Here is a 57,671-nt window from a genome sequence, read left to right as displayed (position 1 = left end):
CGGCGCACTTTCAGAGTTTGTTGAGCTTACTGGTGACCGCGGTCTTCGGGCGGGGATGGTTTTATTTTCTGACGATGGGCAGCGTTTTGCTGGCGCTGGCGTTGAGTGCGAATACGGCGTTCGCGGACTTTCCGCGGCTGACCAGGGCGATTGCGATGCATGATTATCTGCCGCATGTGTTTATTCTGCGTGGGCGGCGGCTGCTGTACTCGCATGGGATCTATGCACTGACCGGGTTTACGGCGGTGATCCTGATTCTGTTTGGCGGTGTGACGGACCGGCTGATTCCGCTGTATGCGATTGGAGCGTTTCTTGCTTTCACGCTGTCGCAGGCGGGGATGGTGGTGCATTGGAAGAAGGGCGAGGCTCATCCGGGGCGCGGCTGGCACATGTTTGTGAACGGCATTGGCGCCGTGGCGACGGGGATTACAACGATCGTCGTGCTGGTTGCGAAGTTCCGGGCAGGCGCGTGGGTTACGGCGCTGCTGGTGCCGGTGCTGATTGGGATCATGTGGGTGGTGAAGCGGCACTACTCGCGGGTGAAGCGGGAGATGGCGGATTTGACGCCGTTGAACCTGGTGAATCTGCAGGAGCCGATTGTGGTGATACCGATGGCGAGATGGGACCGGATTACGGAGAAGGCGATGCGGTTCGGGCTGCTGCTGTCGAAGGAGATCAAGGTGGTGCATGTGCACTCGGATGATGAAGAGGGCAGCCTGGATGAGCTTTGGCATGAGTATGTGATGGATCCGATCAAGAAGGAAGGGCTGCAGGAGCCGGAGTTGGTGACGATTCCTTCCAACTACCGATTCGTTATCAATCCGCTGATGGACTACATTTTGAAGCTCGAGGAGGACAATCCCGGGCGGAAGGTGGCGGTGCTGCTGCCGGAGCTGGTGGTGCGGCATTGGTGGGAGAATGCGCTGCATAATCAGCGGGTCCAGCTGCTGAAGTTGTTGCTGCTGTTGAAGGGGAATCAGCGGATTGTGGTGGTTAATATTCCCTGGTATTTGTGAGTGCGGTGGAGGGCCGTTTTTGTTGGGGTTCTGGGGAAACAGATGTTTTGGGCCTGGTGTTTTGATGGTGAGTTTGTGGTGAGATGCGTGGTGAGACGTGGTGTTTCGCCGCGTGTTTTTCCGTGACAGAAAATACGCCAACTTTTTTTGATTTATTTTTGGATGCTGGCCGCCTCTTGCGAGGCGGCTTTGCTTTGGTCCGCTGGTGTGAATCCCAACGTTCGGAACGCGAATATTGCGTGCCGATGGGGGATCGTCTCGCAGGGACGATGAAGAACAGGCAACGGCTGGAGAGGGTGAGTTGAAAGAGTCGAGCGGTAAGGGTGGCGCAGGGGATCGTCGGGATCCTTCGCTGCGCTCAGGATGACAGCAAAGGCTTGTGGCTCAGGATGACAGCAAAGGTTTGTGGCATGTTGGATTTTTCGTTGCGCTCAGGAGGACGGCAAAAGCTTGTGGCATGTTGGGATTTTCGCTGCGCTCAGGATGACAGCAAACGTTTGCGGGTACGTATGGGGTTCTAGGCGGGGATCAGGGCGGGGGCCTTGCGCCAGGCGGGGCTTAGGTCGCGGAGGCGGGCTACGGCGGTGGGGATCAGGGTAAGGGCTTCGTCGATCTCTTCGGCGGTGGTGAGGCGGGAGAGAGAGAAGCGGATGCTGGCGCGGGCACGGGCGGGAGAGAGGCCCATGGCGGTGAGGACGTGGGAGGGTTCGGTGGCTCCGGATTGGCAGGCTGAGCCTCCGCTGACGGAGAGGCCTTTGAGGTCGAGGGCGATGACGAGGGCTTCGGCTTCGATGTGATCGAAGTAGAGGCTGGTGGTGTTGGAGACGCGGGGCGCTCCGGCTCCGTTGATGCCGCACTCTTCTACCCGGGAGAGAATGCCTTGCTCGAGACGGTCGCGCAGGGCTGCGAGATGGGTGGGGCTGTCGGCGTAGTTGGGAGGGGCGGGGGCGGTCGGGCGTTCGCCCGATGCCCACATCTCAGAGTTGAGATATGGGGCACCCGATTCGTTGGCGGGAGCGGAAGTTGGGGCAGGTGATAACCCACCCTTCGCAAAGGGCGCGAAGGATGGGGCACCCGGAGTTGTGGAACTGTCGAGATTGGCAATACCTGCAGTTGTGGCGGATGTTGTTGCGAGCCAGGCACGGGCGAGTTCGGCGGCTTTGCCGATGGCGACGATGCCGGCCACGTTTTCAGTTCCGGCGCGGCGCTGGCGCTCATGGGAGCCGCCGTGGAGCATGGGGGCGAGGCGGACGCTGCGACGTACGAAGAGGACACCGATGCCTTTGGGGGCGTAGATCTTGTGGCCGGAGAGGGTGAGGAGGTCTACGTCCTTGAGTGCGCCCTTGGGGCTGAGGTCGAGGGGGAGACGGCCTACGGCCTGGACCGCGTCGGTGTGGAAGAGTGCGCCGGCGGCGTGGGCGATGGCGGCGAGCTCAGCGATGGGCTGGATGACGCCGGTCTCGTTGTTCGCGAACATGACGCTGACGAGTTTTGTGTTGGGGCGGAGGGCGGCCTGGAGCGCGGCTGGTTCGATGAGGCCTTGCGGGGTGCTGGGGAGGAAGGTGACTTCGATGTTCTTCTTTTCGAGGGATTCGGCGGCGCGGAGGATGGCGTCGTGCTCGATGCTGGTGGTGATGAGGTGGGCGGGCTCGGCGGTACGCTCGAGGGTTCCGAAGAGGGCGAGGTTGTCGCTTTCGGTGCCGCCGGAGGTGAAGACGATCTCGGAGGTGCGGCAGTGGAGGAGGCTTGCGATCTGATCTCGGGCGTGATCGACGGCGGCGCGGGCGAACTGGCCCTGCTGGTGGATGGAGCTGGCGTTGCCGTAGTGCTCGAGGAAGAAGGGACGCATGGCCTCGAAGACCTCGGGGAGGAGAGGTGTGGTGGCGTTGGCGTCCATGTAGATTCGGCGCATGGTTTTATTTTACTGCCAGAGTGATTCGAGGCTGGATTGGCGGGCAGAGGAGGAGATGCAGCTCCAACGTTGTATGCCGCGCGTTGTAATCGCATCGAGTTTGAGCGAAGAAGATAAATCGGGCGTAACGTAAAGGCTCGATTCTTCACGATACAAGGCATGAAGGATGAGCTCTTGTTCTTCAGGAACGTGGAAAGTGCGACTTGATTGGCCGGAGGGCGAAAACGCGAAGAGAGAGATCGAGGATGAAGTGAAGCTGGCCTAAGCGGTCGAGTAGGCGCCAGATGGACCTCCTGATTCCCCCGAGGCGTGATGGGAATTTCAGATCTGAGTCACAAGGAGATCACGATGGCGCAAAAGGCAAAATTGGACTCTCGCAAAGCATCTTCACCACTGACTCCGGAGCAGGTGTTCCGCTTAGACAACGTGATGAAGCACGGAACGCCGCCCAAGGCGCTGCAATCACTCAAGTCCTCCAACAGCTTTACGTTTGTTGATGCGCCGGGCGATTTGAAGTTAGAGAAGTTGATCCACAAGGTGTCGCTGAAGGATGGGATGGCGGCGTACCAGATTGAGAACAAGTACGGGTTGCTGCGTGGATTGCCTATTCAGGAGTACATTCGTCAGCGCCCTGGAGTCCAGGTGGAATCCCCGACGCTGCCTCTGCCTCCGCCCGCGCCTCCTTTCTATGCGGAGTGGGCTGACCGGATCTACCATCCGAAGCTGTCTCCGCGGATCACGAGAACCATAATGAGGCGCAAGGACGGTAGTCGTCTTTATCCGCATGGGTATATCTGGGGTACCGATGTCCGGCAGGCGTTCTTCCCGTCGGGGTATCCATGGCAGTGCATTGGGAAGCTCGATGTCTATACGGATCCTTCGAGCTTTGTGCCGTCGGGGTTCGGAACGGGAACGCTGGTGGGACCCAATACCGTGATCACTGCGTCGCACATGGTGCCGTGGGGTGCGAATCCGGCGATGATTCAATTTACGCCGGGGTACTTCAATGGAGTGTCGGTTGCGGGCGCCGGGGTGACCTCGTACGTTGAGGCGTCTTCCTCGTACGACACCAATAGCCCTCCGGCTCCCGCGTTTGATTTCGCAGTGTTGAAGCTGCAGGACCGATTGGGAGATAGTTTGGGCTGGCTCGGAGCGCGGTCGTATGACGATAACTGGAACGATCTGAATGTCTGGACCCTGGTTGGCTATCCGGGGCTGATCGCGAATGCGGAGCAGCCCTCTTTTCAGGGTGGGATCAGCTTTCATGATGACGATGAGGATAGCAACGACTTCGGCGATGCGATGGAACTGGAGACTCAGGACGGGGATTCCAGTCCCGGGGACTCCGGCGGGCCGTATTTTGCTGAGTGGGCGGATGGGCCTTATGTTGTGGGCGTGGATGTTGGGGGAGAGGCGGACTTCTCGCTGAATCCTTTTACTCCGTGGCCGTTTGAAGACGATAACAATGTTGCGTCGGCGGGGCCTGCCTTTTTACAGCTGATCAACTGGGCGCGTGCGAACTGGGACTAAGTGGCTTGGTTGGTGTGAGTTATTTGTTGAGACCAGTGGCTTCTGTTTTTGCCGCCGATGTTGTGCTCCAATCGTTGGAAGAGAGTGGTTGGAAGGACGGGAGCGAGGAATGGAAGTACAGGAGCGGCGACTTGTGATGGAGCAGCTGGCTTCGAGTGAAGCGAGGCTATTGGAGTTGGTGCGTGGATTGACGGACGAGCAGTGGAGCTTTCGCGAGACGCCTGAGCGATGGTCGATTGCAGAGAACATCGAGCACTTGATTGTGTTTGAAGGATTCATCCGGTCCGCGATTGCGAAGACTCTGGAAGGGCCGGCCGAGCCTGAGAAGAAGGCAGATGTTGGCGCGAAGGGGCCGCTCGTTCTGGGAGTTGCAGCTGGCCGGAGTAACAAACTGATTGCCCGGGAGGTCGTTCGTCCGACGGGGAGGTGGCCGGACCGGAGTGAGTTAGTACTTGAGTTACAAAAGACCAGGGCGGTTACAGTTGCATTTGCTGCGGGGACGAAGGCGGATCTGCGCGATCATTTCTTCCCTCATATTGCGTTCGGAGATCTGGACTGTTATCAGTGGCTGGAGGTGTTGGGCCAGCATAGCGCGCGGCATGCGTTGCAGATTGAAGAGATCAAGGCTGACGCGGGGTTTCCTGTCACTTAGACTCTGCGGGGGATGTGGGTGCGGAGACGCTTTTGATCGTGGGTGGCTGGTGGACTCGATTGCTGCGCGGGAGGCGCTGCTTCGTGACACATCAAGAGATGAAATCTGGTAGGCTTAGCGCGGTTCTGCGGTGATTGTTTGTAACAGATTTGAAACAAATATGGAGACGATGATGATGAAGCGGATTGTTGTGGCGTTGGCGCTGGCGGGTTGTTGTGTGACGGGCGTGCAGGCGCAGATGGATGCGAAGGAGCCGAAGATTGCTGCCGGAACGATCATTGAGCCGGCGAAGAGCTTCGATGGGATGCTGAAGGGCTTTGAAGAGGAGTTTGTGCCGCTGGCGGAGGCGATGCCTGCGGAGAAGTTCGACTTTGCACCGAGCGCGGCGATCTTTGTGGCTGGGCAGGGAAGCGAGTATGCGACGGTGAGCACGTTTCGTGCGATGGTGCTGCATGTGGCGTCGGCGAACTACTTTTACGCTTCGATGGTGAGCGGGACCAAGCCGGATGTGGATGTGAAGGCGCTGGCGGATATCAAGGGGAAAGATCAGGCGATTGAGGCGCTGAAGGCTTCGTTTGTGTTTGCGCATAAGGCGTTTGGCACGCTGACGGCGAAGAATGCTTTTGAGAGTGTGCGTGGGACGCAGACGCGGGCGAGCCTTGCGGGGGGCCTGGTGGCGCATGGCTTCGATCACTATGGACAGCTGGTGGAGTATCTGCGGATGAATGGGATTGTGCCGCCGGCGAGCAGAAAGTAGGGCTACACCCGGCCTGACCGTGGGCGGGATTTGAGGAAGCAGGGAAGAGGGCAGCCTTTACGGGCTGCTCTTTTTTACGCGATGGATTGGGGATGGTGATGTCATTGGTGTTATCAAATTTGCCGTTAAACAAGGCTTTTGGAGGGAAAAACTAAAGAAACGCTACATCTGAGCCGATGTTTTCTTCGTTAGCTCAAGTACAACCTGCCGGATTGTAAGGGGAGATGACCCCAACATGACCCGTCCGCCGGTTGGAAGCATAGGAAATGTTTATATCTCCCAGACTTCTTGAGCTATGCGAAGTAAGGGAGGCCTGCAATGTGTTATTCGACGCAGAGCGGTTACGGATCGAAGCATCGGATGCGAAGGACGTTTCCTGAGTTTCAGATTGTCTTGCAGCCGATCGTGGACTTAGAGACCGAGACGGTCTATGCGTATGAGGCGCTGTGCCGCGGGCCGCATGGAGAGAACTACTCCGAGCTGGTAAAAGACTTTGAACCCTTCGAGATTCCTGCGTTCGACAAGCTTGCGATGGCGAGGTCGTTGCGCCTGGCGGCAGCGATGCGGTTGGAGCAGAGCGGCGTCAAGCTTGCCATCAATCTTGGGCCTTTGATGGAGCTCCGGGGCAAGGATGCTTACTATGTGGTTCGGCTGGCGAAGCACTACGGATTGCGGGCGGATTCTCTGGTGCTGGAGTTGTCAGAGGGTGTGCGACTGGATGGCAACGAACTTGCGCGGATTGTTGATCTGCACCGCAAGGCTGGGGTGGTGATTGCAATTGACGACTTCGGGGCGGGGTATGCGGGGCTGAACGTGTTGGCGAGGTGCGCGCCCGATGTGGTGAAGATCGATCGGGAGCTGATCAAGGGGATCGCGTCGAATCGTGCGAAGAAGACGATTGTGGAGGCGTTCAGCAAGGTTTGCCGGAAGATGCGGGTGAAGCTGATCGCGGAGGGCGTCGAGACGGTGGAGGAGTATTTGACGCTGCGAGGGTTTGGGATCCGGTACATGCAGGGATTTCTGTTTGCGCGTCCGGTGGGGTGCGAGATTCCACAGGTGCGGTATCCGCGGAGTGAGCCGAAGCATTTTTCCCGGATCACGCGCACGGAGTTGGAGTGGTTTCGAAATGCGATTCGGCAGTAGAGCCGGAGCTATTCGCCGAGCATGATGCGCTGGATGTGATGGGCGCGGCCAGTGGCTCCGTCACAGTTGATGAGGGCGGCGCACATCTTTGGGTTGCCCTTGGCGGGTTCGAACTTGCCGGGCATGCCGGTTAGGAAGCGGGCGAGGACCAACTCTTTTTCTACGCCGATGACGGAGTCGTAGGGGCCGGACATGCCTACGTCGGTCTGGTAGGCGGTGCCGTTGGGGAGGACGCGCTCGTCGGCGGTGGGGATGTGGGTGTGGGTGCCGAGGAGGGCGGTGATGCGGCCGTCGAGGTACCAGCCGAGGGCTACCTTCTCTGAGGTGGCTTCGCCGTGGAGGTCGAGGAGGATGACCTTGGCGGTGATCTTGCTGAGGAGCTCGTCGGCTTTGCGGAAGGGGTCGTCGCAGGAGGACATGAAGACGCGGCACTGGAGGTTCATGACGGCGTAGGTCTGGCCGGTGGGGAGCTCGCCCTGGTAGACGCCGAAGCCGGGGGTGCCGACGGCGTAGTTTGCGGGGCGGAGGACGCGGCGGCCGCGGGCGTGGGAGTCGGCGGGGACGGTCATGTACTCGAAGATTTCGCGTTTATCCCAGATGTGGTTGCCGGTGGTGATGACGTGGGCGCCGAGATCGAAGAGCTCTTCTGCGATGGAGGGGGTGATGCCGAAGCCGCCGGCGGCGTTTTCTCCGTTGATGACGAGGAGGTCGACGGCGTTGGTTTCGAGGACGTGGGGGAGGTGTTCGCGGACGATGTGGCGGCCGGCGGAGCCAAAGACGTCGCCGACAAAAAGGATGTTCACTGAAGAAGTTTACATGGTGGTGGGGTGGAGAATTTTTAGTGGATAAGGGATGAGGCGGCGAATCCTCGGCTGGGTGTGGTAGCTTTTTTGAATGGCACAGAGCGGGCGGTTTCAGTTGAGCGTGCGAATTTTGGCGGTGCTGGCGAGCGAGCCGGGGGCAATGCATACCTCGTCGGCGATTGCGGAGGAGCTGAAGGAGAGCGCCGTGATGGTGCGGAGAGCGTTTCTGCTGCTGCATAAAGCTGGTCTGATCGAGCAGAAGAAGGGACCTCATGGCGGGGCGAAGCTGAAGGTTCCGGCGAAGCAGATCGGGCTTGGGGATGTGTTCGAGGCTTCGGCGGGAGACTGGTTGAGCATTGAGGACAAGGCCGTGAGCGCGTGGATCAAGAAGGTGCGCGGGGACGCGGTGGCTGCGATGAATGAGCACACGCTGTCTGGCGTGGTGAAGCGGATGAAGAAGACGAAGTAGGTCTTTCGATCTTTTTCGAGACAGCCTCGGTGGGAGCCGGGGCTTTTCTGCGTTTGTTGGTTATATGTCCTGAACGCTGAGGGTGCGGGGATCAGTGACTCGCTGCATGAGGGCGGCTGCGATGAGCATGCAGAGGCCACCGGCGATGATGGCGTAGATACGGTTGTTGTGGAGGAAGTGAGTCATGACCCAGCCGAAGAAGAGGGAGGCCAGGATTTCGGGGGTGACGACGAAGAAGTTGAAGATGCCCATGTAAACGCCGGTGCGCTCCGGGGGGAGGGTGGCGGCGAGCATCGCGTAGGGCATGGAGAGTGTGCTGGCCCAGGCGATGCCTACGCCGAGCATGGTGAAGAGGAGCATGTACTTGTTGTGCATGACGACGACAGAGATGAGGCCGATGGCTCCGCAGAGCAGGCAGGCGGTGTGGGTCTTTTTTCTTCCGATTTTTTTGGCGAGCCAGGGCAGGGCGAAGGAGAAGGCGAAGCAGACGGCAGAGTAGGCGGCGAAGCAGATGCCTCCCCACTCGATGCCTTCTTTGTAGAGCGGTGAGGCGGGGTCGTTCGCGCCGAAGACATTGTGGGCGACGGCGACGGGGAAGTAGAGCCACATGCAGAAGAGGCCGAGCCAGGTGAAGAGCTGGACGGGACCGAGCCTGCGCATCGTCTCCGGCGTGTGGGCGATTGCGGAGAGGATCTCCTTTGCGCCGGCGATCAGGCCGGTTTTTTCTTTTTTGGCGCGGCGAAATGCTTCCATGTTCTCGGGGGGATATTCGGGCGTGGTGAAGATGGTCCATAAGACCGCGCCGAGATAGGCTGCTGCGCCGATGTAGAACGAGATGCGGACGGTGGTGGGGACGGCCCGGGTGTCGCCGACGACCTGGGTCAAGTGGAAGACGTTGGTGAGAAGCCAGGGAAGTGCGGACGCGATGACGGCGCCGAGGCCGATGAAGAGGCTCTGCATGGCGAAGCCGCGAGTGCGCTGGCCTTCGGGGAGGATGTCGGCGACGAAGGCACGGAAGGGCTCCATGCTGACGTTGATGGAGGCATCGAGGATCCAGAGCATGCCGGCGGCCATCCAGAGGCTGGAGCAGTTGGGCATGAAGAGGAGCATGAGGGAGCTGAGGATGGCTCCGACGAGGAAGTAGGGGCGGCGGCGGCCGAGGGGGCCCCAGGTGTGGTCGCTGGCGTTGCCGATGATGGGTTGGATGAGCAGGCCGGTGAGTGGAGCGGCGAGCCACAGGATGGGGATCTGATCGGCGCGGGCTCCGAGGTACTCGTAGATGGCGCTCATGTTGGCCATCTGGAGGCCCCAGCCGAACTGGATGCCGAGGAAGCCGAAGCTCATATTCCAGATCTGCCAGAAGCTGCGTTCAGGTTTTCTCATGGAGGTCTTTGCAGGTTCTTCGAGATGCAGCGCAGCGGGAGGGAGGTTCTGGGCTTGCTGGGCGGGAGCAGTCGGATGCGACGAGATGTTCGGGCGCGGGCTCACAGCGGGGAAGCATAGCAGCCGCGGGGCCGGAGAAGCTATGCGTTTAATTGCGAGGCTTCGCGGGAGCTGCTTTGGGCACGGCTGGGAGGGTTTGTTGTGGGGGCTATTCGTTGCGGATGTCGAGTGAGCCCATGCCTACGTTGATTTCAAGAGCTCCGGCGCCAGAGCCTGCGTAGTTTTTGGTGGTGGTGAAGTGGCCGTCGGAGCCGCCGGGGCGGTGGTCGTGGAGGGTGCCAAGGCCAACGTTGACTTCCAATTTGGAGTAACTCTTGTCTTTGTCGAGGAGGAGATTCATGTGGCCCATTCCGACGTTGAACTGCCGGTGGCCGGCGCTGCCGGCTGCGTTGAAGTTTAGGTCGCCGTAGCCGAGGTTGATTTCGTTGTCGGAGTTGAGGCCCATGGGGAGAGTGATGGTTACAGTTGCGTGGGCTGCCTTGGGGAAGTTGAGATTGATGACACCTTTGTCGGGCAGGACGCGGAGGGTCTGGATGTAATTGGCGATTGTGTAGCTACCGGACTGGGTGTTGAGCGTGATCGTGAGCTTGATCTCCTTTGCGTCGGGCTGAATGTTGAGGCGGAGGTCGGCGCGGCAGATGTGGAGCTTCAGTTTTCCGTCGGGGGCGAAGGAGCGAGCGACTTCCAGGTGGTGAGGCTGGAGGATGTCGGAGGGGGCGCCGGTGTAGTCGTGGGTGGTGATGGGCTTGTCGAATTCGCCGCAGTCCATGGAGTCATTCTGTGCGGCGCGGGCGCAGAGCGTTGTGGCTGCCATAAAGGCGAAGACGAAGAGGAATGATTTAGGCACGCGGCTCTCCTATGGTGTTAGTGGTGGTACGTGGCTTGGGATTCGGTGGTTCCTTGATTTGAAGTGAGGGAAGGCAACTGCAGATTCCTCCCCCGTTCGACTACGCTCAGGGTGCGGAATGACAAACAAGAGAGCAGGCAACTGCGACAACAAGTGCAACTGCGATAGCAACTGCAACGACTGCGATAGCAAATGCAACGACAAGTGCAACTGCGGTAACGAATGCAACTGCTGTGGGACGGTACTCGGTTTGCTCCACTTCGTCGTGCTGTGGAACTAAGGTTTGGGACGGAGGTTTTTGAGGAGGGCTTCGGCGGTGGGTTGAGTGTTGAGGATGTCGGCGGGCGAGAGCCAGGCGCGGCGGAGCTGGGTGATTCCGTAACGCATCTGGTCGAGCTCTTCGGTGGCGTGGGCGTCGGTGTTGATGACGATCTTGCAGTTGTGTTTTTTTGCGAGGCGAAGGTGAAGGTCGTTGAGGTCGGCTCGGGCTGGGCTGGCGTTGTGTTCGACGGCTACGCCTAGTTTGGCGGCCTGTTTGAGGATGGTGTCGATGTTGATGGCGTAGGGTTCGCGGCCGAGGACTTTGCGGCCTGTGGGGTGGCCGAGGATGCGGACGTGTGGGTTCTCGAGGGCGCGGAGAACGCGGGCGGTCATCTCGTCGGCGGCCTGATTGAAGTGGGAATGGACGCTGGCTACGACGATGTCCATCTGGGCGAGGGTGGAGTCGTCGAGGTCGAGGGCGCCGTCGGCGAGGATGTCTACTTCGATGCCGGGGAGGATGCGGAAGGTGAGGGGGAGGGTGAGTGGAGGTCTTGTGGTCGCATCGGCGAAATGCGGGGGTCTCTCCGCTGCGGCGGCAAAGTGCGCCGCCTCCGGTCGAGATGACGAAGCTTGTGATGGGTCGGCTATGTTATGGTCCGGTCGAGATGACGAGGTTTTTAGGAGGTCCCAAAGATTGGAGATGCGTGAGTTTGTTGGAGGGGTGTCGCGGGCTAGCGACTCGTTGAGTGCGACGAGGTCTTGTTGGAGTTGGGCGTCGACTTCGCGGATGCGCTTGATGTGGGCGAGGGCGCGGGTGTCGTCGAGGCCGTTGGTCATGGCGAGGTTTTTGCTGTGGTCGGTGATGGCGATGTAGTTGAGGCCGCGGAGGAGGGCGGCTTCGGCCATCTGGCGGATGGTGTCGCGGCCGTCGGTGGCTTCGGTGTGCATGTGGAGGTCGCCGCGGATGTCGGCTAGTGTGATGAGCTGCGGGAGGGTGTGGGTGGCGGCGGCTTCGAGTTCTCCACCATTCTCTCGGAGCTCGGGTGGAATGTAGTCGAGGTCGAGGGCGTTGTAGATGTCGGCTTCGGAGGCGGCGGCTACGATGACGTTGTCTTCGAGGCGGAGGAGGGCGTACTCGCTGAGGGTGAGGCCGCGTTTGATGGCGCGCTGGCGGAGGGCTACGTTATGCATCTTCGAGCCGGTGAAGTATTGGAGGGCGGCTCCATAGCTGGCGCGGGGGAGGAGGCGGACGTCGACCTGGAGGTTATTGCGGAGGGTGAAGGAGACTTTGTTCTGGCCTTTGGCGATGAGCTTGTCGATGAGAGGGAGGGCGGCTACGTGTTCGACGGCTGCGCTGACGACGTCGGGTTCGCAGGCGGGGCCGGTGGCGAGGAGGTCGAGGTCGCCTACGGTCTCGCGGCCTCGGCGGAGGGAGCCGGCGGGGATGATCTCGTCGATGCCGGGGAAGGCGCGGATGAGATTGATGATGGTGTCGGCGTGCTGCTGGGCCTTGTCGATGCGGAAGCGGCTGGAGTTTTTGCGGTGGTCTTCGATGCCCTTGAGGAGCTTGGTAACGAACTTTTCGCCCATGCGGGGGAGCTTGGTGAGGTGACCGGCTTTGGCGGCGGCCTCGAGGCCGTCGATGTCGCAGACCTGGCAGGCGGACCAGACGAGGGCAACGGTCTTGGGACCCATGCCGGGGAGGCGAAGAAGGTCGAGCATGGTGGGTTTGTACTTTTGCAGGAGCTCTTCGCGGAGGGGCATGGTGCCGGTGGTGAGGAGAAAGACTATGTTGGCGGCCATGCCTTTGCCGATGCCTGGGATGGCGAGGAGCGCTTTCGGGTCGTCGGCGATGGTTGAGAGCTGAGTGGTTTGCTGCTCGACGGCCTCGGCGGCGCGGCGGTAGGAGCGGATGCGGAAGGGGTCTGCTGAGTCGATCTCGAGTAGGGAAGCGGTTTCGTCGAGGAGGCGGGCGATCGAAATATTGTCCATGGGAAGGCTTCAGAGGCGCGTGCGGCCACTGATGTCAGTATGCAACAGATGTGAGGGGAAGAGCCTTGCAGGGGTCGAGCAGGGCTGATCGTTCGAGCCGCTGCGCCGACCGTAGAGGGTCGAACCTCTGTCTTACTGGGACTGAGACTGAGTTGCTTCCTTGAGACGGGCGACCTGATCGGCTTGAGGCCCCTTAGTGCCCTGGATGATGTCGAACTCTACTTCATCTCCTTCTTTAAGGCTCTTGTACCCCTCGCGTTGGATGGAACTGTAATGAACGAAGACATCGGCCCCGCCATCGCGGCCCAGGAAGCCGTAGCCTTTTGCGTTGTTGAACCACTTGACCGTACCCTTATATTGAGCCACTTGAGATGCTCCCTTTTTATGCGTCCTAACACTGATGGTGTACCGGGAAGTGAAAGCGTTTCAACGGTACCGCCATTGGTAAGGTGTGACGCAAACAGCCTCGTGGGAGTTTTCCGCATGCTGTGATCGTGGGACGGTTTTTTAAGATAACCAAATGTATGGTTACGGACGTGCTGGTGTTGTAATGATGCGTTGCGATGGTACGGCTGACTTCGCCTTCATCTTGTGGATGGCATGAAAAAACTACGACGCTAGTGGGCCTTTTGTCGGGTAGGAGCTTGACTTCAGACCACTAAAGAGGCTGGTGCTCGGCGACTAGAGGCGACCAGACCTGCGGGCGGAGTCGTAGAGCATGAGACCGATGAGGGTTTTGCCGTCGTGGATCTTGTTGGCGGCGATGAGGGCGAGGGCTTCTGAGAGGGGGAGGCGGAAGACCTCGATGTTTTCGTCGGGTTCGGGGGCGGAGGCGCCTTCGCGGAGGTCGCGGGCGATGTAGATCTGCATCCACTCGCCGAGGAAGCCGGGGCTGGCGAAGTATTTGGTCAGCAGGGTCCAGCGCTTGGCACGGTAGCCGGTCTCTTCGATCATCTCGCGCTTGGCGGCGGCAAGGGTGGCCTCGTTGGCGTCGACGCGGCCGGCTGGGAGCTCGATGAGGAACTGGCCTGCGGCGTGGCGGAACTGTCGTACGAGGATGACGTCGGGGTCGGCGGGGTTTTTGGACTCGTCTACGGCGAGAATGACCACGGAGCCGTTATGACGGATGACGTCGCGGGTGTGGACGAAGCCGCTGGGTTCTTCGACCTTGTCGGTGAAGACGGAGAAGACTCTGCCTTTGTAGGAGAGTTTGGAGGAGATGAGCTTTGGTTTGGCAAACTTCGACGCCGGTTTGATGGTGGTTGCGGCTGGCGGTTTCGGGGCCTGTGTCTGGAGGGCGCTGGGCTTGGTGGACTTCTTTCTTTGTACGGACATGAGGCTAAAGTATCATCCTGCATCTAGACTTAGGTGAAGGGCATCCAACGGAATGCGCGGAAAATTTTGAGTCGCCTGGCTGCGGGTTGTGGCGGTGGTTGAGATTGAGGATAGGTCTGCATGAGCGTTGAGTGTTTTCCGATCACGGTGTTGCCGCATGTATCGCATATCTATCGCGACTATCTTGCGATGGCGGAGAGCGCGGGTGATTCGGCGGTGCGGAAGTGGTATGGGGCGGAGCCGTTTGCCGGGAGGTGGGTGGGGAAGCGTTTGCCGGTGAAGGATGCTGGAGCGCTGGCGGATTTGTTGGAGAAGCAGGCGGTTGAATTTGGCGCGGGGGATGCCGCGAAGGCGAATATTGCGAAGTTGAGAACAGGTGCGCGGGCGGTGGTGACGGGGCAGCAGGTGGTGCTGTTCGGTGGACCGCTGTTGACGATCCTGAAGGCGGCTACGGCGGTGGCGCGAGCCAAGGAGGCGACCAAGGCAACTGGTGTTGAACATGTGCCGGTGTTCTGGATGGCGACGGAGGACCATGATCTGGAAGAGGTGGACCAGGTTTCGCTGTTGACGAAGAGTTCGGTGGAGACTCTGCGCGCGGGGTTGAAGGTGACGAAGGCAGTGCCGGTGGGTGGGGTTGTTCCGGGGCCTGGGCTGGAGACTGTGGTGGAGCGGGCGTGCGAACTGCTTGAGTTCGCGCCGGTGAGCGAGTGGTTGCGGGAGTGTTATTTGCCGGGTGATGGAACGCGGGCCACGCTGGCGTTTGCCTTTGGGCGGCTGATCTCGAGGATCTTTGCAGACCAGGGGTTGGTGGTGATGGATGCGGCCTCGCGGGAGTTTCATGCATTGGGTGCGAGTACGCTGCGGTACGCAATTGAACATGCGGCGGAGCTGCAGGGCGCTTTGATGGCTCGGGGTGAAGAGTTGGTGGCGCGTGGGTATCACGCGCAGGTGCTGGTGGCCGAGGGTGGCTCGATGTTGTTTCTGCTGGATGAGGCGACGAGAGAGCGGGTGGCTCTGCGGCGCAGCACAGACGGACAGTGGAAGGCTGGTGGGCGAAGTTATTCGACGGCTGAGTTGATTGCGATTTTGGAAGAGTCGCCGGAGAGGCTGAGCCCGAATGCGCTGCTGCGGCCAGTGTTTCAGGACACGGTGTTGCCGACGGCGGCGTATGTGGGCGGACCGGCGGAGATCGCTTACTTTGCGCAGAGTGCGGTTTTGTATGAGGCAATTCTGCGGCGGATTACGCCGGTGCTGCCGAGGTTGAGCGCGACGCTGCTGGAGCCGGCGATCGCGACCGTGATGGATAAGGATGAGGTACAGCTGCCGGACGCGATGACGACGGCAGAGGCGCTGGCGCAAAGACTGGGTGCGCGGACGATGCCGATTGAAGGGAAGCGTAAGTTGGCTGCCGTGGGGAATGCCGTGGAGGTCGAGCTTAGCGCGCTAACAGAGTATCTCGGTGGAATGGATGAGTCGCTGGGGCGGTCGGCGGAGGTTTCGGGGTCAAAAATGCTGTACCAGATGAATCGGCTGAGGAGGATGGCGGCGACGTTTGAGCTGCAGAAGGAGGCGAGTTTGCGGAAGCATGCGGAGGCGATTGTGCTGAACGTGTTTCCTGGTGGGCATCCGCAGGAGCGGGTGGTTGCGGGTGTTTGGTTTATGGCGCGGTATGGGGATGGGTTGGTGGAGAAGCTGGTGGGAGTGGCGGGGAACCAGTGTCCGGGGCATGTGGTGGTGCGGTTGTAGCTTTGATGGATTTTTCTGAAGCATTATCGCTGGACTGCAGGAAGGCATACCCCAGGGGCTAAAGCCCCTTCTTTTATTGCTGGACGGAGAGGCCCAAGGCTGAAGCCTTGGGGTACCTAGATGCGAATATCTCTGCACAAAGAGACCAAAGCTAATGCATTGGGCTACCAGCCCTGATCTTGGTCCGCGTCGAGACTCAAGGCTTAAGCCCTGGGGTATCTGGATGCGAAGGCAAACCTGGGACTCCTGGATGCGCTGGCGGTTTTAGAATGGGTGGGTGAGGTGTTGCGATGGGTTTGAGTGATCAGCCGTTTGAGGTGATGTGTCCGGATTGTGGGGCGATGTTGAAGGTGGACCCGGTGACGCGGTCGGTGATTGCGCACAAGTCCGCTCCCAAGAAGAAGATGTTTGAGGACTTTGGTGAGGCGGCGAAGGCGTTGCGCGAGGCGGATGCGCGGAGGGATTCTATCTTTCAGCAGAGCGTGGATGCGCAGAAGAACAAAGATGATGTGATGGCGAAGAAGTTTGCGGAGGCGGTGAAGAAGGCGAAGGAGACTCCGCTGACGGATCGGCCGTTGCGGGATTTCGATTTGGATTAGCTGGTTGGCTGGGCGACACGCTGGGTGGAACTGCGATTTAGCTGGTGTCCGGATCGTGTCAATGCACGACTGGCTTTGTCTCGAACGCGAGAGGGGTCGCGAGAGCAGCGGCTTCGGCAGCACAGTCGCGCGAGGGTTTTAGTTCTTTAGCGCGAGCTACGTCATATTCTGTTTTAGCCGCGTCGAGATCGGCGCGAAAGGCGGGGTCAGCGTGCAGTCTTGCGACTGTGCCTGCACCCATCATTCTTCCCTCGTTTACATCGCTTTGCCAATGTACGTTGCAGACCAGGCGACTATCTCCGAATGAACGTCCGCGCGCCAGGATCGCGTCGGTCTGTTCAGGAGCAATCTCAGTCAGAATGAGGGCCCAAGCCCATCCGATCGTTGTGTGTCCCGATGGGTATGAGCCATCTTTCCTCAAGGACGTTTCGTCGTTCGGAGTGCAGGAGGGGCGGTTATTTTCAGCAAACGGACGGCTTCGGTTGTAATGATTCTTGGCGGCATAGGTGGAAAGCGCAGCATCGGTAAATGACCGCCGCAACAACATGTAGAGATGCGGCGTCTCGGCCTCGGTAATCGGAATGCCGATGGAGCAGGAAAAGGTTTCGGCTACATGAGGGAACGAAAGGTCAGCATCGCTCGTTGCCTGCTGCCAACGCGGAGACCCTTGCAGGGCGAGGCTGGCTCGGCTGACAGCTTCGTCCAGCGCATAAATAGCGGTGCCCGGCACGGGTGCTGGTGGAACCAAAGCCAAACTATTTGGCAACGCCCCCTGCGGCAAGTATCCGGCCAGGATGCCGGGGTAGATCTCCGGCACCGAGATCAGTCCATAGGATTTTGTTTGCGAAGGAGTTGAAGGTGCAGTGGCAACTGAAGCAGGAACCCCTGCCGGGGCTGGCGTCGGATTCTGCCCTCTGGACTGAGTCGCAATTGTGACGCAAAGGAGTGCAACAAGGAATGTGCCGAAAGGCTTTATCTTCAAGGTCTATCCTCCGCGCAGTGCCGTGATGTATTGACTTCGACATTATGAACCCGTTGCCCCCGCAATCTGCTGGCATGCGCGACTTATTTAGCGGAGGACATGATCTTGAGATGCGGCTTATTCGACTGAATCGCTGATTATGCTCGCACGATTAGGAATGGTGTGGTCCAGACGGTAAACTGGAGGAATGCCACCAATCTTAAATGCGCAGGGTTTGACTAAGGCCTTTGGCGCTACGCCTTTGTTTCGTGAGATCAGTTTTACCGTGAGTGATGGGGATCGCATTGGGCTGATTGGGCCGAATGGTGCGGGGAAGTCTACGCTGCTGAAGGTGCTGGCGGGGGATGAAGACGCTGATGCCGGGGATGTGGCGGTGCGGAAGCGGGCGCGGGTGGGGTACGTGGAGCAGGAGTCGGTGTTTGCGCCGGGGGTGACGGTGCGCGAGGTGCTGGAGGCTGCGCTGGTGCGGGCGAAGGTGGCTGAGGGCGAGCATGAGGGGAGGTTGCGGGAGACGAGCGGGCGGACGGGGTTTCCGGATTTGAGTGCGGAGGCGGCGCGGCTGAGCGGTGGGTGGCGGAAGCGACTGGCGATTGCGGAGGCGGTGGTGACGCATCCGGATGTGCTGCTGCTGGATGAGCCGACGAACCATCTGGACTTAGCCGGGATTGCGTGGCTGGAGGAGCTGCTGAATGAGGGTAGTTTTGCTTGTGTGCTTATCAGCCATGATCGTTATTTTCTTGAGAATGTTGCGACAGAGATAGTGGAACTGAATCGCGTGTATGCCGAGGGGCTGCTGCGGGTGAAGGGGACCTACTCGAAGTTTATTGAGGGCAAGCAGGCGTATATGGAGGCACAGAGCAAGCTGCAGGATGCGCTGAAGAATCGCGTGAAGATTGAGGTGGACTGGCTGCGGCGTGGGCCGAAGGCGAGGAGCACGAAGGCGAAGGCGCGGATCGATAATGCGCAGGATCTGATTGGGCAGCTGAAAGAGGTTAACTCGCGGGTGCAGACATCGAGTGCGGGGATTGATTTTTCGGCGACGGATCGGCAGACGAAGCGGCTGGTGGAGTTGGAGGATGTCTCGGTTGTGCTGGGGGATCGGAAGATTGTGGAGGGATTGAATTTTCTGGTGACCTCGGGGATGCGCGTGGGTCTGGTGGGGCCGAATGGGAGTGGGAAGACTACGCTGCTGCGGTTGTTGACTGGCGAGTTGGAGCCTTCGACGGGGACGATCAAGAAGGCGGCTTCGCTGAAGATTGTCTACTTCAGCCAGATGCGTGAGCTGGAGGAGGGTGTGACTCTGCGGCGGGCGCTGGCTCCGGATTCGGACTCTGTTGTGTACCAGGGACGCGTGGTGCATGTGGCTAGCTATGCTACGAAGTTTTTGTTTACGAGTGAGCAGCTGAACCAGCCGGTGGAGAGGCTGAGTGGAGGCGAGCGGGCGCGGGTGCTGATCGCGAAGTTGATGCTGGAGCCTGCGGATCTGCTGCTGCTGGACGAGCCGACGAACGATCTGGATATTGCGACGCTGGAGATTCTGGAGGAGAGTCTGCTCGAGTACACGGGGGCTCTGGTATTAGTGACCCATGATCGTTACATGTTGGATCGGGTGTCGACGATTGTGCTGGGTTTGGATGGGCGGGGTGGTTCGGAGATGTTTGCGGATTACTCGCAGTGGGAGCAGTGGTGGGGTGTGAAGGTGGAAGAGGCGATCGCTCCGGGTGCTACGGGGGTTGCGGTTTCGCCTGCTGCTGTTTCGAATGGGTCGAATGGGGCTTCGAGTTCGGGCGGGAAGAAGAAACTTTCTTATCTTGAGGCTAGGGAGTATGCGGGGATTGAGGGTGCGGTGGAGGCGGCGGAGGATCGGCTGCAGAAGGCTCGGGAGATGATTGAGGATCCAGCGGTGGCGGTGGATGCGAAGCGGTTGACGGCGGCGCTTGCGGAGATGGAGGCGGCGCAGGAGGATGCGGATGGGCTGTATGCGCGGTGGGCTGAGTTGACGGAGAAGGTTGGTTAGATTCTTTCCTGTTGCGAATATGTTTGAGTGGCGGACGAGAGCGGTCGGGCTTTCGCCCGATGCCCATACATCAAAATCGATGTATGGGGCACCCGGCTTTAGGGACCTCTGATTTAAGCCGTAAGTAGAAAGTTTGGTGGCGGGTGGGTGCTAAGGCCCCGGAGGTGAGGGTCGAAAAGCTTCGATGGTATGGGGTATGTGAAGACTGTCGGGATCCTTCGCTCCCGCTCAGGATGACAGCAAATACTGGGGAGCACCACTAATCAGAGGTTCCTTAGAGCGGATTTGATGTTGGTGTGGAGGAAGGCAACCGCAGATTCCCTTCGGGAATGACAAACAAAATGCCAAGAGGCGGCTCTACACAACTGCGGCGTTGCTCTAGTGTTGTGCGAGGACGCGACGGTTGGACTCGGATTGGATTTTGTCGAGGTCGTGGTGGAGGAGTTGATTGTGCTCTACCATGAGCTCGCCGCCGACGTAGACGCTGTCGATGTCGCGCTCTGAGGCGATGAGGACGAGGTTTGCGTAGGGGTCTTCGAGCGAGACGCCGAGACGCTTCGGGTTGATGAGGAGGAAGTCGGCGAACTTGCCGGGTTCGAGTGAGCCGAGTTTGTCTTTAATATTGAGGACGTCGGCGGAGCCCATCGTGTGCAGCCAGAGGACCTGATAGGGACTCATGACGGAGGCGTCTTCGTACTTGTCGTGGATTGCGTAGAGGCCGGTGCGCATGTTTTCAAAGGGGTCGGCGAGGTCGGCGCTGGCTTCGCCGTCGACGCCCATGCCGACGCGGATGCCCATCTTGAGGTACTTCGGTATGTCGGCTACGCCTGAGGCGAGGCGGCCGTTGGAGAGCGGGTTCCAGGACATGGAGGCGCCGGCTTTGGCGGTCTCTTGGAGGATGAATTCGTCGGAGTGGATGAAGTGTCCGAAGATGAGCTGGTTGTTGAGCAGGCCGCTGTCCATCATCCAACGAAACTTGGAGCGCTGTTCGCCTTGGTCGTCGGGCGCTTCGATGTAGTGGGTCTGATTGCCGAGGTGGAACTCCTTCATCATGGCAGCTTCCATCATTGCCTGCTGGTAGGTGTTGTTGAATGCGGTCATGCCGCTGATCATGACGCTGAGGAAGTGCGGATTGGCTGGCTGGGCGGAGGTCCAGTCGAGGAAAGTCTTGAGGCGTGCGCGTGCCTGATCGATGGTGATTGAGGGAGACATACGGTCGGGTCCGTAACTATGCACGAAGCGGATGCCGGACTCTGATGCACCGCGGAACTGGGCTTCTTCGAACTGATTGTTTAGCTCTGCGGTTTTGGCTCGGCCGCCGTAGGTGAAGTTGTAGGCGGTGGTGATGCCGTGCTCAAGGTGGTCGAGCGAGCCGAGGAGAGCGAACCAGTACATGTCCTCGGGCGACGCTTTGGCAGCGTGGATTCCGTAGAGATCGTCGATCCAGCCGGGGAGAGTTTTGTCGGCTGCAAGGCCGCGGTAGGCAGCTTGCCAAAGGTGGCTGTGCGCGGAGATGAAGCCGGGGATCATGAGGTCGCCGTGGGCGTCGATGACTTTGTCGGCGTGGAGGGTGGCGGGCGGGTCTCCGGCAGCGACGGCGAGGATGGTGCCGTCTGATGCGATGGAGAGATAGCCGTTGATAGGCTCGCGCTGGTTGGCGGCCATGGTCATGATGCGCGCGTTACGGATGATGAGTTTGGGGTTCGCGGCGAACGCGGCAGAGGTAAGGATCGCGAGGAGGATGGCCGTCCGGCGAAGGAGGACTGGAAGATGACGGGGCATGGTTGTGTTTAGCGCGGATGGATTGTCAAGTCAATTGGAAAGTGTGCGATGCGGGAAATGGCAGATGTTCTTGGTGTGGGGTGAATGTGCGGAGAAGGCAGGTTGGCTGGGACCTCCGGCTACTGGTTGTGGGCTGCTTCGCCGGATGCCGCGTCGCAACACGCCGGATGCCCGATTGCAAAACATAGATGCGGGCACCCGGGTGTAGTTTTGAGTGCTGCTTGACGAGGTTTGTGTCAGGCTGACTTTTTGTGTTTTGGGTTGGCGGTGTGTGGTTTTTTACCGAGATCGTGCCAGTCAGTTTCGGGCATTTCTACACCGTAGTGTTTGGCTGCAGCTTTGATATTGGCAAAGGCCTGTTCGCGTTCGTGATCGGTGACATCCTTCACCTGGTCGAAGCGGGCGATGGCGTTGCGGACGTGGGAGGCGTTACTAAGAGGCTCTTTGCGCTTCTCAGGAAAGGCGTAGACAGAGGCCGGAAGGTCGTTACGCTCTTTGGCGTCGAGAGCGTTGTTGTCTTCGTGGTGTTTCCAGGTTGCTTTCATATTCCCTCCATGTGTACTCCAGCTTGCCGCTGGTCGGGTTGCGTACGGAGGTTGGATGTGGCGCGGTGGCTGCGGCGTTGTGAGGATGGGCGCGATCTGGCTGATTTCACGGTATGCTGCTGGAACTATGAAAAAACTTCTTTGTGGACTAGTGTGCGGGTTGGTTGCGGGTTTTGCGGCGTTGGCGATTTGCTTGGCGCAGGATGCAGGGCCAGCTAAGCATGTGGTGGTGCTGCATGCGGCGCGGATGCTGGATGTAGCTGCCGGGAAGTTGGTGGCTCCGGGTGAGGTGCTGGTGGAGGGAGAGAGGATTGTTGCGGTGGGTCCGCACGTGGAGCGACCTGCCGGCGCAGAGGTGATCGATCTGGGGGATGCGACGCTGATGCCGGGGTTGATCGATGCGCATGTGCATCTGTTTCTGCATCCGGGGGCGGAGGATTTGCAGACAGTGCAGGAGAGTGTGCCGGAGCGGACATTGATTGCGGCGGGGGCGGCGAAGGCGGATTTGATGGCGGGATTTACGGCGGAGCGCGATATGGGTACCGAGGGTGCGGGTTGCGCGGATGTCGCGGTGCGGAATGCGATCAACTCCGGGTTGATACCGGGGCCGCGGATGCGGATGAGTTGCAATGCGATCGATCTGACCGGCGGGCACGAGGACGCGATTGGGTATAACCCGGCGCAGAGGGTGCTTTCAAATGCGGACTACGCGGATTCGAGTGACGAGATCGTGAAGGTGATGCGGGAGCAGAGGAAGGGCGGCGCGGACTTTACGAAGGTGTATGAGACGGGGAAGGATGGGGTGCGGGAGGGTGAGTTTGTGACGCCGTATCAGTACACGGAGGCGGAGCTGGCAGCGGCGGTGAAGGAGGCTGAAAGGACGGGTGGTGGGGTGGGTTCGGGGCGGGGGGTGGCGGTGCATGCGACAGGGGAGCCGGGGACGGGATTTGCGGTGGCGGCAGGGGTGGCTTCGGTCGATCATGCGTATCAGTTGAGCGATTCGACTATGAGGGCGATGAAGGAGAAGCAGATTTATGCTGTGCCGACGTTTGCGATCAGCGAGTATTTCGCAGACCACGCTGTGAGCAAGCCTGCAGAGGCGAGGGAGAGGCAGTTGATTGCGTATCATGCGGCAGAGTTCAAGAAGCAGATGGCGGCGGGGGTGCCGATGGCGGTGGGGAGCGATGTGGGGCCGTTTCCGCACGGGACACAGGCGCGTGAGTTGGAGTTAATGGTGGAGTTTGGGATGAAGCCGGCGGCGGTGTTGCAGGCGGACCTGCTGAATGGAGCGAAGCTGCTAGGTTGGGCTGAGAAGATTGGGGAGTTGAAGGCTGGGTACTATGCGGATGTGATCGCAGTGCCGGGAGATCCGTTGGTGGATATCTCGGCGACTATGAAGGTGTTGTTTGTGATGAAGAATGGGGTGGTCTACAAGCGGCCTTGAGGTGCGGCCTGAAGGGTTGCTCTCAGGCTGACCATTGCTCGTCGGCAGAGGGGCCGTAGAGTGCGGGGACGGGGATGTCGTTGAGGCGGAGATACACTCCAACCTGGGCGGTATGGTGGATGAGATGGTCGAAGCACATCTCGCGGAAGGATTGGGAGCGCGGTTTGTGGGAGATGACTTGTTCGCCGTAAGAAAACTTCCACAAAGTGGAGAGACGCTCGTCGCTGGCGGAGGCTAAGGAAGCACGGCATTTGGCGGAGCATTCCTCAAGCTGCTTCAACGCGTTTTCGCGAGTGGTGAACTCGAGAGCCATGTGTGGGCGTTTGGAGGTGGCCATATCCATGCCGTCGTCTTCCAGGATGTAGTAACCGAACATAGGAAGAGTGGCGCAGTGCATGGCGAGCCTGCCGAGAGGCATTGATTTGTCGTGACACTTCCAGTTGTTTTTGTTCTCGGGGACGCGCTCGAGGGTGCGGCGGGTGTTGGAGATTTCGGTGTCGAAGTCCTGGAGGAGAATTTCAGCGATCGTCATGTCGGCTCCGTCTATACGGACAGAAGGATATACGAAGCGGGAAGAGGGAAAGATGAAAAGTAAATGCGAAATACAGGGATCCTTCGGCTGCGCAGGTCACGATGAGACTGTGACCTGCGCAGCTCAGGATGACGTGCTGGGTGGTTGCTATCGGGTGTGGTTGCCGTGGTAGTGGCCGGTGACGTTGTGATACGCGGGGGGGCCTTTGTTATAGACCGGTGATGTTGAAGCCGCAGTCGACGAAGGTGATTTCGCCGGTGATGCCGCTGGCGAGGGGGCTCGAGAGGAAGAGAGCAGTGTTGCCAACCTCTAAGGCATCGACGTTGCGATGGAGTGGGGCGCGCTGTTCGACGGCGGTGAGGATGCTGGTGAAGTCGCTGATACCGCGGGCGGCGAGGGTTTTGATGGGCCCGGCGGAGATCGCGTTGACGCGAATCTTTTTAGCTCCGAGGTCGGAGGCGAGGTAGCGGACGGCGGCTTCGAGTCCGGCTTTAGCTACGCCCATGATGTTGTAGTTGGGGAAGACTTTTTCTGCGCCGTAGTAGGTGAGGGTGAGGATGGAGCTTCCTTCGGCCATGAGAGGCTCTGCGGCGCGAGCGAGGGCGATGAGGGAGTAGACGCTGATGTCGTGCGCGATGCGGAAGTCTTCGCGGGCGGTGTTGAGAACGTTGTTCTTGATGTTCGGGGCAAAGCCGATGGAGTGGACGAGGATGTCGATCTTGCCGTAGGCGGATTTGAGCTGGTCGATGACGCCGTCAATGTCGGCGTCGATGGAGACGTCGCAGCGGAAGGTCTTTGTTCCGGGGAGATCGGCGGCGAGCTCTTCGGCTTCGCGCTGGAGGCGTTCGTTCTGGTAGCAGATGGCGAGGGTGGCGCCGGCTTCAAAGAGCTTCTGGGCGATGCCCCAGGCGATGCTGCGTTTGTTGGCGAGGCCGAAGACGACGGCTACTTTGCCTTTGAGGTCAATCATGATGCGCGGTGATCCTTTCGAGATGGCTTGGCGGCTGAGGCGCGGCCCAACAGAAAGGATAGCAGGGTGAGGGCGGTACGAGAGCGCGGCGGATTCTTCTATAGTGGAGGCGTTGTTCGAGGAGGATATTTTGATGTCGGAGTTTTCGCGCAGACGGTTTTTACAGACGGGGAGTGGGTTGGCTATGGCGGCGGCTCTGCCGGGAGCGGTGGTGCTTGGGCAGGAGCAGGCGCAGCCGGTGGCGAGTGGGGACCGGGTAAGATTCGCGAGCATCGGCGTGGGGATTCAAGGGTCTTCGCTGTTGAGGGCTGCGGTGACACTGCCGCAGGCGCAGTGTGTGGCGGCGTGCGATCTGTATGACGGGCGGCACACATTGGCGAAGGAGATTGCGGGCGCGAATATCAAGACGACGCGGCGGTATCAGGACATTTTGGAGGACAAGGATATCGAAGCGGTGATTGTTGCGGTGCCAGATCACTGGCATAAGCAGATCACGGTGGATGCGATTCGCGCGGGGAAGGATGTGCATTGCGAGAAGCCGATGTCGCACACGATCGCTGAGGGGGAAGAGATGGTGGCGGCGGTGAAGGGGAGCAACAACTTTGTGCAGGTGGGTTCGCAGCGGGTGAGTTCGAAGGTATTTGGGAAGGCGAAGGAGTTGTACGACTCGGGCGCGATTGGCGAGGTGCATCAGGTTGAGCTACAGCTGGGGAGAAACTCGCCGGGTGGAGCGTGGGTGTATCCGCCGCCGTTGGATCTTTCGCCGGAGACGCTGGACTGGGCGACGTGGCAGGGGAGTGCGCCGAAGAAGGCGTTCGATCCGATTGCGTTTGCGCGGTGGCGTGCGTTTCACGAGTACGGCACTGGGATGGCGGGTGACCTGATGGTGCATCTGCTGAGCGGGATGCAATTTGTAACTGGGATCAATGCAATTCCGGACAGGGCTTATTCGATTGGGGGGATCTATCGCTGGAAGGATGGGCGGAATATGCCGGACCTGATGGTGACGGAGTTTGAATATAGCGGTGTGCCGGTGACGGTGCGATTGACACTGGGGACGGATACGCCGGAGGTGACGCGGGTGATGGGGCCGAAGGGTGTGATCGAGATTTCGAATACCAATACGGTCACGTTGATTCCTCAGCTGGGAGTGGATCGGTCGCCGGCTTATGGGATCAATGGGTTTCCGGCGGCGATGCATGCGCAGTATGAGAAGCAGTGGCATGCGGAGCACGATGCGTTTCTGGCGGAGCATCCGTTGGATGACACGATGGCTTGGAAGGGACCGTCGTGGGATGAGCTGCGGCCGCACCTGGCTACGTTCTTCGATGCGGTGCGGTCGCGGAAGCCGGTGGCGGAGGACGTGGTGTTTGGATACCATGCGGCGGCGGCTTGCCATATGGCGAATGCTTCCTACTTCGAGAAGAAGGTGATCTTGAAGAAGGGATAGCTCAGCGGAGTCGCTGGATACGCCTCAGGACTAGATTGCGCTAATGAGACCAGTAGCTCGCTCGTCGCGAAAGGAGTTCGCCACCTTCGGACTCTTTCGGGCCTTTGTTTTCGCTTTGCGCAACGAGCTTCAGGCCCCGAGCAGTGATCGTTCCAGTGAAGACTCCATCGCAACTTTTGTCCCGACTGTGTACCGTGAACTGGATCTGACGGCCATTCAATGACACCGGGACGAAGACTGGATCGCTTGGTGCGCCTTCGGAGCACTGAAAGATTGCATAGGCCGTTTTGTGCTGAGGAATGATCGTTATCTCGGTACCGACTACGTCGCCGGTTTGATCAATATAGTGCAGGTTGCTAAATGTTCCGAAGGCTGGACCATGACGCAGCGCTGGTGTTGACTGCGCTTGCATGGAGCCTACGAGAACCGCGAATAGAGCAAGCGATGATCTTTGCACGAAGACGCGCACAATTCCTCCTGTATTCAATTGCGGGCTACGTGATTGGGGTTACGCGATTGTGAGCCAGTCATATTGGGCGTCGGTGAGGGGGACGACGGATAGGCGGAACTGGCGGAAGAGGATGGAGTCTTTGAAGACGGCGGCGGTGCGGATCTCGTCGAGGGGCTTCTCGGTCTTGAGGCGCTTGACGGGCTTGATGCGTACCTGCGGGTTTTTGGGGTCGGTGGCGTCTACCGAGACTACTTTTGCGGTGCCAACGGCCGCTTTGCCGATGTTGGAGTGATAGATGACGAGTTTTTCTCCGGGCTTCATGCCACGAAGGTTGAGGAGGGCCTGGGGGTTGGAGATGCCGTCCCAGGTGGTCTCGCCATCGCGCTCGAGGTCTTCGAAGGAGTATTTGGTGGGTTCGGTTTTGAGCAGGTAAGGCATCTGGTTGGCTCCGTTTCGTGGGTCGAGGTACCTCCCCCTTCCCCTTGTTTTTGTGTCAAAGTCTTCGAAAGAGAAGACTTAAGTCTGGACTTCGATGGTGTCTGAAATCTGCGTTGGTCGGTCTAACCCGACCGGGCAGCTTTACCAATTGATCAGGAAAAGCGAGATGATACCGATACCCGCGAGAACCATTTCAACAATTCCGATCCCCTAAGCAACGCGATGTACCTCGGAGTTGCAAACATCTTCCGTCCAAGGCGGTGGTTTATAGAAGCAAAAAACTCAGGATACCGGTAGAACGCAAACCCCCACCCTCCGACCCATAAAGCTCCAAGAACGGTGAAGACAATTCGGTTCTGCGGACTCATCAGGACAGCCTATCAAATATTTCAGACACACTTGGACTTCGATGGTTCGTTCCACCTTGGGGTGGGGTTGAAAGGGTCGGGCGGCTAGGGTTGGACGGAGTTCGTCGGGATCCTTCGCTGCGCTCAGGATGACAGCAAAAGCTTAAAGGCAATGCGGATAGTTTGCCGCAAACTTAGGCTTGGGGCGCTAGCCGCCGAGATCTACTAGATTGACTTCGGTGACGGGCTGGCCAAGGAAGTTGGAGCCCAGGCGCTGGAATTTTTCTATGGAGTCGGTGGCGTAGAAGGTGCAGGTGGGCTTGGCGGTGGGGGTGAGGTTGGGGAAGTGCTGGGCTACGAGGGTCGCGGTGGCTCGGGCGGTGGCTTCGGCGGAGTCGATGATGGTGAGGGTATGGCCGATGGAGTCGAGGGTGCGGTGGATGGCCGGCTCGATGAGTGGGTAGTGGGTGCAGCCGAGGAGGAGGGTCTGCGTGGCGGGTGCGGCGGCAAGGGCTTCGGTTAGGTAGATTTTTAGAACTTCGTCGGTGACGGGGTGGTTGGTCCAGCCCTCTTCGACGAGGGGGACGAGGAGGGGGCAGGCTTTTTCGCAGGCTTCGAGGCCGAGGGCGTTGAGGGCGCGGGTGTAGGCGTGGGACTGGACTGTGGCTTGGGTGGCGAGGACGAGGACGTGGTTGGGGCTGTCGGGGAAGCTGGAGGTTGCGAGGGCCGCCTGGGCTCCGGGTTCGACTACGCCGATGACGGGGATGGGCAGGGCTTGCTGGATATCTGGCAGGGCGAGGGCAGTGGCGGTGTTGCAGGCGATAACGAGGAGGTCGGCTCCTTGTGCGTGGAGGAACTTTGCGCTGGAGACGGCGTAGCGAGCGACGGTTTCGCGGGACTTGGAGCCGTAGGGGAGACGTGCGGTGTCGCCTAGGAAGAGGTAGTGGGCGTGTGGGATGAGCGGGAGGAGCGCGCGGAGGACGGTGAGGCCGCCGAAGCCTGAGTCGAAGACGCCGATGGTGAGGGATTTTGCGGTGTTTGGATTGGCTGCGGGGCTTTCGGTCATGGTTGTTTTATTGCTGAAGCTGCTTTCTTTTTTGTTGAGGGCTGTTTCTCTTGCTCAGGGCTGGTTCTTTCTGCTGAAGCTCTTGTTATTGTTGAACATTCTTTTTTGGCGGAAAGGTTCGGAAGGTTGTGAAGGGCCGGAGACCTTCGGGGTCCTTCGCTGCGCTCAGGATGACGGCAGAACGTGGAACGGCAAGAACAATAGTCGAGGCGACGAATGAACTATTTATGCTCTTTCTTTTATAGCTGAGGAGCTTCGGTGGGTGGGGCTGGGTGAGAGGTGGTGTCGACTGCGGGGTAGGTGCGGAGCAGGTCGGCATGGCCGGCGAGGGTGTCGTGAGGCTGGCCGTCTACGAGGAAACGGACGCCGGTGACCTGCGGGAGGGCGGCGTGGAGGGTGCCGATGATCGATTGCACGGTGAGCCCTTCGACCTGGATGCCTGAGGGGTGGTTGTCTACGAAGGAGCCGCGGAGATTGACGATCGCCAACTGGGCGCTCTGTGACGAGCCGGTGTGATACCTGTCGGGAGTGTTCGTCGCGGGGGTGAGGAGGAAGACGTCATCGACCGCGGGACCGCTTTGGAGTGGGTGGGCGGAGGTGGGGAGGGCGTAGGCTGCGAGGAGATGCTCGAGGAGGGTGCGGGCGCGGAGGGTCGGGGCCTGAGGGAGGGCGACGGATTCGGTGGTTGGGGTGATGGAGGCTTCGGTGTCGTTGGCCAGGTAGAGGGTGACGTCTTCGGTGCTGGTGGCGGTGGGTGCGGCGATGGGAGTGGCGTCGTTGAGTGCGGCGAGACGTTTGTGAGCCTGCTGGCAGCCGCGGAGAAGGAAGGCGGACATGAGGAAGATGCCCGCGATGAGGCTCCAGAAGAGGATGCGCTGGTAGCGGGGGATCATCGGGCGGCTCCGGCGGCGGGGTTTTGGTTTCTGCGCCAGTTGGCGAGGCCGGTGGCGATGGCCTGGGCGATCTGCTGCTGGTAGTTGGCGTCGCTGACGGGGGTGGCCTCACCGTCGGCGGGGACGAGGGGGGCGATCTCGATGGCGACGGCGGGGCAGGTGAGGTTGTCGAGAGGGCGGAGGGAGGAGCGCGTGAGGAGGACGGGGAGCCTGGAGTGGAGGAGGGCGAGGCCGAGGGAGTTGGCGAGGGCGAGGCTCTGGGGGATGGAGGCGGATTGGGCGGTGTCCCAGGGGATCGCGTGGTGGGTGTCGGTGTCGTCGTCGTCGGGTGGGGGAACGTCGGAGGTGATGATGTGGATGCCGTTGCCGCTGGCGGTGGCGTGGAGGACGAGGCAGGCGGTGGGGTGGGAGTGGTTGGCGATCTCGGCGCGCTGGTCGGTGGTGAAGGGGACAGAGGGGTCGGAGTCGCGGGTGGCGATGACCGAGAAACCGCTGGTGGAGAGGAGAGCGCGGAGGCGAGCGGCGAAGGTGAGGGTGAGGGATTTTTCGGGGAGGCTGTCGGAGAGTCTGGCGCCGGAGTCCGCGCCGCCGTGGGCGGGGTCGAGGAAGATAGTGGTGCGGGGGATGGGCTGCTGGGCTTGAGCGGTGATGGGGGCGAGGCTCGTCAGGAGGACGAGGAAGAGGCGCGGGGCGAATTGTTTGCAGGGATGAGTCAAGAGAGTGTCTGGATGATTGTAAAGGGTGGGGTGGAGTGGGGAGAGAAAAGCGAAATACGGGGTCTTGACGGATACCGCAGCATGAATCGGTTCGCTGCAATTGAAAGCTGTAGCCACAATCCACTGCGCAGCTCACGATGAGACTGTGAGCTGCTTCGGTCGAGATGACAGTTTTAGAATTGGCGAAACTCCAAACAGCAGATTCTTCGCTTCGCTGCGGAAATGACAGCAAAAGGACAAGCAACAACAAAGCAATGGCACTGGCGAAAGCTGTGGCTAACAATGCGGGCAGGCTTTCTGCTTTGTCAGGCGTTTTAGTCGAGGGCGTAGATGGCTAGGCCGCTTAGGAGTTTTGGGTAGAAGTCGGTGGATTTCTGGGGCATGACGTCGCCGGAGAGGGAGATGTCGCGGAGCTGGTCGAGGGTGATGGGTTTGATGAGGAAGGCGATGTCTGCTTCGCCGCTGGCGACGAGCGCGGTGGCTTCGGAGGCCTCGCGGATGTAGCGGACGTTGCCGAGGCGGGTGATGGTCTCCTGATCGAGGCCGAGGAGCTTGTCGAGGATGATGCTGTGGAGCTGCACGACATCGAGCTGGGCCTGGCGGGGGGAGATGCCTTTGAGGGCCGCTGCGATGATGTCGGGCTTTGGGGTGAGGAGGTAGTTGCCGTCGCCGGTGGCGGCGAGGAAGGCGGTGCCGGGAGTGGCGTTGAGGTCGGCGAGGTCGGGGGTGGCGAGTTCTTTGACGTTGAAGAAGGCGCTGGCTTTGGTGACGAAGTCGGGTGAGCTGAAATTGGGCAGACCGTGGACGACGCGGTGGGTGGGGAGGATGGTAATGCCGGGCGCGTCCATATTGACGAAGGTCATCATCATGGCGGCTTCGGGGAAGGCGGGGGTGGGCAGGGTGGAGCGGGTGTCGCCGTCCGCGATGACCGATGGGGAGCCGTCTTCGTCGCCGGGGATGGGCTGCTTGAAGGGGAGCTTGAGTTGGGCTGAGCGCTCCTTGGCGTAGGCGACGGAGGTCTCGTAGCGGTGATGGCCGTCGGCGATGATGAGTTTTTTGTCGGCCATGGCGGTGAGGAGGAGATTGATGATGTTGGGGTCGGTGATCTTCCAGAGGCGGTGGACGACGTTGTACTCGTCGGTGATGGCGAGGTCGGCTGGGGCGGTGTCCGGTCCGATCATGCCGCTGAAGTTTTTGCCGGGGCCGTTGGCGCCGAAGATGAGCTTTTCGGCGGTGAATGCAGGGTCGGAGTAGAGCATGTAGATCTGCTCGCAGTAGGCGCGGGTGGCCTTGAAGAGGGCGAGGCGGTCGGACTTGTGCTTGGGGAAGGTCTGCTCGTGGCGGTAGACGACCTTGTCGGCGTAGTCGTAGAGGTGGCCGAGGGCGATGAAGCCGCGGCGTTCGCGGGTCTCGTTGGTGCCGGGCACTTCGTAGGTCTGGGAGTAGCCGTAGACGGCGGGCTCGGACTCTTCTGCGAGGACGCGATCGCGGCGCCACTCGCGGATGGTCTCGGCGGCGCGGGTATAGACGTTGTGCGCCTTCTCGCCAGCGGGGAGGAAGTCCTGGGCTTCGGTGTCGCCTGGTTCGTGTTTGCCGAGGATGACGCGGATGAGGTTGTAGGGGCTGGCTTCGTAGTAGCGCTGCTGCATGGCCGGGGAGATCTTGTCGTAGGGCTGGGTGACGACGTCTTCCATGTTGACGCGAGCGGGGTCGTAACGGAGGGCGCGGAAGGGGTAAAGACGGGCCATGCTTTGAGGTTGCTCCAGAGTTGGAATATGAGGTGATTGTACGGGTTGGGGTGTGAAGAGAGGGTAAGAAGGGGGTGACGAATCCGAAAGCGCACCTAGAACGTTGACGAGACAGCGTTAGCGACGCTCTGTAACGATCTGTAGCGAAATGATGACAAAAGGGGTTGACACGGGGTCTATTATCTTCAGAACGCAGCATCTGGTGGACTTGGCGGGCTGTGGGTCTGGTGATTAGTGGAGATGGTGTGGAGGAACTCCACGGATGGTACGACGGCCAAGTGGTCGCGAGGATGGCATAGGTGCCGAGATGGAGATCAACATACGGGACAAGGTAGTTGTCGGAGTCGACAGGCGGAGAGATTGGGTGGCAGGTCGCCAGAGAGGGCGTCGGGCTGTGTGGGGGCTCGTGGTGCTGCTGTGCCTGGGGTTGTGGGGTGCAGCGGGAAGTGAAGTCTGTCGCGGGCAGGAGCAGGAGAATCCGCTGGATGTGGTACATACGCCGGCGCCACCGGCTCCTCCGAAGACGCCTGAGGAGAAGAAGCCGGTGATTGAGGGTGCGGCGAACGCGGCTGCGCTGGCAACCTCGAGACGGGATGCGCGGATTCGTGTGGATGTGAACCTGGTGTTGATTCCAGCGACTGTTACTGACTCGATGAACCGGCTAGTCACGGGATTGGAGCGGGAGAACTTCGAGGTCTTCGACAACAATGTGGGGCAGGTGATTAAGAGCTTTTCGACGCAGGATGCGCCGGTAACGATCGGAATCATCTTCGACCTGAGCGGGAGCATGTCGTCGAAGTTTGTGCGGGCTCGGAAGGCGCTCAGTGAGTTTTTGAGGACGTCGAATCCGCAGGACGAATTTTTCGTGGTGGGGTTCAATGATCGGCCAGCGGTGATTGTGGACTATACGTCGGATGTCGACGATGTAGAGGCGCGGATGGTGATGTTGAAGCCCGAGAACCGGACAGCGCTGATCGATGCGATCTATCTGGGTGTGGATAAGCTGAAGCAGGCGAAGTATGAACGGAAGGCGTTGCTGATTATCTCGGACGGCGGGGATAATCGAAGCCGATATACGGAGGGCGAGCTGCGGCGAGTGGTTCGAGAGAGCGATGTACAGATTTACTCGATCGGGATCTTCGACCAGTATGCGCCGACGACCGAGGAGCAGCTAGGACCTATTCTGCTGACGGATATCTGCGACATGACCGGAGGACGGATGTTCCGAGTGTCGGAGTTGGGGGATCTGGGCGATATTGCTTCGCGGATTAGCGCGGAGCTAAGGAATGAATATGTGATCGGGTACAGGCCTTCGGAGGTGAAGCAGGATGGGAACTGGCGTAAATTGAAGATACGACTCGTTCCGCCGCCAGGGCTTCCGAACCTGACGGTACATAATCGCCAGGGATACTATGCACCTTCGCAGTAAGAGCTTTTGGCCAGGGATGGCCGCAGGATGGTTGATGCTGATGGCTGGTGGGGTGGGCGGTTGGGCCCAGCGGCCGGCATCTCCGCAGACACCCGCGAAACAACAACCCGTTTCACAACAGCCTTCGCTGACCGTCGATCGCGATCCGGTGGCTTCGCCTGACCCTGATACGCCGGCGCGGAGTCAGACAACCGCGCCGCAGGGTGTGGGGAGTAGCGGTACGATTGCGCGGGAGAACGGCAAGTATACATTGCGGCAGGATGCTTACGAGGTCCGCCTGAATGCGACGGTGCTGGATGGGAGCGGGCGGTCGATTCAGACGCTGGATAAAGATGCATTTCATATTTATGAAGATGGAGTTCCGCAGACGATCAACTCGTTTCGGCACGAGGATCTGCCGGTGTCGCTGGGGCTGCTGATCGACAGCTCTGGGTCGATGTACGACAAGCGAGTGGCGGTGGACAAGGCGTCGCTCGATTTTGTGAAGCTGTCGAATCCCGAGGATGAAGAGTTTCTGGTGGACTTCTCATGGGAGGCGTTCATCGATCAGGACTTTACGAACAATATCGACAAGTTGCAACAGGGGCTGGGATACATCAAATCGAGCGGTGGAACAGCAATCTACGATGCGCTGGTGGCCTCAGCCGATTATCTGGCGAAGAACGCGAAGCATCCGAAGCAGGTTCTGTTGGTGATTACGGACGGCGAAGATAATGCTTCGAGTGCAACACTGGAGCAGACGATTCGAAGGATTCAGGATCTCGATGGTCCGGTGATTTACTGTGTAGGCTTGCTGTTTGGTGAGGATACGGATAAGCGCGAGTCGCGGCATGCGCGCAGGGTGCTGGAGACGCTGGCGGAACAGACCGGCGGTGCGGCTTACTTTCCGAAGTCGGTGAAGGAGGTCGATACGATCGCCGCGGAGGTGGCGCAGGATATTCGCACGCAGTACACGATCTCCTATCACTCGACGAAGTCGCCGACGTTGGGTGGTTATCGCGAGGTGCATGTGGAGGCTAAGTCGAAGAACTTCGGGCGGCTTTCGGTGCGGACGCGGACTGGGTACTATCCGAGGGTGGTGGCGGATGCGAGCAAAGGTGGCGGCGCTGGCTTTAGTGACCCAGAAAAGAAGAACTGAGGCGTAGGATCGCTGATGGAGTTAAAGGCGATTGCCTCAGGATACCTCCGTCTGTTAGTACGATTGAACCTGACGGTCGATTTTGTGTGTGAAGGATTGGATTGATGAAGGTTGTTGAGAGCATTTTGGAGTTAGTTGGGCAGACGCCAATGGTGCGTCTCCGCCGGCTTGAATTGAGAAGTGGTAGTGAGAACTGCGCAGAGATCTGGGCAAAGCTGGAGTTCTTGAATCCGGGTGGAAGTATTAAAGACAGGGCTGCGCTCGGGATTGTGCTGGATGCTGAGCGGCGGGGCGTGCTGCAGCCTGGCGGCACGATTGTGGAGGCGACGGCTGGGAATACTGGTGTTGGGCTGGCGCTGATCGGAGTCAATCGCGGGTACAAGGTGATGCTGTATGTGCCGGAGCAGTTTGCCGAGGAGAAGTGCAAGCTGATGCGCGGACTCGGAGCGACAGTGGTTCGGACTCCTGAACCCGAGGGCATGGCGGGGGCTATTCGGAGGGCCCTGCAGTTCGAGAAAGAGACGCCGGGGGCGTTCGCTGCGCTGCAGTTTGAGAACCCAGCGAACCCTGACTTTCATGAGGAGACGACGGCGGCTGAGATCTGGGAGCAGATGGAAGGCCGCGTGGACGCGTGGGTCTCAGGGGTCGGTTCAGCGGGAACGTTTACCGGAGTGGCCCGGTTTTTCAAGAAGAAGCGGGCTGAGATTCTGACCGTTGCCGTCGAACCGCAGGGGAGTGTTCTGGAGGGCGGCGAGCCGGGACCGCATAAGGTGGAAGGAATTGGGGTTTCGTTTATTCCTGCGACGTTTGACCGCTCTGTGTGTGATCGCGTGATGATGGTGATGGACGAGCCAGCGTTGGAGATGGTGAAGCGGCTTGCTGCGGAAGAGGGTGTGTTCGCGGGGTCCAGCGCGGGGGCGATGTTGTGCGCGGCGGTTGACGTGGCGCGGGAGCTGGGAGCGGGGAAGAGAGTGGTGACGGTGATTCCGGATTCGGCGGAGCGGTATCTGTCGAAGGAATTGCTGAATTAATTTTTGATTGCAAAATAGATTGTGTTTATTGAGGTTACAAATAATGGAAGCGACGAAGAAACCTGGGTTTGCAACACGGGCGATTCATGATGGGCAGGCTCCTGACCAGTCGACGGGCGCGGTGAATGTACCGATTTATCTGACCTCGACGTATCAGCAGGAGGAGATCGGGAAGAACAAGGGGCATGAGTACGCTCGGCTGACGAATCCGACGCGGGATGCGTTGGAGGAGAGCCTGTGCTCTCTCGAAGGCGGGACGAGCGCTCATGTGTTCGGCAGCGGGATGGCGGCGATCACGGCGCTGTGCACGATGATGAAGTCGGGTGACCATGTGGTCTGCTCGGATAATGTGTACGGCGGGACCGGGCGGCTGTTTGACAAAGTACTGACGAACTATGGGTTGACGTTTACCTATGTCGATACGAGCGTGGCCGAGAATGTCGCTGCTGCGATTACTCCGGCGACGAAGTTGGTGCACATCGAGACGCCGACGAATCCGATGATGTCGCTGACGGATATTGGCGCAGTGGCGAGGATCTGCCATGCGAAGGGTGTGGAGTTGAGTGTTGACAACACGTTCCTGTCGCCCTATCTGCAGCAGCCGATCGCACTGGGCGCCGATATCGTGATGCATTCGACGACGAAGTTTTTGAATGGCCACTCGGATGGGTTGGGCGGCGTTCTGATCTGCACCAAACCGGAGCATGCGGAGACATTTCGGTTTGTGCAGAAGTGTACAGGCGGGATCTTGTCGCCGTTTGAGAGTTATCTACTACTGCGCGGAGTGAAGACGCTGGCGGTGCGGATGAAGCAGCATGATGCTAATGGCCGCGTGGTTGCTGACTTTTTGAAGGGTCATGCAAAGGTTCAGCAAGTGTTTTATCCTGGGTTGGTTGAGCATCCGCAGCACGAACTGGCGAAGCGGCAGCAGCACGGGTTTGGGTCGATGATCTCGATGGAACTGGGGTCGCTGGAGAAGGCAAACAAGTTTGCAAAGGCGCTTCGGCTTGGACTGCTGGCGGAATCATTGGGTGGGGTGGAGACGTTGATATGTCATCCGGCGACGATGACGCATGCCGCGGTGGGAGCGGAGGGTCGCGCGCGTCTGGGAATTACCGACGGATTGATGCGGGTTTCGGTGGGGATTGAAGATGTGGAGGATATCGTCGCGGATTTGGGGCAGGCTCTGGATAAGATCTGAAGACTGTGCCCTGCCGGACGGGCCTCCTGCGCGGAGGGCGGTCACTTTGTGACTTGTATACCTTGTTGTGGCGAGTGAAAGGCTAGGTCCTCCCGTTGTTCGGAAGGGAAGATGACGCGACCAACGGGAGGCCCGATGCAGCGGACCTCGCACTTACATTGGTATACGTGTCACCCGTGCCAGAGTATGCATGAATGTGATACATGTATTAGCGCAGGTTATGAAGCCTTGGAGGATGCATGTTTGGGTTGACCGATGAGCAGAAGCAGTTGCAAAGCGCAGTAAGAGCGTTTGCCGAGGGCGAGATTGCGCCACATGTCTCGGAGTGGGATGAAAAGAGCGAGTTTCCTCACGATGTGGTGAAGAAGCTTGGGGAGATGGGTTTGCTGGGGGTGATCTTTCCCGAGTCGCTGGGCGGAGCGGGTATGGGTTACGTGGAGTATGTGCTTGCGATTGAGGAGCTTTCGCGCGTGGATGGGAGTGTAGGAATCATCGTTGCGGCGCATAACTCGCTGTGTACGAATCACATCATGCTTGGTGGGAACGATGAGCAGAGGAAGCGGTGGATTCCAAAGCTGGCGAGTGGCCAGTGGCTGGGTGCGTGGGGGTTGACGGAGCCGGGTTCGGGCTCGGATGCCGGCGGGGCCCGCACCACGGCGGTAAAGCAGGGAGATAAGTGGGTGCTGAATGGGAGCAAGACGTTCATCACTAATGGGAGTTATGCGAACTGCGCGGTGGTGCTCGCGGTGACGGATAAGGAGAAGGGAACTCGCGGCGGGATCTCGGCGTTTGTCGTGGAGCGCGGAACGAAGGGGTTTCGGTCGGGTCGGAAGGAGAACAAGCTGGGGCTGCGGGCGAGCGACACGGCGGAGTTGATCTTCGAGGACTGTGAGGTTCCATCGGAGAATCTGGTTGGGAAAGAGGGAGACGGGTTTAAAGATGCTATGCGGGTGCTCGATGGAGGGAGAATTTCGATCGCGGCGCTGAGTCTGGGGATGGCGCGTGGGGCGCTCGATGCGGCGATGAAGTATGCGCAGGAGAGACGGCAGTTCGGAAAGGCCATTAGCGAGTTTCAGGCGATTCAATTCAAACTCGCGGACATGGCGACGCAGCTCGATGCGGCGTGGCTGTTGACGATGCGTGCAGCACAGATGAAGGATGCGGGCAAGAAGGTAACGCTAGAGTCGGCGATGGCGAAGCTGTATGCGAGCGAGGCGGCGTGCAGGATCTGCGACGAGGGCGTGCAGATTCATGGGGGGTATGGGTTCATCAAGGATTATCCGGCAGAGAAGTTTTACCGGGATGTAAGGCTCTGCCCGATTGGTGAGGGAACGAGCGAGATTCAGCGGATGGTGATAGCGCGAGAGCTGCTGGGGAAGAGCCCGAGCCGTGGCTAGTGCAGTTTTTTTATTGGGTCAGATCTGAAGTCTTAGCTTCCACCTGGTGAGTAGAGCAGAGAGGGCCAGAATCAATGCTGTGAAGATCAGGCATCTCAGCACGCCCGGGATGCCTGAGTTAGCGTGTTCCGTGAAGTATGTGAAGCCACACGCAGAGGCAATGAAAAAATAAAAGTCTGGGAGGAGGTAGGTGAGAAGGGTATTCTCGCCTGCTGGACGTGTAAATGCGGCCCAGCGAACGGCTCGCCTGACATCGCAGATCCAATAAAGCAGCGTGAATAACAGTACGCTGCAGCCGATGCTGTAGAGACACCAGGTTGGGGTGGCGCGAATCTTTGAGATGCCTAATGGAGTAAGGAGCCATCCGCATAAGAGCGTGATGCTGGCGAATGAGATGGCCGCGATAGATTTTTGTCGAGGCGTTTTCCATCGGAGGTCGCGGTTGTTCACAAAGATGCCCGAAGTGACAACTCCGGCCAAAGCGATCGAAGCCATGGCCCCGTTGCCGAAGGGCCATAGGTAGAGCGGAATGCCGTGTAGAAATAAAATCCATTTTGCCGTTGATGCAATGCAGAGGACAGTCATGACGACGAACCACACGAGGGGCGCCCAGCGCCATTGTCGAGTTGCGATGTATAGGATTGAGACTGCGAGATACGTGTATCCGAGCAATCCCAGGATCTCTGGATAAGATGTGCTGATCCACGCTGCGCGTCCGTCAGGCGTCGCTCTGCGGAAGATGGCGAACATCACTACCATCAATGCCAGACCGGAAAATCGCAGGATTCGAAATATGGTTTGGTGGCGTTCGGAGCGGCTGTACACGTTCCAATAAAGTACGGCGCCGATAAGAGCGAAGATGGTCCAGAGCGCCGAATTGATCCCCATCAACGAATGGCTTCCGAGTTCAGCGTTGGCAAGAATAAGTCCGAGAACGACCAACGCGATGGTTCGTAGAATCACGTGGAGCCAGAGAGCGGGCATGGAGGGGTTTTTGCGGAGACGATGTTCCAGGGCGATGGGAACGGTCATACCGAGGATGAATAGGAAAGCCGGGAACACCATATCGACGTAGGTCATGGCATCGACTTTTGCTGGGGCGTGATAGTTCCACCAGGGAAGATCTTTGACTGCGGCTAATTCGTTGACGAAGATCATGAGAGTCATCGTGAGTCCGCGAAAGATATCGATGGATGCGACGCGATTGGCGCGAGTCGAACTGGTTATGCGCGTCAGGGGAAGTTCAATCGTCGAATTCATTTGGACTCCGTTGCCGTCGTGGGGTGACGCTGCAGACCGATATTGATCGAATCAAGGAGGGTATTGGCCGAGTCACCGGAGTACTCCCAGAACATGACGCCGGCTAGCTTGTGATCAATCACATACTCGCACTTCTTCTTTAGTGACTCGGGGTCCTCAAACGATATGAAGGTTTGGTTGTCCCGATTGTAGAGGTAGGGAGCAGAAGCCTGCGCATCCCAATAGCGAATGTAACCGTCAGCCTGCAGGCTGGTTAAAGAGTTGTACGGGAGGTAGGTGTTGGGTGCTTCCTTGCCGGGCTGAAAAAGTCCGTGGGTTTGATCGGGGACCTGGCTCCAGCTTTTTCCATAGAAGGGCACGCCGAGCACTAATTTTTTCGCTGGCACGCCAGCACTCTCATATTCGTGAATAGTACGGTCGGCGGAGATCTTCTTCGGATCGGCCGGATTGGTGAAGAGGGGCGCGTGGTGTCCGGTGGTTTTATCCCAACTTGGAACGTAGTAGTCGTAGGACATCAGGTTGACGGTGTCCACGTATTTTTGCACTCTAGCCATCTCGGTGTGTTCCAGGAATTCAGTTGAAGCGCCGGTTGCGATAGAGATTAGGAGGCGCCGATGAAGACTCTTCTTTTCGTGATCGAATCGCGATCTCAGCTCTTTGAGTAGAAGAGTGTAGTTCTGCTTGTCTTCCGGACGATAGCGATGGCTATCCCCAGACATTCCGGGGTACTCCCAATCGATATCAAGACCATCCAACTGGTATTTTTCTACAAATTTGACCGCGCTATCGATGAAGATCTTTCTGCTTTGTTCTGTTAGGGCCATATCGGAGAAGTCACCCGACCATGTCCAGCCGCCGATTGAAACCAACACAGTGAGAGATGGGTTGTCGTGTTTTAGAGCATTGAGGGCAGCAAAATTTTCAGCATCGTGCGCGAAGCCTTCTACAATTTGACCGTTTTGTAGATTGGCAAAGGCGTAGTTGATCCGCGTCAACTTTTCTGCTGATATTTCTCCGGGTGCGATGATCCTGTCTTTTGGAAAAATGTATGCAATGATCTGTTTTTTGGACAAGTCAGACGTGTCGGCGTGCAAGCAGGGTGAGAGGAACATAGTTAGAACAAGAATAGCCAGTGACGAAGGAGCAACACGAACTCTGAAATGATTTGAAGAGGAGCACCTACAGTTCATGGAATTCCTACTCTAGCCACGTCAACTATTTTGCGACTTTCTCTGTGGCCGAACGTCCGGGCAATAATTTCATTCTCGATGAAGAAAGAAAGAGGACGGCGAAGGTTCTTCGCCGTCCCGGAGGCTTCGTATTTATGGGTTAGAAGACAAATTTCAGTGCCAGTTGGATGTTGCGAGGTTCGTTGACTGTATTGCTGATCTGACCGAAGTTGTTTCCAGGGCTGGCGTTGTTGCTCGGCGGAGCCAAACTGACCATGTTGAAGGCGTTCAGGAAGTCGCTGCGGAACTCAACGTGACTCCCTTCTGTGATCGCGAAGTCCTTGGACAGGGCGAGGTCGATCTGCTGATAGCCAGGATCACGTTCTGAACCCACCGAGGAGTTTCCAAAGCTCGAGGCGCTCTGCTCTTGGTAGGCACAGGTTCCATTGTCGAAGTCACTTGCGCAGGTCTGAGCTGAAGGATCGGTGCCAAAATAGTTGGTTTCTGTACGACCCCTTACATGGAGAGAACGGAGGTGGTTGGCACGAGCTGCTCTGGCATTCACCGAGTTCGAATAGAAGGCATTTGAAGCTACGGTGATGGGGAAGCCGGTGTGGAAGCTCATGATGGAACCCACTTTCCAACCTCCAACCACCTCATCCGCAATGCGATTCATGCCACCACCGAACTGACGCCCGCGGCCGAAAGGCAACTCGTAGTAGCCAGAGATGGAGACGTTGTGCTTAGCATCGAAGTACGTCGGACCATAATCCGCGCCACCGTTATATGCATCCTGCCAGTACGCACTTTGTGAGTCGCCCGCACCGCCGCTTGCACCATAGTAGCCCAGGTTATTGCTGAGGCCCTTGCTGTAGGTCCAGTTGGCCAGGAACTCGAGGCCGTGGTCGAGGCGACGCCGTCCGGTTACCTGCAGCGAGCTGTAGTTCATGACGGCTTCCGACTCGGTGTAGCTGATGTTCGCAATCTGGTTTAGGGCTGGGTTGAGAACAGATAGAGTCGTGATAGGAAGGGCGCAGGTGAGGCAGGCGCGCTGGTTTCCTTCACGCGGGTCTACCAGGTGAGTTCCATTCTGTCCCAGGTAAGCGACCGTCACGGAGGTGAAGTTGTCTACTTGATATTCGGTAGTAAGGTTGTACTGCTGAATCAAGGCAGGCTTCAGATTTGGCTGCCATGCGCGTACGTTACCCGCATAGACAGACGGGTCGGAGGGACGATAGAAGCCGTTGGTGATGCTCAGGAAGGGAGCTCCGTTGGCGCAGGGCAATTTGTTGGTGCAGGATGCGTCGACAAAGAACGGCGGGTTGAGCGTGAGCCGCAGATTGGCTCCCGTGCCCTCCAAGAAGTTGGTAATGCCGTAACCGCCGCGAAGCACAAACTTGTCATGGAAGGATTCCGGCGACCACGCGAAGCCCAACCTCGGCATAAAGCCCGCATGATAAGCATTGTAGAGAGCACGCGGAGCACCGTTCACACCTGCGTTGGTGATCACGCCGGTGGTAAGGTTGATATTCGCCTGCTTGTTATTGACCTCTATATAGGGCTGATCGTACTCCCAGCGCAGGCCGAGATTGATCGTCAGGTTGGAGGTCAGTTTGAAGTCATCCTGCGCGAAGACGGCGGGACGATACTGGCGTTGTCCCCAGCGGCCGGTTAGAGCGCCCTGACCTTCGGAGGTTACGTTGTCGCTCAAGAAGTCACCAACTTTGCCATTGAATCCGAACCAACCTAGTGATCCATCGTTGCCCGAGTAGTAGCGATTCTCCTGGTAGCGAAGCACCTGAGCACCGAACTTCAGTGTCTGTTTGCCGTGTTGCCAGGTGAGATTATCTCCGTAGGTATAAGCGTTCACGATGCTGTCGCTATTGATACCGCCGTAGGACCCATTGCCATCCTGAGCCTGCGGAGCGCCGATGTCATCCACTGTGCCAGAGTTAGCGCCATTGCCGATGACGAGGGTGCTGAAGCCGGGAACGAGTTGGGTTCCAGGTATGCCAAGTTTGGCGTTGCCAGTGAGGCCCCAATTGCCGGAGACGTCGGTTGGAGTTTGAATGTAGCGAGTGCGGCCATAGCCAGCACGCGCTTCATTGACGATGCTGGGAGAGATTTCGTGGGTCCAGTTGACAATGAATCCGGTGTAGGGGTCGTTGTTATTCGTTGGAATGTCGGTCGGTAGAGCGACCTTCGAGAAGCCGTCGTTCTCGCGGCCGATAGAGAAGCGACCAGAGATCGTGTCCCGGTTAGTCGCTCGCCAATCGATCTTGAAATCGCCCTGGTTGTTGACTGTGGCCTGGCCCGATGCCCCGACGAAGTTTACGGACGTGTTCGTCACGGTATTGGGCTCTGGATAAAGCTCTGGGTGGGCGAAGAGATAGATTGCTGCGGGATTCGTGATGCCGGGCAACGTGCGATCTGCTGCAGAGACGACCGTTCGGTTTTCGACGGTGGAGTTATGCTGGCGAGCTCCCTGGTAATCCACAAAAAAGAAGAGCTTGTCTTTGAAGATGGGACCGCCGAGTGTGCCGCCGAAGATGGCGCGGTTGAATGGAGCACGTGGTGCGCCGGTCAGCTTTGCAGCCCATGTATTTGCGTTCAAATTCTGGTTTTCACCGAAGAAGAAAGCGTTGCCATGGAATCGATTGGTCCCGCTTTTAGTGACCATGACTATCTGACCGCCGTTTGCGTTGCCGTACTCAGCGGTAGAATTGCCGGTGATGATGCGGACTTCGCCGAGTGCGTCGACGTTGGGGCTGTAGCCGATGTAGTTATCGATCGCCTCGTTGATATCGGCTCCGTCGAGAGTGTAGTTGTTGCTCTGCTCGCGGTTTCCGTTGACGTTGAACCCGCCGTTATATTGACCGCGGCCCACGTTATCGAGCGCCTGGGGGTTTGGAGTGATGGCCCCGGCGACTAACAGAGTGAGCGTGGAGAAGTTGCGGCTCTGCAACGGCAGCTCCGTGGCGGCGGCTGCAGTAATCGTGTCGCCGGTCGTTGCGTTTTCTGTGTTAAGAATGGGCGCCGTGTCAGTGACGACGACATTGCTATTTGTTCCGCCGACCTTCAAGGCTACGTTTACTTTCGCTTCCTGATCGACTTCAAGCGAAAAAGCGTTGGTGCTTTGAGGAGCGAAACTACTGGATTCTACGGTGATCTTGTATTGTCCAATCTGCAAAAAATGGAGAGAGTAGATGCCACTCGGATTGGTCACAGTCGGAGTGGCTACACCTGTTAGGACGTTGGTAGCGGTTACCTTAGCGCCCGCCACGACAGCACCGGTTGGATCGGTCACGATACCGGTAATAGAGCCGGTAATGGTCTGCGTGAACGCTGGCAGACAAGTCGCGATGACCAGCGCTAACGCTGATAGACAACGGAATCCGAACTTTAGTCCTTTGTGCATTGCGTTCCTCCAAAGTAAATTTTCGAGCGAATTGCTTGTGCCTATGCGAGGTTTCGCGGTTGGCTTGTTCTGGCCCATCATCCTTGCTGCAACAGATCGTGTGCATTTCATTGGGTGGGACTTGAAAGCGTCAGACTTCGTGAATAGTCCGTAGGTCGAAATGAAAGGTTGCCGCGTTCATCGAAGCTTGTGATCTCTTCTGAGTGCGGATACTACATCTCCCGGAAAAGCAGGGAGCTCAATTTCTGATGTGACCAAAAGAAGGCAAAATTTGTTCAAAAATTGAAATGTGCGGATGACAGATCGTATAGACAACTGTACTGAAGTGCAAGAGATTTTTTTTGAGCACCGTCTCGGAGGGACGAAAGGAGCTCCGAGCACATGGAACGTTTCCTGGATTGCGAAGCTCTGAATCCGGGCGGCAGGGGACACTGTCCGACTAGACCGAGCAGTTTTTTAGCAACACTCGGGTAAACGGCGGCTGCTCAATTAGATTTGATCCGAGCAGGAACGGTATTCCGGTGTAGGTCAAAGCCTCCTTACTCGATCGTGGTCGTCGGAACGCGGATGGACGCGCGGTATCGGTGGCCGCAATAACGAGAACACGCGACTTCAATTGGTATCTCTGCCGTCGTCATGATGACTCGGGAGATCGACAGCATGATCGCGTTCTTCGGGATGGAAAGCAACTCCGACTCTTCGCGGGTTGCCGGCGAGGCTTCGAGTACTTCATCGGCCCAGGCAGCGCGAACGCCGTATTTGTCACGAAGCACCTTGTAAAGCGACTCTGACGAGAAATCGGTTCGTTCGAGTCCGGGATAGTGTTTCAAAGGAATGTGCGATTCTTCGAGCGCCATCGGAGTTCCATCCGCAATTCGCAGGCGACGAAGTTGCAGGACTGCCGAACCTTCTTCCACTCGAAGCTGTTCCGTGAGAACACCTTTAGCTGGCAGAACGGTTTGCGCGAGGAGCCGTGAACTTGGCATCATCCCGCGTCGTTTCATGTCCTCGGTGAATCCCCTGAGGTGCATGATGTTCTTCTCCAGCTTGGGCCGGGTGACATAAGTGCCTCGTCCTTTTTGGCTGAGCGCGTAACCCCGACTCTTCAGGTTATGCAGGGCTTGCCGGGCAGTCATTCGGCTGACCTGATAAGAACGCGCCAGCTCAAACTCCGAGGGAAGGCAATCGCCAACCGCCAATTCGCCAGCCTGAATCTTTTCGATCAAAGCCTGTTGAATCTGGTAGTACAACGGAATGAACCCGTTTTTATCTAACGACAGCGAATAAGAAAAGGATTGGGCATCGGGTTTTTCCACGCGGTCTCCTGGGAAAGTGTTATGCGTCCAGTTTTGCTGACGGGAGAAATCAGTCGATCAGTGGAAACCTAATCGTGATCAAGAGCATCTTCAAAACACCTCACATGCTGCATTTCTCTGCAGACCTGCTGGCGTGATTTTGGGGAAAACAATGGGCTGCCATCGCGCTTTTTTTCTGGTTTAGAGATTAGCGGATGAGTATAGTCGTCCAGACAGGTTGACGCAATGAGAATTCCGAGATTCTCAGGTCGCAACTCGTCGTTCGCCCAGATTTTTATCTCACAATGGTTTTCGAGGATTAGAAAAATTAAACACCCACGGATCATGGCTCTAATCGGTTGCTTTGTTGGAATATCTCCTTTCACGGCTATGGGACAGCTACACGTCGTAGTCGACCAGGTCGGCTATGAGACGCGGTCGTCCAAAGACGCAATCGTAGTCGGAACGGAGCGGGATCACCCAGAGAAGTTTTCGCTGATCGATACGGTAAGCAGCAGGGTTGTGCTGACAGGGAGCCTGACTCCCAATGGCCAGGTAGATTCATGGGGTGGCCGCATCTTCTGGACTGCAGACTTTTCCTCATGGCAGGTCGTTGGCCACTACGCGATTCAGATTCAGTCGACCGCCGGCGAGGTGCGTTCCTGCCCGTTCGATATTGATGACGATCTTCTCGAACGTAATACGCTCTCCAATATCATCTACTACTTCAAAGGACAGCGCGCCAGTGGCTTGATGGATCAGGCGGATCGTCATCTTCGCCTGCCCGCGGGCCAGTCAGGCTTTGTAGATGTTCATGGTGGCTGGTATGACGCGACCGGCGACTACGGAATCCATCTTTCTCATCAAAATCCCACCTCTTACTTCAATCCTCAACAGGTGCCGCTGGTTGCGTGGACTTTGTTGAAGAGTTATCGAGTTCTTGAAGCTCGACATGACGATAACTTTAGCGAGTACATGCGGCGAATGCTGGATGAGGGGCTCTTTGGCGCTGACTTTCTCGTGCGAATCAAACGGCCGGGCGGCTCTTTTTTCGAAAGTATTACGGCTCCGGGAAAGAATAAGCTTCCGCAGGATCGTGCGATCGGCAATCCTAACTGGCGAACACAGATCAAGAAGAATGCTTCAGATTCGACCGAGCAGATACAAACTGCGGAGGGTCCGCACGCTTATGAGGCGAGCTTTCGCGCAGGAGGAGGCATGGCCATTGCCGCTCTAGCGCTCGCCAGTACTATGCCGATCGACGGAGATCTGCATCGCACTGAATACCTTCGTGCCGCTGCGGAAGCGTTTCGATTTCTCGATGTGCACAATCGCGAGTTACTCAACGACGGGAAGGAGAACATCCTCGACGACTACTGTGCGCTGATGGCTGCTACTGAACTGTATCGGGCCACGAAGCGGGAAACGTATCGCCTGGCAGCTGACCGGCGAGCCCTCAATTTAATGGAGCGTCTTAACAGCGCTGAAGGCCGCCACGACTATTGGCGAGCCGATGATGGTTCGCGGCCCTACTTCCATCCGTCAGACGCGGGCTTGCCTATCGTCAGTCTGCTTGAATACTCGCAGATTGCCTTGCCTGAAGCGCAGAAACATCTGCGTAGCGTTGTAGAGAGATCGCTGCGTTTCGAGCTTGGTATCACGTCGGAGGTCAACAATCCATTCGGATACGCCAGACAGCTGGTTCGTATGGGAGACGGAAGGGTCCGCAGCGCATTTTTCTTTCCTCACGACACAGAGGCCGCGCCATGGTGGCAAGGCGAAGATGCTCGATTGGCTTCACTATCAGCCGCGGCGCGGATGGCATCTCCGCTCTTCGATTCCGACCCCGTCTTTCAGTCACAGCTTCGGGAGTACGCCTGGAATCAGTTGCACTGGATTCTTGGCCGGAACCCCTTTGACGCAAGCATGCTGATGGGGAGCGGACATGGAAACGCACCGTATATGTTCTTTCGTTCTTATAAGTACACGAGTGCTCCAGGCTCCATCCTCAACGGTATTACTGCGGCTACCGACAGTGAGGATGGCATTGCTTTCAACGAGGGATACGCCGTGACCGGCAAGGATGAAGACTGGCGCTGGACTGAGCAGTGGCTTCCGCATGCCGCCTGGTACTTATATGCCGTTAGCCTTCCACACTCTTGATCCAGAGGATCGTGTGCGCCGTCGATGCCTGATCCCTCGACCGCGAGGCCAACGAGTTTCAGGAGCCTTAGACTTCATGGCTTAGAATTAGCGCGAACGCTTGAAGTTCTTCAAACCGCGCGATCGTGTTTCGAGAATATTCCCCGTAACGCGGGTCATTAAGTATCGCTGGAGCTAGGAAAGCATTCGCGGGAACCGTAACGGGAACCGTCTTTTTCACAACGCCTTCGGCCAGCCCATCAATATATTCCGCTAGTCTTCGACGCATTTCGATGAGGTCAGGTTCAGTGAGAAAATCTTTGTCTTCTTCACTGTAGAGAACCGCGAATTGATTCCAAAAGAGCGTTCCTGCAGTGAGAGATGTTCGGAGGATCATCTCGCTGGTGCGGACATGCCGTTCCCGGTCAACTCCGAATTCGTAATCTACAGAATCATTCATCGATCGAAGCGCTACTACTGTCTTGCCGACCTGATCCCGCAAGGCATCCGCTTGTTCAAGCAGATCTTTCTGGTCGGGCCGAGGTTCGATGAGACGGAGGAAACTCGCAATGGTTTTGAGAACGCCTGCGAGGCCCTGACGCATGACTGTGACAGTGCGCACTGGCCATATCTGATCGAAAACGAACCACATGACGAGAAGTGCGACGAGTATGCCGATAAGACGATCACGTGCGGGGGCGAGTTCGGTGGGAGCACTAAAATCTTCAAACGCCACGAGGTAAAATGAAAACGCCATCTGTAAGCCTACATAATTGAACCTTGGACCCCCTGCCGTCCAGGCCGAGATGAATGCAACGAATCCAATAAGAATGACCAGCGATGTGATCGAATCCATGTGCGGAAAGAGAAGAGAGATCGCTCCAAGACCTAGAATGAGGCCGCCGAAGATCGAGCCCAATAGGCGGAAGAAAAGCCTTTGTTTAATCGCGCCGCTACTACTTAGCCCGGTGACGATTACGGTAATCACAGCAGTCGAAATTCCAGGCCAATCAACAGCGTTGTAGACGACATAACAAAGAGTCGCGCATAGGCTAATCTTTAGTCCGAATGCAATCGTGTCGCTTCTGCCAACCGCCCCTGGAATGAAAAACGGCGCCTTTCTTACGGGCATCGCGACTAATTCTTTATTGCCCAATTGGGCGGCGTCGGTAGGCATCGTCAGAAGAGCATGAAGGGCTGCTTCGACTCGATCCAGCAACGTCACACAGTTCTCGGGCATAAATTGCAAGCGGCTTTCAATTTTTGGAATGGAAACCGGGATCAGTTCACGGCACTGTTCAGCGATGATTGCGCACCGTCGTCTTAGCTCTGGACTATCTTCCTCAGTATTTTGCAGGCCGAAAGCGGCGGAGACATCCAGGATCTGGGAGAGCATCGTGAGGCGCAAACGTGTTCCCGGAGGGAGGGTCCCTGCATCGAGATCTCGCTCCGCAATTTTGTTGTATAGCTCCAGCATTCCATTTGTACCGGCTATTGCAAGGCGGGAGACGGGAAGCACTGCGGCGGATCGCTCTTCTGGTGTCCCACTCTGAGCGTATACAGTGAACATCTTCTCCAGCGCCTGGTATCGGATTTTGCGCTGTGCTTCTAATTTTTTCGCGGGGTCGCGATCGCCGAAGAGGTACTCCACCAGAACAGCAGAGCCGACCGCGACTGAGAGCGTCGCGAGCAGCCAGAGCGAGCCTTTAACCAAACTGTCCGCAGGGGCATGTTTCTCCCAATTCCCAATTACGGTGCAGAATATTAACCCCCAGGTCGATCCGAGAGTCGGAAAGTTGGTTGAGGCCACCAGCACACCCGCAACAAATGTAACGATGGCGACGCTCAGTACACGGGCCATCGGATCGTTGTCACTAAGGATGACAACTCCCAGCTCAACTGCAATCGCAATTGCGACAGTGAGCAACGAAATCAGGCCGGTCCGGAAGGAAATTGTGGGACTGTCGCGTCCGACGAGGAAGATAAAGTACATGCCGATGTAAATAGACGGCATCCGCCAGGTCAACATGAGGATCAGAGTGATTATCGTTGCAAGTACGATACGGAGAGAGCTGTTGAGCCGCCCAGGCGTGGGTTGTAGATCCTCCCAGAACTTTCGCTTTAGAGACGTGATGGTGCCGAATAAAGATGTTTCCACCATTTGCTATCTCACGACCGTCACTGCGGTAGCGCCGATGCGAAACAAATCCGGGTCGGGATCCTTGACCCGAACACGAACAGGGAATCGCGTGGAAAGATGAACCCAGTTCAAGGTGCGCTCGATGTTGGGTAGTCCGCCGGTGACGCTTCCATCTTCCGGGAAGACGCCGAATCCAATGCTCTCGACGACCCCATTGAACCGTCGGTCAGGATGCCCCATGAGGTACACATCAACATGCGCTCCGATGCCGATATTCTTCACCTTCGACTCGCGATAGTTTGCGACAACCCACCAGGTCCGAGTGTCTATGAGGGTGAAAAGCGGCGTGCCTGGACGCGCGTACTCGCCTACAGAGATATTCATGTTGGTCACGTAGGCATTGAAGGGAGCGACAACGCGGCAGCGCTCCAGATCGAGTCGCGCACTGTCCACCTTCGCTGCCTTTCCTGGCCGTTCCGACATCAGCGTATCGACCGTATCGATAGTGTGAATTGCCTGTCCCAGCTTCGCCTGCGATTCTGCTGCGGCAGAATCCGCCTCTTGTTGTCGCAGGATCGACGTGGCGAGTTGAGCTTGCGATTGCTCCAGCGCGGCCTGGGCTTCATCGAAGTTTCCTTGGGCGACTCGGACTGCGGTATTGGCCTGATCGATCTGCTCTACCGTCACGTACTGCTTTTTTAGCAGTGGTTCGATGCGGTGCAGGTCATTGGTGGCCAGCTTCAACTGAGCCTCCGCAGCCGCTACGGATGCTTGAGATCGGGAGACGGTGGCCTTCGCCACATCAATGCTGCTGCCTGCAGTTTTGACACCGGTTCTGGAGCTATGGACACCCGCAAGAGCAGCTTCGGCGGCGCTGTTCTGGGCCGCGATTCTTCGTTTCGCATCGATGATCTGCTGCTCCAGTGCCTCCTGATCCGACAACGCCTGCTGTAGGGCGTACTCATAGGGGCGAGGATCGATAAAGAACAGGAGGTCGCCTTTCTTCACGAACGCATTGTCCTTTACCGGAAGTTCCACCAGCCTGCCGCTTACCTCTGGAGCAATCTCGATGTAGTTTGCCCGCACGCTCGCGTCGTCGGTGCGAGGGTGAAGATCGGTTTGCAAGATGACAATAAAGAGGGCGACTAATGCGGACGCAACAACGCCGATGGCAATCCTACGGCCAATTTGTTTGCGGTCAAGAGCTTCGGGTGCCTGTTCCATGTGTCCTCCTACCGGAAAAAAATCAGCCAGAGCAGGCTTGTGAAGAGTATGACGACGCTGGGGTAGAAGAGCGCGACCGGCCCAACCTCAGAGTCCAACTTGAATCGAACCAGGAAGTGACGTACGACGAACGCGAGGACCACGGCAATCGACAGACAGAGCATCCATACCGGGAAAAAGGAGCCAATAATATCAATCGACGGCGCATGGTGGCACCCGGCGCAGAGTAGGCACAAAGCTAATAGGGAAGCTGGACGCTTGCTTCTCATGGTCATCACTTCTGGCCATCCTGTATATGTAATTTCGTTGCGGGTGGTTTGGTCCTAAGCAGGTTTCCAGTCACAAACTCAAGATCAACGGCTTCTAGAAGCAACTGAGATCGTGCCGAGACGCCGGAGAGTCGAGCCTGTGCTAACTGTCTTTCGGCAGTAACCACATCGATCAAATTTTTCACTCCATATTGATAGGCTTCCAGAGAAGCAGAGTACGAAGTGTTCGCAGAGTCGAGCAGGGCAAGTGCGGCCTGCTCTTTTCTCAGTGCCGTACGAAAAGCAATAAACGCTGTCCAAACTTCCCGTGTTGCCTGATCGTGTTTCGTGGTCATTACATCCTGTGCCTCACGTCTCGTCGATTCGGCAATGGCCACTCCGTTTTTTCTAGCTCCTCCATCGAAGATCCGCCACTCCACTCCCAACTCGGCGGACCAGGTAGTTACGTTGGCATAACCAAGCTGGCCATTGTCCGCCGTAGGCCATACCACGGTCTGTGCCGCAGAGCCCGACAGTGAAATCTTCGGACGATATTCCGCTTTGGCCGCTCTCACCTGATCGTCAGCCGCGCGAATCTCTGCAGCCTGAGCCATCAGGTCAGGCCGATCCGACAGGGCTCGATCGATCAGCTCATTGATGGAAAGGGTAAGCGATTCGGGCAACGAGGAATCTTTCTGCGCGTCGATAGTTATATCCGGCGAAGGCTCCACGCCTATCGCTTCGGTAAGCGTAACTCGCGAGATTTTCTCGTCGCCGTCCGCAGACTCCAAATCGAATACGGCCTGCGAGGTCTCGGCGCGGGCATTGAGCACGTCAGGCAAGGTGGAGCGTCCGTTTGCTAGTTGATCTTCGGCTGCATCCTGAGTGGTTTGCGCGGTCTTAAGCGTCTCCTGTGCCGCCTGCAGTCGTTCCTGCGCAGTAAGCAGTTTGTAATAGTCACTAGCTACTTGAAAAGCCACTTCCTGATTCGCCTGGATGAAGTTAGCGCCTGCGGCTAGTTTTTCGGCTTTCGCGCTGTCGACCTTGGCCTCTCGTTTGCCAAAGTCAAAGAGCAGATACTGCAGCGTGACCTCGGGTTGGATCAGCGGGATCTCAACCGTAGAATAGCCGCGAGGTAAAAGCGACTCCGGAAACGGGGAGATCGTCCGCTGGTCAGCAAATACTGCAAGTCCAGCGAGCACAGGGTAGTAAGCGCTCTTCTCTATCCCGAGCTGTTCGGCCTTTTGCTTCGCTTGCTCCCACACGATTCGAGTGCGGGGATTATTGCGTTCCGCTATATCGATCAGTTCGGGAAGCGTGTACACCCGTTTAGGATCGAGGGTTGCAACCTTTCCCGACGGAACGGCATGAGCAGCACAGTCTGATGCCGAGCCAGGCGTCGACGCGGTACCCGCACACTGCGTAAGCCCGCTTTGTGGTGTCCAGAAACCCACAAAGAAAAACATCAGCGCCAGCCTGAAACTGGATTTAGAAAGAAGGTGGGTCGTGTCTTTCATCTGAGAATGGTCAAAGTCTACCAGTTCGTTCCCGACAGAGAGATTGTAATTCCGATCGAAAAAGATAAGGAGACTCTACGAGTCGTTAGACTGGAAGAGATTGACCACTCATCCGAGCGACCGGCGCAGCACGGTTCTGGCGCGCAACAAACGGGATTTCGTCGCGGCTACGGAGATTCCTGCGATTTCGGCGATCTCTTTGATCGAAGTGTCGTGTACCTGTTGAATTTCCACGATCGTGCGAAGCGCTGGTCTCAGCCGGCGGATTGCGCGTTTTAGATGGTGTTCTCGTTCGGACCTCGCATAGTGCTCTTCAGTATTGGCCCGTCGATCGGGCACCTCCCAATGCTGCCACGTTTCGCCCTCCGCCCCGCCATCCATTGAAATCTCGGGATGCGCGCGTTTCCGACGTAGAATCATGAGCGCGGAGTTGATGGCAATTCGTGTAACCCACGTGGAGAAAGTTGACCTGCCGTCGAAGTTCTTGAGGTGAACATAAGCCTTCAGAAAAGCATCTTGAAGTGCATCTTCCGCGTCTTGCCGATTTCTCGTGATCCGATACATCGTGCTGAAAGTTTTCTTTGAGTGGCGATTCCAAAGCTCGGAGAAAGCGAGATGCTCTCCCGTCTTCGCTGCAGCGACCAACATCTCATCATTGGAGGTCTCGAGAATAGCTTGCACGCTTATGGTGCCCGTTGAAAAGTATGAGTCCATTTGGAAGGCCTTTCTGAGAAATTTTGGAGAAATTTCGCTATGTCGACGATTAAGATCAAACTTCGTACCAATTAGAAGACCAGTGAAACGTTTGATTCAGGTATTGAAGAGAGTTGTCCATGAGTGCTTGTATTTGTCCTGTGAGCGATGAGAATCGCTAAACGGATAAGGATCTTCCCGAAGGTAAAGCGGAAACCGATCGCTCGATAGCCTAAATCGTGCTTCTATTGGGACACTCTTTCGAGGGGGGAGGAGAATTTCCTCAATGCGAATATCGCTTGCTCGCGAAGGGTGCGCTCGCTACAGAAAGGTTGGTTTAGTCGCCGCTCATGGTCTTGTCGGAGGACGAAACCACCAGTCGTCGTCCAAACATCCGTGCGTCAAGGGAGTAGGCTCCAGGTCCCAACAGCCCCAGAGAAGCGGCGACCAGAATAGAAGAGATGAGAGGGATGAAGACGAGATCCTTCATGTCAAGCAGCATCGCTACCTCAATCAGACAGCATGCGATCGAAGACACTGGAGTGAATAGTCCAAGACAGATTGCAACACCCAGCAAACCCAGGCCGGCGGACTGCCAAATGTGAGCGGCTGGATTTCCCTGGGGCATTGCTTCGGTGAAAAGCGTTGCAGCGACAGAGACACGCAGAAGAATCAAAGCAACGCCCGCCGCTCCCGTCGGGAACATCGAAAAGAGTCTCTGCACAGTCGTGAGCCTATCCGGTCTACGGAAAACCGGCAAACCCGAAGAGAGGGTACGAAGAGTAATACTTTTGGGGGGTATCGCAGTACTCTACTCACCGGTCTGCCCCGCATCTTGCAGGAGCTCAGCAGGCGGATTCGGAAGTTTAATGTCACTCCAGCTCAGCCACGGAGATAAAATGAGACGTCCACCACCGAATCAAATCGGTCGATGCTCGGGAGTTTCCATCTGGGCTGTTCTGTGGAAGATCCGAGCGGAGTAGAAGGATCGAAATGAGTGAAATACGTACAATTAGAGTTCTCACGGTCGACGATCATCCGCTTCTTAGAACTGGAATTTCGGGCGCGATCAACGCGCAGCCCGACATGTCAGTCGTGGCCGAAGCTGCCGATGGCGAAGAGGCGATTGCATCGTTTCGATTACACCGCCCGGATGTAACACTGATGGATATTCGGATGCCCAAGACGAATGGCATCGACGCGATCTCAGCCATTCGTAAGGATTTTCCTAACGCTCGCATCGTCGTCCTGACCACCTACGGAGGCGATATTCAGGCTCTTCGAGCTTTCAAGGCTGGAGCAGTCGGGTATCTCTTGAAAAGTATGCTGCGTACCGAGCTAATCGACACCATACGGCTCGCTCATGCAGGTATGAGACGGATTCCGCCCGAGATAGCCCAGGAATTGGCAGAGCACGCCGGCGACGAGATCCTCACAACGCGAGAGATCGAAGTGCTGCGCGATGTTGCCAAGGGAAGTTCTAACAAGGTGATCGCATCGCGCCTTGCCATCTCTGAGCATACCGTCAAGGGGCACCTCAAAAACATTCTTTCCAAGCTTGACGCAAGTGATCGGACTCACGCAGTTATGATCGCTCTCAAGCGCGGCTTTCTAGACATCTAATGTTGGTTAGTAGACCGGCTAGTCACGGTAGGGAGGATGTCTCGATCACATAATCGACAGTAGTCCTGCTTGACATCATCGTAGCGTTCGCGAAGGTCGACAGCGCAACTTTGAAGGGGCGTTGACTGTCTCCATTTGGATCGAGCTTCTTTCTCTCACATTCGATTGGCCTTCTCCCATTGAGCCGCTACCGAAACAGGGTCAACTTCAGTCAAAAAAATTGACACGGGAATAGCAACCAAACGATAGACTTTAGTTCAGGCGTGACGAGTGTGTCATGTGATTCCAGAAATGCGCTTTATGACTGATTCAAGCGTCGCTCAGATCGCGTGCATCGGATGATCTCTAAAATGGAAGAATTAAGGCTTGATCCTATGGGGGATAACGAGTTTACGCGATGAGTTCAATCAGCTTCAGGCACCCTGCCTCTCTGTTGTTCTGCTTCGGCGCCTGTCTACTAGCAGGTTGCAGCGCAAAGCCATCCGATCTAAAAAGCGAAGCTCCACCGGCCGCTGTCGTCCAACCCGATGCCGACCCAAATCTGGTTCACGTTGATCACCCGGATCAGTTCACGCTGGTTGCGGCGACAGACTACGCTGCCACCTCCACGATCCAGGTCACCGGCACGGTAAATCCCGACATCTCGCGCACTATTCCGGTGATATCCATTGCCTCCGGCCGCGTCGTTGAGGTCCACGCCCGCATCGGTGACTACGTTAAGAAGGGCCAGCTCCTGATGGACGTTCAGAGCACCGACGTGTCCGGTGCTTTTGGCTCTTACCTGAAGGCTGTGAACGACGAACGTCTTGCCAAGGTACAGCTCGACCGGGCGAAGATCCTCAACGACAAGGGGGCCATTCCCAATAGTCAGGTTGAGATCGCCCAGAACGCCGAAGACGATGCAAAGGCCGCCCTATCTGCCTCCGAAGAGCAACTCCGCGTTGTTGGTGTTGACAAAAACCACCCAGCCGCAACGGTCAAGGTTTACGCACCCGCCTCGGGCTTTATCATCGCCCAAAATGTCACCAATGCCGCCGCAGCCGGAGTCACTTACGCCGGCTCGGCCAACGCCTTCACCATCGCCGACCTGTCGCACGTATGGATTATCTGCGACGTCTACGAGAACGATCTTCCCACAGTCCATCTCGGTCAGAAGGCGGACATCCGCCTCACCGCCTACCCCGACCGCGTTCTCACCGGCGTCATCAGCGACATCGGAGCCGTCCTCGATCCACAGATCCGCACGGCCAAGGTTCGTATTCAGGTTGAGAATCCCAACACCCTAATGCGCGTCGGCATGTTTGCCACCGCCACCATTCACGGCAAGACCGCGCAGACGCACGTGCAGGTGCCTGCCACCGCAGTACTCCATCTGCACGACCGCGACTGGGTCTACACTCCCGCCGGGGACGGCAAGTTCCGCCGAGTGATGGTGCGCGGGGGCGCATCCTTGCCGGGCAATATGCAGGAGATTATCTCCGGCCTTAACGCGGGCCAGCAGGTCGTCACCAACGCCCTCGCGCTGCAGAACACGGCGGATCAGTAATGATTCGTAAGCTCGTCGATTTTGCACTGAACAATCGCTGGCTGATACTCGGCCTCGCGATTATGCTGTTCGCCTGGGGCATCGTCTCCTTCCACAACCTGCCGGTGGAAGCCTACCCCGACGTTGCCAACAACTACGTCCAGATCATCACCCAGTGGCCCGGCCGCGCCGCCGAGGAGATCGAGCAGCAGGTCACCATCCCGCTCGAGATCGGAATGGCGGGCATCCCGCACATGACCCACCTGCGGTCAACCTCGCTCGCCGGAATCTCCAGCCTCAACCTTATTTTTGACGACGACTCGGTCAACGACTGGAATCGTGAAAAGGTTCTTGAGCGCCTCGCCCAGGTCACTCTCCCAACGGGCATTCAACCGCAGATGGGCACCGACTGGAGCCCCGTCGGTCAGATCTATTGGTACACCCTCCGCAGCACCAACCCGCTCTACGACAACATGGATCTCAAGTCCCTCGAGGACTGGACCATCGAAAAGCAGTTTAAATCCGTTCCCGGTGTTGTCGACGACTCAAGCTTTGGTGGCATGACACGCGAGTATCAGGTCCGCGTCGATCCCGACAAACTCGTTGCTTACGGGCTCAGCATCGGTCAGGTCGAGCAGCAGCTGGCCAACAACAACACCAACGCAGGCGGCAGTTTTATCGAACAGGGCCAGCAGCAGATCAACGTCCGCGAAGTTGGCCTTTACAAGAATGTCCACGATATAGAAGAGACCGTCCTTAAGACTCAGTCCGGCACCGCACTCCGCGTCAAAGATATCGCGACGGTCGCCCAGGGACCGAAGATCCGGCTCGGTCAGATCGGCAAAGCATGTCGCGCCGGGGGCCTGCCTCTCACCGACCCACCAGGTTCCTGGACCGCGAACGACCCGTGCGTCGATCACCAGGACAAGCCTGGCAGCTCAAAGGCGATCCATCGGGAAGATGGAAAGATCGTCGATGACGGGGACGTTGTTGAGGGCATTGTTGCTCTCCAGAAGGGGGATGACTCTGAGTTCGCCCTGGCTGGCATTCACAAGAAGGTGGACGAACTCAACAACCGTGTCCTCCCGCCAGGAGTCAAGGTCGTCCCGTTTCTTGATCGAAGCGACCTGCTTCACTACACAACCCATACGGTGCTGCATAACCTCACCGAAGGCATCATCCTCGTCGTCATCATTCTCTTCCTGTTTCTGGGGAACGTCCGCGGCGCTCTCATCGTCTCTCTCACCATTCCGTTTGCTCTTCTCTTTGCCTCCATCTGTCTCGACCTCCGGCACATCCCCGCGAATCTCCTGTCTCTGGGCGCGTTGGACTTCG

Annotated in this window: 48 protein-coding genes (2 of these 48 running past the window's edge); 20 read left to right on the top strand and 28 right to left on the bottom strand. The window is 57.8% G+C overall.

Annotation, left to right across the window (positions count from 1 at the left end):
• A protein-coding gene (locus RBB81_RS19420) for an APC family permease (protein ID WP_183787762.1) crosses the window boundary here: on the top strand, nucleotides 1–1,016 show its 3' portion. 868 nt of this gene lie to the left of the window's left edge; the window shows 1,016 of its 1,884 coding nt (coding positions 869–1,884); its start codon lies beyond the left edge, outside the window; its stop codon occupies nucleotides 1,014–1,016.
• Nucleotides 1,017–1,533: 517 nt separating this feature from the next.
• Here the strand turns inward: RBB81_RS19420 and RBB81_RS19415 are convergent.
• Nucleotides 1,534–2,928: a cysteine desulfurase family protein gene (locus RBB81_RS19415; RefSeq protein WP_353071776.1), complete on the bottom strand. Its 1,395-nt coding sequence runs from the start codon at nucleotides 2,926–2,928 to the stop codon at nucleotides 1,534–1,536.
• A gap of 348 nt (nucleotides 2,929–3,276) precedes the next feature.
• On the opposite strand from RBB81_RS19415, the gene RBB81_RS19410 reads away from it, so the two are divergent.
• The 4 genes from RBB81_RS19410 (at nucleotide 3,277) to RBB81_RS19395 (ending at nucleotide 7,010) form a co-directional block, all read left to right on the top strand.
• Entirely contained in the window at nucleotides 3,277–4,458 is a 1,182-nt protein-coding gene (locus RBB81_RS19410) for a trypsin-like serine peptidase (protein WP_353071775.1), read from the top strand.
• Nucleotides 4,459–4,567: 109 nt separating this feature from the next.
• The gene (locus RBB81_RS19405) at nucleotides 4,568–5,110 is read left to right on the top strand and encodes a DinB family protein (protein ID WP_353071774.1); all 543 of its coding nucleotides are present in this window, start codon (nucleotides 4,568–4,570) and stop codon (nucleotides 5,108–5,110) included.
• A gap of 160 nt (nucleotides 5,111–5,270) precedes the next feature.
• On the top strand, nucleotides 5,271–5,867 hold the full coding sequence (locus tag RBB81_RS19400; protein WP_353071773.1) for a DinB family protein: 597 nt from the start codon (nucleotides 5,271–5,273) through the stop codon (nucleotides 5,865–5,867).
• A 318-nt stretch (nucleotides 5,868–6,185) separates the two neighbouring features.
• Nucleotides 6,186–7,010 (top strand): EAL domain-containing protein, encoded by an 825-nt coding sequence (locus RBB81_RS19395; protein ID WP_353071772.1) that lies wholly within the window; start codon nucleotides 6,186–6,188, stop codon nucleotides 7,008–7,010.
• Between the two features lie 8 nt (nucleotides 7,011–7,018).
• Here RBB81_RS19395 and RBB81_RS19390 read toward each other — a convergent pair whose 3' ends face one another.
• Nucleotides 7,019–7,813: a TIGR00282 family metallophosphoesterase gene (locus tag RBB81_RS19390; RefSeq protein ID WP_353071771.1), complete on the bottom strand. Its 795-nt coding sequence runs from the start codon at nucleotides 7,811–7,813 to the stop codon at nucleotides 7,019–7,021.
• A gap of 91 nt (nucleotides 7,814–7,904) precedes the next feature.
• Here RBB81_RS19390 and RBB81_RS19385 point away from each other — a divergent pair, with 91 nt between their 5' ends.
• Entirely contained in the window at nucleotides 7,905–8,282 is a 378-nt protein-coding gene (locus tag RBB81_RS19385; protein WP_179584769.1) for an RrF2 family transcriptional regulator, read from the top strand.
• A 60-nt stretch (nucleotides 8,283–8,342) separates the two neighbouring features.
• Here RBB81_RS19385 and RBB81_RS19380 read toward each other — a convergent pair whose 3' ends face one another.
• From RBB81_RS19380 to RBB81_RS19360, 5 genes are all read right to left on the bottom strand, one after another.
• Entirely contained in the window at nucleotides 8,343–9,665 is a 1,323-nt protein-coding gene (locus RBB81_RS19380) for an MFS transporter (RefSeq protein ID WP_179584767.1), read from the bottom strand.
• A 208-nt stretch (nucleotides 9,666–9,873) separates the two neighbouring features.
• A complete protein-coding gene (locus RBB81_RS19375) occupies nucleotides 9,874–10,572 on the bottom strand; it encodes a hypothetical protein (RefSeq protein ID WP_353071770.1) in 699 nt (232 codons plus the stop codon).
• Between the two features lie 276 nt (nucleotides 10,573–10,848).
• Nucleotides 10,849–12,825 (bottom strand): helix-hairpin-helix domain-containing protein, encoded by a 1,977-nt coding sequence (locus tag RBB81_RS19370; protein ID WP_353071769.1) that lies wholly within the window; start codon nucleotides 12,823–12,825, stop codon nucleotides 10,849–10,851.
• Between the two features lie 132 nt (nucleotides 12,826–12,957).
• Complete coding sequence (locus tag RBB81_RS19365; protein WP_179584762.1) at nucleotides 12,958–13,191, bottom strand: cold shock domain-containing protein; 234 nt, start codon at nucleotides 13,189–13,191, stop codon at nucleotides 12,958–12,960.
• A 315-nt stretch (nucleotides 13,192–13,506) separates the two neighbouring features.
• Complete coding sequence (locus RBB81_RS19360; protein WP_353071768.1) at nucleotides 13,507–14,160, bottom strand: NUDIX hydrolase; 654 nt, start codon at nucleotides 14,158–14,160, stop codon at nucleotides 13,507–13,509.
• A gap of 120 nt (nucleotides 14,161–14,280) precedes the next feature.
• Here RBB81_RS19360 and bshC point away from each other — a divergent pair, with 120 nt between their 5' ends.
• Together bshC and RBB81_RS19350 are read left to right on the top strand one after the other, a co-directional pair.
• Nucleotides 14,281–15,906, top strand: coding sequence for a bacillithiol biosynthesis cysteine-adding enzyme BshC (gene bshC / locus RBB81_RS19355; protein WP_353071767.1), 1,626 nt, complete (start codon nucleotides 14,281–14,283; stop codon nucleotides 15,904–15,906).
• 290 nt (nucleotides 15,907–16,196) lie between these two features.
• Complete coding sequence (locus RBB81_RS19350) at nucleotides 16,197–16,505, top strand: hypothetical protein (protein WP_179584755.1); 309 nt, start codon at nucleotides 16,197–16,199, stop codon at nucleotides 16,503–16,505.
• Nucleotides 16,506–16,563: 58 nt separating this feature from the next.
• Here RBB81_RS19350 and RBB81_RS19345 read toward each other — a convergent pair whose 3' ends face one another.
• Nucleotides 16,564–17,487: an acid phosphatase gene (locus RBB81_RS19345; protein ID WP_353071766.1), complete on the bottom strand. Its 924-nt coding sequence runs from the start codon at nucleotides 17,485–17,487 to the stop codon at nucleotides 16,564–16,566.
• A 187-nt stretch (nucleotides 17,488–17,674) separates the two neighbouring features.
• Between RBB81_RS19345 and RBB81_RS19340 the strand changes: the two genes are divergently transcribed.
• Complete coding sequence (locus RBB81_RS19340) at nucleotides 17,675–19,504, top strand: ABC-F family ATP-binding cassette domain-containing protein (RefSeq protein ID WP_353071765.1); 1,830 nt, start codon at nucleotides 17,675–17,677, stop codon at nucleotides 19,502–19,504.
• Between the two features lie 378 nt (nucleotides 19,505–19,882).
• Here RBB81_RS19340 and RBB81_RS19335 read toward each other — a convergent pair whose 3' ends face one another.
• Nucleotides 19,883–21,286, bottom strand: coding sequence for an amidohydrolase family protein (locus RBB81_RS19335; RefSeq protein ID WP_353071764.1), 1,404 nt, complete (start codon nucleotides 21,284–21,286; stop codon nucleotides 19,883–19,885).
• A gap of 236 nt (nucleotides 21,287–21,522) precedes the next feature.
• Entirely contained in the window at nucleotides 21,523–21,831 is a 309-nt protein-coding gene (locus tag RBB81_RS19330) for a DUF6582 domain-containing protein (protein ID WP_179584749.1), read from the bottom strand.
• A 127-nt stretch (nucleotides 21,832–21,958) separates the two neighbouring features.
• Between RBB81_RS19330 and RBB81_RS19325 the strand changes: the two genes are divergently transcribed.
• On the top strand, nucleotides 21,959–23,275 hold the full coding sequence (locus tag RBB81_RS19325) for a metal-dependent hydrolase family protein (protein ID WP_353071763.1): 1,317 nt from the start codon (nucleotides 21,959–21,961) through the stop codon (nucleotides 23,273–23,275).
• 22 nt (nucleotides 23,276–23,297) lie between these two features.
• On the opposite strand, the gene RBB81_RS19320 is transcribed toward RBB81_RS19325, so the two are convergent.
• Both RBB81_RS19320 and RBB81_RS19315 read right to left on the bottom strand, forming a co-directional pair.
• Complete coding sequence (locus RBB81_RS19320; protein ID WP_179584745.1) at nucleotides 23,298–23,807, bottom strand: DinB family protein; 510 nt, start codon at nucleotides 23,805–23,807, stop codon at nucleotides 23,298–23,300.
• A 208-nt stretch (nucleotides 23,808–24,015) separates the two neighbouring features.
• Complete coding sequence (locus RBB81_RS19315; RefSeq protein WP_179584743.1) at nucleotides 24,016–24,777, bottom strand: enoyl-ACP reductase FabI; 762 nt, start codon at nucleotides 24,775–24,777, stop codon at nucleotides 24,016–24,018.
• A gap of 133 nt (nucleotides 24,778–24,910) precedes the next feature.
• On the opposite strand from RBB81_RS19315, the gene RBB81_RS19310 reads away from it, so the two are divergent.
• The gene (locus tag RBB81_RS19310) at nucleotides 24,911–26,227 is read left to right on the top strand and encodes a Gfo/Idh/MocA family protein (RefSeq protein WP_353071762.1); all 1,317 of its coding nucleotides are present in this window, start codon (nucleotides 24,911–24,913) and stop codon (nucleotides 26,225–26,227) included.
• Between the two features lie 40 nt (nucleotides 26,228–26,267).
• Here RBB81_RS19310 and RBB81_RS19305 read toward each other — a convergent pair whose 3' ends face one another.
• From RBB81_RS19305 to RBB81_RS19280, 6 genes are all read right to left on the bottom strand, one after another.
• A complete protein-coding gene (locus RBB81_RS19305; protein WP_221272737.1) occupies nucleotides 26,268–26,696 on the bottom strand; it encodes a hypothetical protein in 429 nt (142 codons plus the stop codon).
• 39 nt (nucleotides 26,697–26,735) lie between these two features.
• The gene (locus RBB81_RS19300; protein ID WP_183787776.1) at nucleotides 26,736–27,116 is read right to left on the bottom strand and encodes an EVE domain-containing protein; all 381 of its coding nucleotides are present in this window, start codon (nucleotides 27,114–27,116) and stop codon (nucleotides 26,736–26,738) included.
• A 555-nt stretch (nucleotides 27,117–27,671) separates the two neighbouring features.
• Nucleotides 27,672–28,529 (bottom strand): glutamate racemase, encoded by an 858-nt coding sequence (gene murI / locus RBB81_RS19295; RefSeq protein ID WP_353071761.1) that lies wholly within the window; start codon nucleotides 28,527–28,529, stop codon nucleotides 27,672–27,674.
• A 239-nt stretch (nucleotides 28,530–28,768) separates the two neighbouring features.
• Entirely contained in the window at nucleotides 28,769–29,422 is a 654-nt protein-coding gene (locus RBB81_RS19290) for a GerMN domain-containing protein (protein WP_183787778.1), read from the bottom strand.
• Nucleotides 29,419–30,255 (bottom strand): N-acetylmuramoyl-L-alanine amidase family protein, encoded by an 837-nt coding sequence (locus RBB81_RS19285; RefSeq protein ID WP_353071760.1) that lies wholly within the window; start codon nucleotides 30,253–30,255, stop codon nucleotides 29,419–29,421. Before RBB81_RS19285 ends, RBB81_RS19290 begins: the two co-directional genes overlap by 4 nt.
• Nucleotides 30,256–30,452: 197 nt before the next feature.
• Complete coding sequence (locus RBB81_RS19280) at nucleotides 30,453–31,886, bottom strand: DUF1015 domain-containing protein (RefSeq protein WP_353071759.1); 1,434 nt, start codon at nucleotides 31,884–31,886, stop codon at nucleotides 30,453–30,455.
• A 262-nt stretch (nucleotides 31,887–32,148) separates the two neighbouring features.
• Between RBB81_RS19280 and RBB81_RS19275 the strand changes: the two genes are divergently transcribed.
• From RBB81_RS19275 to RBB81_RS19255, 5 genes are all read left to right on the top strand, one after another.
• Nucleotides 32,149–33,315, top strand: a complete 1,167-nt coding sequence (locus RBB81_RS19275; protein WP_353071758.1) for a VWA domain-containing protein — start codon at nucleotides 32,149–32,151, stop codon at nucleotides 33,313–33,315.
• Nucleotides 33,299–34,453 carry a VWA domain-containing protein gene (locus tag RBB81_RS19270; RefSeq protein ID WP_353071757.1) on the top strand — a complete coding sequence of 385 codons (1,155 nt, stop codon included), beginning with the start codon at nucleotides 33,299–33,301 and terminating at the stop codon, nucleotides 34,451–34,453. Before RBB81_RS19275 ends, RBB81_RS19270 begins: the two co-directional genes overlap by 17 nt.
• A 104-nt stretch (nucleotides 34,454–34,557) precedes the next feature.
• Nucleotides 34,558–35,484: a cysteine synthase A gene (cysK, locus tag RBB81_RS19265; protein ID WP_179584726.1), complete on the top strand. Its 927-nt coding sequence runs from the start codon at nucleotides 34,558–34,560 to the stop codon at nucleotides 35,482–35,484.
• Between the two features lie 43 nt (nucleotides 35,485–35,527).
• Nucleotides 35,528–36,685 carry a trans-sulfuration enzyme family protein gene (locus tag RBB81_RS19260; protein WP_353071756.1) on the top strand — a complete coding sequence of 386 codons (1,158 nt, stop codon included), beginning with the start codon at nucleotides 35,528–35,530 and terminating at the stop codon, nucleotides 36,683–36,685.
• A 239-nt stretch (nucleotides 36,686–36,924) separates the two neighbouring features.
• The gene (locus tag RBB81_RS19255; protein WP_183787783.1) at nucleotides 36,925–38,082 is read left to right on the top strand and encodes an acyl-CoA dehydrogenase; all 1,158 of its coding nucleotides are present in this window, start codon (nucleotides 36,925–36,927) and stop codon (nucleotides 38,080–38,082) included.
• Nucleotides 38,083–38,100: 18 nt separating this feature from the next.
• Here RBB81_RS19255 and RBB81_RS19250 read toward each other — a convergent pair whose 3' ends face one another.
• From RBB81_RS19250 to RBB81_RS19235, 4 genes are all read right to left on the bottom strand, one after another.
• A complete protein-coding gene (locus RBB81_RS19250) occupies nucleotides 38,101–39,342 on the bottom strand; it encodes a DUF5009 domain-containing protein (RefSeq protein WP_353071755.1) in 1,242 nt (413 codons plus the stop codon).
• Nucleotides 39,339–40,415, bottom strand: a complete 1,077-nt coding sequence (locus RBB81_RS19245; RefSeq protein WP_353071754.1) for a glycoside hydrolase family 18 protein — start codon at nucleotides 40,413–40,415, stop codon at nucleotides 39,339–39,341. Before RBB81_RS19245 ends, RBB81_RS19250 begins: the two co-directional genes overlap by 4 nt.
• 256 nt (nucleotides 40,416–40,671) lie before the next feature.
• Nucleotides 40,672–43,929 (bottom strand): TonB-dependent receptor, encoded by a 3,258-nt coding sequence (locus RBB81_RS19240; protein WP_353071753.1) that lies wholly within the window; start codon nucleotides 43,927–43,929, stop codon nucleotides 40,672–40,674.
• A gap of 539 nt (nucleotides 43,930–44,468) precedes the next feature.
• Nucleotides 44,469–45,245, bottom strand: coding sequence for a GntR family transcriptional regulator (locus RBB81_RS19235; RefSeq protein ID WP_353071752.1), 777 nt, complete (start codon nucleotides 45,243–45,245; stop codon nucleotides 44,469–44,471).
• 369 nt (nucleotides 45,246–45,614) lie between these two features.
• Between RBB81_RS19235 and RBB81_RS19230 the strand changes: the two genes are divergently transcribed.
• A complete protein-coding gene (locus tag RBB81_RS19230) occupies nucleotides 45,615–47,387 on the top strand; it encodes a glycoside hydrolase family 9 protein (protein WP_353071751.1) in 1,773 nt (590 codons plus the stop codon).
• A gap of 67 nt (nucleotides 47,388–47,454) precedes the next feature.
• Here RBB81_RS19230 and RBB81_RS19225 read toward each other — a convergent pair whose 3' ends face one another.
• From RBB81_RS19225 to RBB81_RS19200, 6 genes are all read right to left on the bottom strand, one after another.
• Nucleotides 47,455–49,527 (bottom strand): FUSC family protein, encoded by a 2,073-nt coding sequence (locus RBB81_RS19225; protein ID WP_353071750.1) that lies wholly within the window; start codon nucleotides 49,525–49,527, stop codon nucleotides 47,455–47,457.
• Nucleotides 49,528–49,530: 3 nt separating this feature from the next.
• Nucleotides 49,531–50,730: a biotin/lipoyl-binding protein gene (locus RBB81_RS19220; RefSeq protein WP_183787789.1), complete on the bottom strand. Its 1,200-nt coding sequence runs from the start codon at nucleotides 50,728–50,730 to the stop codon at nucleotides 49,531–49,533.
• Nucleotides 50,731–50,738: 8 nt separating this feature from the next.
• Nucleotides 50,739–50,894: a YtcA family lipoprotein gene (locus tag RBB81_RS23520; RefSeq protein ID WP_246373863.1), complete on the bottom strand. Its 156-nt coding sequence runs from the start codon at nucleotides 50,892–50,894 to the stop codon at nucleotides 50,739–50,741.
• A gap of 110 nt (nucleotides 50,895–51,004) precedes the next feature.
• The gene (locus tag RBB81_RS19210) at nucleotides 51,005–52,495 is read right to left on the bottom strand and encodes a TolC family protein (RefSeq protein WP_353071749.1); all 1,491 of its coding nucleotides are present in this window, start codon (nucleotides 52,493–52,495) and stop codon (nucleotides 51,005–51,007) included.
• 108 nt (nucleotides 52,496–52,603) lie between these two features.
• Nucleotides 52,604–53,209, bottom strand: coding sequence for a sigma-70 family RNA polymerase sigma factor (locus RBB81_RS19205; protein WP_179584708.1), 606 nt, complete (start codon nucleotides 53,207–53,209; stop codon nucleotides 52,604–52,606).
• A 316-nt stretch (nucleotides 53,210–53,525) separates the two neighbouring features.
• Nucleotides 53,526–53,894, bottom strand: coding sequence for a hypothetical protein (locus tag RBB81_RS19200; protein WP_218892474.1), 369 nt, complete (start codon nucleotides 53,892–53,894; stop codon nucleotides 53,526–53,528).
• A gap of 287 nt (nucleotides 53,895–54,181) precedes the next feature.
• On the opposite strand from RBB81_RS19200, the gene RBB81_RS19195 reads away from it, so the two are divergent.
• The 3 genes from RBB81_RS19195 to RBB81_RS19185 all read left to right on the top strand — a co-directional run.
• Complete coding sequence (locus RBB81_RS19195) at nucleotides 54,182–54,811, top strand: response regulator (RefSeq protein WP_179584705.1); 630 nt, start codon at nucleotides 54,182–54,184, stop codon at nucleotides 54,809–54,811.
• Nucleotides 54,812–55,208: 397 nt separating this feature from the next.
• Nucleotides 55,209–56,357, top strand: coding sequence for an efflux RND transporter periplasmic adaptor subunit (locus tag RBB81_RS19190; RefSeq protein WP_353071748.1), 1,149 nt, complete (start codon nucleotides 55,209–55,211; stop codon nucleotides 56,355–56,357).
• Nucleotides 56,357–57,671: the 5' portion of an efflux RND transporter permease subunit gene (locus RBB81_RS19185; RefSeq protein WP_353071747.1), read on the top strand. Its footprint extends 1,922 nt past the window's final position; the window shows 1,315 of its 3,237 coding nt (coding positions 1–1,315); the start codon lies at nucleotides 56,357–56,359; its stop codon lies off the right edge, out of view. The genes RBB81_RS19190 and RBB81_RS19185 overlap by 1 nt, the downstream gene beginning before the upstream one ends.

The sequence above is a fragment of the Tunturibacter gelidoferens genome, from assembly GCF_040358255.1.
GTDB lineage: Bacteria > Acidobacteriota > Terriglobia > Terriglobales > Acidobacteriaceae > Edaphobacter > Edaphobacter gelidiferens.
The sequence above is the reverse complement of the archived record's forward strand: the minus strand, read 5'-3'. Positions and strand labels throughout refer to the sequence as shown.

Excerpts from the sequence above, each read along its gene's own strand:
- RBB81_RS19400 (WP_353071773.1), top strand. The coding sequence starts at position 5,271 with ATGGAGACGATGATGATGAAGCGGATTGTTGTGGCGTTGGCGCTGGCG.
- RBB81_RS19330 (WP_179584749.1), bottom strand. The coding sequence starts at position 21,831 with ATGAAAGCAACCTGGAAACACCACGAAGACAACAACGCTCTCGACGCC.
- RBB81_RS19380 (WP_179584767.1), bottom strand. The coding sequence starts at position 9,665 with ATGAGAAAACCTGAACGCAGCTTCTGGCAGATCTGGAATATGAGCTTC.
- RBB81_RS19405 (WP_353071774.1), top strand. The coding sequence starts at position 4,568 with ATGGAAGTACAGGAGCGGCGACTTGTGATGGAGCAGCTGGCTTCGAGT.
- RBB81_RS19360 (WP_353071768.1), bottom strand. The coding sequence starts at position 14,160 with ATGTCCGTACAAAGAAAGAAGTCCACCAAGCCCAGCGCCCTCCAGACA.
- RBB81_RS19335 (WP_353071764.1), bottom strand. The coding sequence starts at position 21,286 with ATGCCCCGTCATCTTCCAGTCCTCCTTCGCCGGACGGCCATCCTCCTC.
- RBB81_RS19240 (WP_353071753.1), bottom strand. The coding sequence starts at position 43,929 with ATGCACAAAGGACTAAAGTTCGGATTCCGTTGTCTATCAGCGTTAGCG.
- RBB81_RS19385 (WP_179584769.1), top strand. The coding sequence starts at position 7,905 with ATGGCACAGAGCGGGCGGTTTCAGTTGAGCGTGCGAATTTTGGCGGTG.
- RBB81_RS19320 (WP_179584745.1), bottom strand. The coding sequence starts at position 23,807 with ATGACGATCGCTGAAATTCTCCTCCAGGACTTCGACACCGAAATCTCC.
- RBB81_RS19315 (WP_179584743.1), bottom strand. The coding sequence starts at position 24,777 with ATGATTGACCTCAAAGGCAAAGTAGCCGTCGTCTTCGGCCTCGCCAAC.
- RBB81_RS19415 (WP_353071776.1), bottom strand. The coding sequence starts at position 2,928 with ATGCGCCGAATCTACATGGACGCCAACGCCACCACACCTCTCCTCCCC.
- RBB81_RS19290 (WP_183787778.1), bottom strand. The coding sequence starts at position 29,422 with ATGATCCCCCGCTACCAGCGCATCCTCTTCTGGAGCCTCATCGCGGGC.
- RBB81_RS19200 (WP_218892474.1), bottom strand. The coding sequence starts at position 53,894 with ATGTTCCCGACGGGAGCGGCGGGCGTTGCTTTGATTCTTCTGCGTGTC.
- RBB81_RS19210 (WP_353071749.1), bottom strand. The coding sequence starts at position 52,495 with ATGAAAGACACGACCCACCTTCTTTCTAAATCCAGTTTCAGGCTGGCG.
- RBB81_RS19325 (WP_353071763.1), top strand. The coding sequence starts at position 21,959 with ATGAAAAAACTTCTTTGTGGACTAGTGTGCGGGTTGGTTGCGGGTTTT.
- RBB81_RS19270 (WP_353071757.1), top strand. The coding sequence starts at position 33,299 with ATGCACCTTCGCAGTAAGAGCTTTTGGCCAGGGATGGCCGCAGGATGG.
- RBB81_RS19280 (WP_353071759.1), bottom strand. The coding sequence starts at position 31,886 with ATGGCCCGTCTTTACCCCTTCCGCGCCCTCCGTTACGACCCCGCTCGC.
- RBB81_RS19195 (WP_179584705.1), top strand. The coding sequence starts at position 54,182 with ATGAGTGAAATACGTACAATTAGAGTTCTCACGGTCGACGATCATCCG.
- RBB81_RS19250 (WP_353071755.1), bottom strand. The coding sequence starts at position 39,342 with ATGAATTCGACGATTGAACTTCCCCTGACGCGCATAACCAGTTCGACT.
- RBB81_RS19230 (WP_353071751.1), top strand. The coding sequence starts at position 45,615 with ATGGGACAGCTACACGTCGTAGTCGACCAGGTCGGCTATGAGACGCGG.
- RBB81_RS19190 (WP_353071748.1), top strand. The coding sequence starts at position 55,209 with ATGAGTTCAATCAGCTTCAGGCACCCTGCCTCTCTGTTGTTCTGCTTC.
- RBB81_RS19370 (WP_353071769.1), bottom strand. The coding sequence starts at position 12,825 with ATGGACAATATTTCGATCGCCCGCCTCCTCGACGAAACCGCTTCCCTA.
- RBB81_RS19205 (WP_179584708.1), bottom strand. The coding sequence starts at position 53,209 with ATGGACTCATACTTTTCAACGGGCACCATAAGCGTGCAAGCTATTCTC.
- RBB81_RS19410 (WP_353071775.1), top strand. The coding sequence starts at position 3,277 with ATGGCGCAAAAGGCAAAATTGGACTCTCGCAAAGCATCTTCACCACTG.
- RBB81_RS19340 (WP_353071765.1), top strand. The coding sequence starts at position 17,675 with ATGCCACCAATCTTAAATGCGCAGGGTTTGACTAAGGCCTTTGGCGCT.
- RBB81_RS23520 (WP_246373863.1), bottom strand. The coding sequence starts at position 50,894 with ATGCTCTGTCTGTCGATTGCCGTGGTCCTCGCGTTCGTCGTACGTCAC.
- RBB81_RS19310 (WP_353071762.1), top strand. The coding sequence starts at position 24,911 with ATGTCGGAGTTTTCGCGCAGACGGTTTTTACAGACGGGGAGTGGGTTG.
- RBB81_RS19395 (WP_353071772.1), top strand. The coding sequence starts at position 6,186 with ATGTGTTATTCGACGCAGAGCGGTTACGGATCGAAGCATCGGATGCGA.
- RBB81_RS19275 (WP_353071758.1), top strand. The coding sequence starts at position 32,149 with ATGGTACGACGGCCAAGTGGTCGCGAGGATGGCATAGGTGCCGAGATG.
- RBB81_RS19255 (WP_183787783.1), top strand. The coding sequence starts at position 36,925 with ATGTTTGGGTTGACCGATGAGCAGAAGCAGTTGCAAAGCGCAGTAAGA.
- RBB81_RS19225 (WP_353071750.1), bottom strand. The coding sequence starts at position 49,527 with ATGGTGGAAACATCTTTATTCGGCACCATCACGTCTCTAAAGCGAAAG.
- RBB81_RS19300 (WP_183787776.1), bottom strand. The coding sequence starts at position 27,116 with ATGCCTTACCTGCTCAAAACCGAACCCACCAAATACTCCTTCGAAGAC.
- RBB81_RS19350 (WP_179584755.1), top strand. The coding sequence starts at position 16,197 with ATGGGTTTGAGTGATCAGCCGTTTGAGGTGATGTGTCCGGATTGTGGG.
- murI (WP_353071761.1), bottom strand. The coding sequence starts at position 28,529 with ATGACCGAAAGCCCCGCAGCCAATCCAAACACCGCAAAATCCCTCACC.
- bshC (WP_353071767.1), top strand. The coding sequence starts at position 14,281 with ATGAGCGTTGAGTGTTTTCCGATCACGGTGTTGCCGCATGTATCGCAT.
- RBB81_RS19220 (WP_183787789.1), bottom strand. The coding sequence starts at position 50,730 with ATGGAACAGGCACCCGAAGCTCTTGACCGCAAACAAATTGGCCGTAGG.
- RBB81_RS19260 (WP_353071756.1), top strand. The coding sequence starts at position 35,528 with ATGGAAGCGACGAAGAAACCTGGGTTTGCAACACGGGCGATTCATGAT.
- cysK (WP_179584726.1), top strand. The coding sequence starts at position 34,558 with ATGAAGGTTGTTGAGAGCATTTTGGAGTTAGTTGGGCAGACGCCAATG.